This is a genomic window from Cellulophaga sp. RHA_52, assembly GCF_007827205.1.
GTDB classification, from domain to species: domain Bacteria; phylum Bacteroidota; class Bacteroidia; order Flavobacteriales; family Flavobacteriaceae; genus Cellulophaga; species Cellulophaga lytica.
On record NZ_VIRZ01000001.1, the window covers coordinates 2,724,250 to 2,781,920 of the forward strand.

Sequence of the window (57,671 nt, forward strand, 5' to 3'; positions counted from 1 at the left end):
GCTAAAGGATTAAAGTCTAAATCGGTTTTGGAAAAAAGTATAGAGCAGCACGCTAAAATATGTGTAGAAAATAGTGAAGATGTTTTTGATGCACGTATTTTGGCTAAGAAGCTTAAAGAAGAAATACAGTACCGTGTTAGACAATATTCTTACTGTATTATGAATAATACTAAGAACTATAAAGAGTGGCTAGAGGAGGATTATGAGCGTAAATTACGATTAAGCATTTCTCAAAAATTTTCATCTAAAATGTAAATCCTTTAGCGTGAAAAATGTTTTATTTATTGGTTTTGTATGGCCAGAGCCTACAACAACGGCAGCTGGCAGTAGAATTCTTCAGCTTATTACATATTTTAAACAGCAAAACTATACAGTAACATTTGCCAGTACAGCAGCTAAATCTGTGTACTCTGTAGATTTTTCATCTTTAGGAGTATCAGAAAAGCAAATACAGCTTAATAACGCTAGTTTTAATGATTTTATAAGCGATTTAAATCCTAATATTGTTGTTTTCGATCGGTTTTTAACAGAAGAGCAATTTGGTTGGCGCGTAGCACAAGTTGTACCAAATGCATTGAGAATTTTAGATACAGAGGATCTTCATTTTTTACGAAAAACAAGAGAAGAAGCTTTTAAAAAAGGAAATAGTACAGTAACAGAAACGCTTTTAAAGGAGCAAGAAATTACAAAGAGAGAAGTTGCAAGCATTTACCGTTGCGATTTTTCTTTACTAATTTCTATGTATGAAGAGCAGTTACTAATAAATACTTTTAAAATTGATAGTTCTTTGTTTCTGCATATTCCTTTTATGTTAAACACAAGTGTAAGCACTAATTTTCCGCTGTTTAAAAACAGAAAAGATTTTGTTTGCATTGGTAATGGTAAACACAAACCTAATGTAGATGCTGTGTTGTGGTTACATAAAGAAATTTGGCCGTTAATACGTAAAGAGCTACCAGAAGTAAACCTACACATTTACGGGGCTTATTTACCGCAGCAAATTACAGAAAAGCATAACCCTAAAACAGGATTTCTTGTGCATGGCTGGGGAGAAAATGTAAACCAAATTATGCAAAAAACTAAAGTAAATTTAGCTCCGTTGCGTTTTGGTGCTGGCATAAAAGGCAAGTTGGTAGATGCTATGTGTAACGGTACACCTAGTGTAACCACACAAATAGGAGCAGAGGGTATGCACGGTGATTTACCTTGGAGTGGAGAAATATCAACTACAGTTAACAGTTTTGTTGCATCTGCTATAAGCTTGTATACCAATGAAACTAAATGGTTGCAAGCTCAAAAAAACGGAGAACAAATTCTAAATACATATTACGCTAAATCTAAATTAGAGGATAAATTATCTAATAAAATTAGTACTTTGCAAAAAGATATAAAAAAGCATAGAAACGCCAATTTTATTGGTAGTTTACTACAGCACCATAGTATGATGAGTACAAAATACTTATCTAAATGGATAGCAGAAAAAGAAAAGAAAAACGAAGCCTAAAATTTATACAAATGAAAAATATTGAGTGGAAAGTAGCTCAGGAGTTTGAAGATATTACGTATAAAAAGTGCAATGGTGTAGCGCGTATAGCGTTTAACAGACCAGATGTACGTAATGCGTTTAGACCAAAAACTACAAGTGAGTTGTACAAAGCATTTTATGATGCACAAGAGGACACATCTATAGGTGTTGTTTTGTTATCTGCAGAAGGGCCTTCTAGTAAAGATGGTGTATACTCTTTTTGCAGTGGTGGAGATCAAAAGGCACGAGGTCACCAAGGGTATGTTGGAGAAGATGGTATGCACAGGTTAAATATTTTAGAAGTTCAACGTTTAATACGTTTTATGACAAAAGTGGTAATTGCCGTTGTTCCTGGTTGGGCTGTTGGTGGTGGCCATAGTTTACATGTGGTTTGCGATTTAACTTTGGCAAGTAAAGAACACGCAATATTTAAACAAACAGATGCAGATGTAACTAGTTTTGATGGAGGATATGGTTCTGCGTATTTAGCTAAAATGGTTGGACAGAAAAAAGCTAGAGAAATTTTCTTTTTAGGTCGTAATTACTCTGCTCAAGATGCTTATGAAATGGGAATGGTTAATGCTGTTATACCACATGATGAGTTAGAAGATACTGCATATGAGTGGGCACAAGAAATACTAGAAAAATCGCCAACATCTATAAAAATGCTAAAGTTTGCAATGAACTTAACAGATGATGGTATGGTTGGGCAGCAAGTTTTTGCAGGTGAAGCAACTAGATTGGCGTATATGACAGAAGAAGCTAAAGAAGGGCGTAATGCATTTTTAGAAAAGCGTAAGCCAGACTTTGGAAAAAACAAATGGATCCCTTAAAATTTAAGATGTAAGTGTTTTTAAATTGAAAAAGAGTCTTGTTGGCAAAAACAAGACTCTTTTTACGAGAACACTATATGAAAATGAAAAATTTATTTACGTTTTAATTACACTACTAAAGTAGCTAAGCTTTGTAGTAAAATAAAATGTATGTTGTTAACCTAATAGTTATTGTTGTGTACCTTTGCAATTATGGTGTGTGGTATAAAATAGCAGCTAATAAATAGTTATAAGAATGAAAAAACACAATTACGAGATAACAGTAGCGTGGACAGGTAATGAGGGTAGTGGTACCCAAAACTATACATCTTATAATAGAAACCATACAATAACAGCAAATCATAAATACGGTGAAATTAAAGGATCATCAGATCCCTCATTTTTAGGTGATAAAACAAAATATAATCCTGAAGACCTTTTTTTATCTTCCTTATCTTCTTGTCATATGCTATGGTATTTACATTTATGCTCTACACATAAAATTGTGGTAAATTCTTATGTAGATAATGCTATTGGCACTATGGAAGAAACTAAAGATGGAAGCGGAAAGTTTACCGGGGTAACTTTACAACCAAAAGTTACAATTACAGATGCTAAAATGTTAGAAAAAGCAAATGAATTACATAAACAAGCTAATAAAATGTGTTTTATAGCAAATTCATGTAATTTTAAAATAGACCACAAACCAAATATAACTGTTTCATAAATTAGTTACTTAGTAAGTACTATACAACTACAAAAAAATATAAGATGTCGTTTAAAAAAATACATCCAGAATTAAAAGAAGCTCTAGAACGTTTAAAAATAACTGAACCAACACCGTTTCAGTCTAAAGTACTCTCAAAAATTAAGGGTGGTGCAAGTATATTTGGTTTAGCTCCTAAAGGATCTGGTAAAACAACAGCTTTGGTTATTAGCACATTACAAAAATTAAAATGTGAAGAGTTTGAAGACGCGCCAAGAGCATTAATTTTTGTAAAGGATAAACAGGCTGCATTAGAACTTAAGCAAGAGTTTGATAAGTTTACTTTTAGAATGTCTATACGTACGTATTGTGCTTATGAAGAGCAAAATATAGACGATCAAAGAGATGATATTTATGATGGTGTAGACATTGTAATTGCCACTCCTAAAAGGCTAAATAAAATATTTTACTCTAATGGTATTAACTTAAATGTATTGCAATTGTTTATTGTAGATGATGCCGAGTTTTTAATTAAACCACATCTGTTTTCTGAAATTATTAGAACACCAGAAAGCATAAACAGGTGTCAATATTTGGTTTTTGGAACCAAGTTTGATGACCGCATGCAACGTATGCAAGATTCATTTATGGCTTCTGCACAGATTGTGAAGTTGTAAAAACTTTAGCTTTAAAAAATAAATTTATTAAGGTTTATAACATAAGTTTGGTATTGTAAACCTTAATTTTTTATGTAGTACTGGCACATAAGTTTAAAACATTACTAAAATGCTTATTATGAGCAATATAATTTGTTATAAATAAACAGACACTGTAAGTACTATCATTAAAAATACAGTTAAAATAGCCACTAAAGGCCACACAAATTTTAACCATTTATTGTAACCCACTTTTACAATTGCTAAAGAAGCAAGTATTAATCCTGTAGGGTTTATAAATTTAAATAGTCCCATACCATATAAGTAAGCATTTACAATCATTTCTCTGCCAATGCCTGTTGTATCTGCTAATGGAGACATAATTGGCATACTTAAAACAGCCATACCAGATGTAGAAGGTATAAAAAATGAAAGTCCGCTATATACTAACATTACCGAGTTAATAAAGATTCCTTTTTCCATACCATTGGTAACACTAGATGCGTAGTACAATAATGTATCTCCAATTGCACCATCTTGCATTAAAACCGTTACACCTTTAGCAATACCTATAATAAAAGCTACGCCTAGTAATTCTCCGGCTCCTTTTACAAAAGTATCTATAAACTGTGCTTCTTTAATTTTTGCAATAACACCAATAATAATAGAACCTACTAAAAATACCGTTGTCATTTCTACAAACCACCAATCTAAACTAGATACTCCATAAACCATTATAACAAAACAAGCTGTAAATACAAGTAATATTAAACGTAGTCTTGCTGTTAATTTTAAGTTAGTCTTGCTAGCGTCTGATCTAAACAAATGTTCAATTTCAGCTTTTTGATCATAAATAATAGACTTGGTAGGGTCTTTTTTAACACGTTGTGCATATCTAATAATGTAGATAATACAAATTACCAGTCCTAAAATTAAAGTAATAACTCTACCATCTATACCAGATGTCCAGTTTATACCTGCAGCATTAGATGCTATAATAACACTAAACGGATTTATAGTAGAAGCCAAAGTTCCTATACAAGATCCAATATAAATAGATGCTAATGCAACCATTGCATCATATTTTGCAGCTAAAAATATAGGAATTAAAATAGGGTAGAAGGCTATTGTTTCTTCTTCTAAACCAAAAGTTGTTCCACCCATAGCAATAAGGAAAGTAACTAATATTATTAGTATATACTCTTTTCCTTGTAGTTTTTGAGCCAACCAAGCAATTCCGGCATCAAAAGCACCAGTTAAATTCATAATAGCTATTAAACCACCAATAATTAGCACTAGAAAAATAATATCTGCTGCTTCTATAATTCCTTTTATGGGTGATTTTAAAAATGAAGTTACTCCTTGTGGCTGAGCATCAATTTGTTTGTAAGTGTCTGGTATACCAATAGGTTTTCTTATATCTCCGTTTTTAAATTTTTCCAAAGGAATATTTATATGTAACGTAGTTAAGGTTTCTTGCGTAGCTGGCAGTGTTGTAGGCGTATCTTCGCCATACCTTATAAATGTATTATCTGTTTCACTATAAGTTAACGTATCATATTTACCAGCCGGAACCAAATAAGTTAAAACAGCAACTAATGCTGCAATTACTAGTAATATGGCTTGTGCAGAAGGGAACTTTAATTTTTTCAATGCGTAAATTTTTTCAAGGGTTTAAAGATAATATTATTTTAGTGGATTAATTAGTTTTGATAAAGAATGAAAGCAAACGTATCTAAAAGTTGGAGTCCTATTATTTTACCAGAGTTAAAAAAAGAATATTTTAAAGAACTAACTACCTTCGTTACTAAAGAATATAAAACAAACACATGCTATCCGGCAACAGAAGATATTTTTGCTGCATTTAACTATTCTTCTTTTAATACCACTAAAATTGTAATTATTGGTCAAGATCCGTACCACGGTCCACACCAAGCAAACGGATTGTGTTTTTCTGTTAAAGACGGTATTAAACATCCACCATCATTAATAAATATTTTTAAAGAATTAGAGTCCGATTTAAATATACCGTATCCTAAGAGTGGTAATTTAGAACGATGGGCAAAACAAGGAGTACTTTTGTTAAATGCCACATTAACTGTTAGAGCACACGAGGCTGGTAGTCATCAAAAAAAAGGATGGGAAACGTTTACAGATACTATTATTAAAAAAATATCTGATGAAAAAGAAGGTGTTATTTTTTTACTTTGGGGTGGTTTTGCTAAGAAAAAATCGAAATTAATAGATACTAAAAAGCATCATATTTTAACAAGCGGTCATCCATCACCATTAAGTGCAAACAGAGGGTATTGGTTTGGAAATAAACATTTTAGTACTGCTAATACCATTCTAAAAGATAGTGGCAAAACGCTAATAGAATGGTAATTAAGCTAATTTATTAGAGTAAAATAGTACTACTGTCTAATTTCTTATCAATTAAATCTAAGGAAAGCAGTGTGTCTTGTACTTTTTCTAAGGTTTTTGTGTTTAGTTGTGATTGGCTCCAACGTGTTTTAGACAACCATTCTTGTATATCATCTAACTTTTGCTCATATCTATTAGCTAAAGTCCTATCTATACTTGGTATGGTTTTAAATTCTTCTGTATACATATTAATTACCTCTAATATGTGTTGTAGTGTACCAGAATTTTCTGTAATAAAACTATCTGTTGCTGCAATCACAAAACAAGGCCAAGGAGTAGGGCAGTCTGCCACTCTCCTAAAAGTTCCATTATCTACTAAAGGCTTTGTTGTAAAATGTTCCCACATAAAATAATCAGCAGTACCTTTTGTTAACCCTTCTACAGCGCCATCTAAATTATTAATAACTTCAAATTGTAATTTGCTAGTATCCCAACCTTCATTTTGTGCATTTACATAAGCCATTAAATGACTACCACTCCCAAACCTACTAATTGCAGCTTTGGTGTTTATAAGATCCTCTATTGTCTGGTACTCACTATTTACACCTACATGAATTCCCCACAAAAGAGGTGTAGCAATATACTCTTGTACAATTTTAGCTTTTGTACCTGCAGTAATACTTTTTACTAAACCTTCTGTAAGTATAATAGCTATATCTGTTTCATTATCAGCAAGCATTTGGCACATTCTTCCTGTACCTTCAGGAATATCTGTCCATTCTAAATTAATACCTCGGTCTTTAAAGGCATTTTCTTCTATGGCTAAATGCCAAGGTAAATTAAAATGCTCTGGAACTCCTATTATTTTTACTGTCTTCAATAGTATTATGTTAGCTTGTTTAGCGTATATTTTATTAATTCTTCTACAGTTTCTGATGGTGTTACAGAAAACTCTCCATTAGCTCTATTGGCTAAAATAGCATTTAAAGAAAGTGCGTTATGTCCTAATAATTTGGCCAAGCCATAAATACCAGCAGTCTCCATTTCTAAATTGGTAACTTTTAAATTGTTATATCTAAAAGAAGCTATTTTACTATTTAAATCATTATCCTGAGTGTTTAAACGTAAAACCCTGCCTTGAGGACCATAAAAACCAACATTTGTAGCGGTAAAACCTTTTACAAACTTATCTGAGTATATTTTATCTGCCAATTCTGTGCTACAAGTAACCACATAAGGCGTAGATTTTTCTTTAGCCCAATTTGTATGTGCTACAAAAGCATCTTGTACTGCTGTATTTTGTACGTGTTTACTATCGTAAAACTGTAATAAACTATCTAAACCAATAGCATATTCACTTAGTAAAAAAGAATTTATTGGAATATCTGCTTGTATTGCACCAGATGTACCAATTCTAACAATATCCAAACTTGTTTTTTCTTCTTTAATAGTTCTTGTGGTAAAATCTATATTTACCAAAGCGTCTAATTCGTTTAAAACAATATCTATATTGTCTGTACCAATACCTGTAGAAATAACAGAAATACGTTTCCCATTAAGCACACCAGTATGTGTAACAAACTCTCTTTTACCTTTTTTTAGTTCAATAGTATCAAAATATTTAGAAACTTCACCAACTCTGTCAGGGTCACCAACTGTAATTATGGTAGTTGCTATGTCTTCTGGTAATATATTAAGGTGATAAATGCTATTGTCAGCATTTAAAATTAACTCCGATGGACTTAATTGCATATTATAATTTAAGGATTCTGTCTGTGTTGGTGTTGTACAAAAAGTTGTACTTTAATGCACCACCCAGGTAAATGTTATTGTCTTGTATACAAGAGTAATAACTTGTTTGTTGTTCTAGTATTTCTTTTCCTTTTTTTGTTAATTTAACTGGATTAAAAGAGCCAAATAAAGGTTTTAAAGAAGTTATCATTTTTTGATATTGAATATCTCCAAAACCATAACTATTATCTGCTAATAACAGTTTTTTTACAAACTCGTTTTTGGTTTTTGGTTTTTGGGCTGATGCCAATTCTAAAAGATTATTTTCTATTGAATTTAACCCATTTTTAATTGAAGGGAAACGCTGTAAATGTAATTCTATAGCTTTTTCTAGGTAAGGAAACCTATATTTAGCAAAATCTGTTAAGTTTTCTAACCTTATTGGGTTATCACTACAATACAATTGCCATATATAATCTGCATATTCTATATCGTCCTGACGTAAAAAAGTACGTTCTTCATAATGATTTAGTAATTGCTCATCTGTTAACTCAGCTAAACTAAAAAGTTTAGATTGGCCTTCAATTTCACCACTACAAACTACAGATATTTCTGCATATCTGCGGTGCATTTTTAGCCAACTTACTACAGCAAGCATATTAATTTGGCAAAATAAATCATACTCAAACCACAAAACTATTTTATCTTCTTTTTTGTGATTACATAAAGACCTATACTCTTTTAAAGTAAGATCTATAAATTTTGCTTTTGAAACCTTATAGTTTTTGCTTAAAAAATCGAACCTAGTTTTCCAGAAACTTTCACTACCTACATTGTTTAATGTTTTGCCTTCGCACAACATTTCATTCCAGGTAATAATGTCTCCTTTAATAGGCAAGTTTTTCAATCTATCTGTAAAGTTTCCTCCGTTGGTTATGTGTAAGGTAGAACTCATAGTAGTATTCTAGATTTGAACTCTTAAAATTACATTTTTATCTAAATAATCAAAAAAAAATTAACAATTTTAACCGCCAACGCGTTTTACGTTAAAACCTTTCTCTTTTAATATGCTCATTATCTGATCTCTGTAGTCGCCTTGAATAATAATACTATCATTTTTAAAACTACCACCAACACTAAGTTTTTGCTTTAGTTCTTTGGCCAAAAGTTTAAAATCTTTATCGGCTCCAGTGTACCCTTCTAATATGGTAATAGGTTTTCCTTTACGTTTTTCATACTTGCAAATAATAGGGTCGTCTTGCAACCAAATATCACTTTTAGGAGTCTCTTTTTCTGTTTCTTCTGATGGTTTATGATCTGGAAAAAGATTTTTTAATTGGTCTTGTAAGTCCATTGTATTAAAATATTGGTTTAATGCTTATTTAGGGTTTTTATCAATATAAAAAAGAAAAAACAACCAAATACTGGAGTTTTAAATGCCAATATTTAGTTGTTTTGTATAGTTATTTTTTAAATTATTACTTTTTAATAAGTCCTAATTCTATTAATCTTTCGTGTAAAAATTCACCAGCAGTAATATCATCAAACTGTTTAGGGTTATTTTCATCTACACAATTTTCTAAGCAATTTAGCGGCATTTCACTAACTGGGTGCATAAAAAATGGAATAGAGTAACGAGAAGTTCCCCAAAGCTCTTTAGGCGGATTAACAACTTGGTGTATGGTAGATTTTAATTTGTTATTTGTTAGTCTAGACAACATATCACCTACATTAATCATTAACTGATCTGGGCGTGCAATAGCATCTACCCATTCACCATTGTGGTTTTTAACTTGCAAACCTTTACCATGTGCACCCATTAACAATGTAATAAGGTTAATATCTCCGTGAGCTGCTGCACGTACTGCATTTTTAGGCTCATCTTTAATAGGTGGGTAATGTATAGGTCTTAAAATAGAATTACCGTTTTTAATGTAATCATCAAAATAAGTTTCTTCTAAATTTAAGTGTAAAGCAAGTGCTCTAAGCACATATTTAGCTGTTTTTTCTAACATTTTAAATGTTTCTTTACCAACAGCATTAAATTTTGGTTGCTCTTTTACAATAACATTGTCTGGGTATTCTGCTTCTAATTTAGGATCATTTTCTACATACTGTCCAAAATGCCAAAATTCTTTTAAATCTCCTTCTTTTTTACCTTTAGCGTGCTCCTTACCAAAAGAAGTATAGCCACGCTGACCGCCAATACCTTCAATTTCATAGCTGTCTTTTAATTCTTGAGGCTGATTAAAAAAGATTTTAATTTCTTCATATAAATCTGCCACTAACTCATCAGATAAAAAGTGGCCACTTAAGGCAACAAAACCTATGTTTTCAAAAGCACTACCAATTTCCTTGATAAACTTTTCTTTTTGTGTCTTGTCGTCAGATAAAAATTCCTGTAAATTGACACTTGGAATAGAACTCATCGTTTAATATTTTTTATATTCAAATTTAATAATAATCTAACATTTTCTGATAAATTATTAATTTTTGTAACAACATCTCTTCTTATTTGTTACTTTTAATTCTCAATTTATAAAATTTTCCGCTAAATGGAATTCAATAACGAAACAATTTCTTCAGAAGAACAGTTATTACTGTACAAACGTATGATAAAGCCACGTTTAATTGAAGAAAAAATGCTTATTTTATTGCGTCAGGGCAAAATTTCTAAGTGGTTTAGTGGTATTGGTCAGGAGGCCATTGCTGTTGGCGTAACTAGTGCCTTACAAAAAAACGAATATATTCTTCCTATGCACCGTAATTTAGGGGTGTTTACAACAAGGGACATTCCTTTATATAGGTTATTTTCTCAGTGGCAAGGAAAAGCAAACGGGTTTACTAAGGGTAGAGATCGTAGTTTTCATTTTGGAACACAAGAATTTAATATTGTTGGGATGATATCTCACCTTGGTCCGCAATTAGGTGTAGCAGACGGTATTGCTTTGGCAAATAAGTTAAAAGATAATAGCAAGGTAACAGCTGTATTTACAGGAGAAGGCGCTACCAGCGAAGGTGATTTTCACGAGGCTTTAAACGTTGCTGCTGTATGGCAATTACCTGTTTTATTTTGTATTGAAAACAATGGCTACGGCTTATCTACACCAACTAAAGAACAATATTACTGTGAACATCTTGTAGATAAAGGTATAGGTTACGGCATAGAGTCTCACCAAATAGATGGTAACAATATATTAGAGGTTTACGGTAAAGTAACTAAATTGTGTGAGAGTATTAGAAAAAATCCTAGACCCATATTAATAGAATTTTTAACTTTTAGAATGCGTGGTCATGAAGAGGCTAGTGGCACTGCTTATGTACCAAATTCATTGTTAGATGAATGGGCAAAAAAAGATCCAATAGCTAATTACGAAGCTTTTTTAAAAAATAATAACATTTTAACAGACGATTTAATTGCAACCATAAAGGCAGATTTTAAAGCTGAAATTAATGACAATTTACAAGTTGCTTTTGATGAACCAGCAATAACATCTACCATAGAAAACGAATTAAATGATGTGTGCAAACCATTTGATTTTAAAGCTATTACACCTACAGATAATGTTAAAAACATACGATTGGTTGATGCCATATCTGAAGGCTTAAAGCAAGCTATGGATAAGTATGAAAACCTTGTTATTATGGGGCAAGATGTAGCAGAATATGGCGGTGTTTTTAAAATTACCGAAGGTTTTGTAGCAGAGTTTGGAACAGAACGGGTACGCAATACTCCAATTTGTGAATCTGCAATTGTATCTACAGCAATGGGGTTATCTATTAACGGGCACAAAGCTGTTGTAGAAATGCAATTTGCAGATTTTGTAAGTAGTGGTTTTAATCCTATTGTAAACTTGTTAGCTAAATCTCATTACAGATGGGCAGAAAAAGCAGATGTAGTGGTGCGTATGCCATGTGGTGGCGGTGTGGGAGCAGGGCCATTTCATTCACAAACAAATGAAGCTTGGTTTACAAAAACACCAGGTTTAAAAGTAGTTTACCCAGCTTTTCCTTATGATGCTAAAGGATTGTTAGCTACAGCAATAGAAGATCCAAATCCGGTTTTATTTTTTGAACACAAAGCACTGTACAGGAGCGTTTACCAAGATGTTCCAGAAGATTATTATACTTTACCAATTGGAAAAGCAAGCCTAATTAAAGAAGGTACTGCTGTAACTATTGTTAGTTATGGAGCTGGTGTGCATTGGGCATTAGAAAGTTTAGAAAACACACCAGAAATTAGTGCAGACCTAATAGACTTAAGAACTTTAACTCCTTTAGATAAAGAAGCTATTTATACATCTGTTAAAAAAACAGGCCGACTTATAATTTTACAAGAAGATAGTATGTTTGGTGGTATTGCTAGTGATATATCTGCAATGGTAATGGAAGACTGTTTTGAGTATTTAGATGCGCCAGTAAAGCGTGTGGCAAGTATAGAAACCCCAATACCTTTTGCAAAAGACTTAGAAACAAAATACCAACCAAAACAAAGGTTTATTACAGAATTAAAAAAACTGTTAGCATACTAATATACTAACAGTTTTTTTACAATTTAGACGTTGCTAAAAGTTAAAATGGAAACAGATTATTAATGTGTTTTCATTTTAGCTTTTCTCTTTTCTAATTGTCTGCTTAAATCATCTATACTAGATGTAATTGCGGCTTCATAAGATGCCTCACTAGATTCTGAAAATAATCTAGGTCCAGGAGCGCTTAACCTTACACCAATTACTTTTCCTTTTTCAGGAGAAGATGTATTCTCTTTTTTAAAAAAAATGTCTGCACTTACAATAAAATCATACTTGTTTAAAAGTTTATCAATTTTTTTTGCGGCTAATATTTCCAAACGGTTACTTGCAGTAACACCATCGTAGTGAAAGTTTATGTTCATAGGTCTAGTATTTTATTTGAAGATACATATAGTACACTAAAAAATCAAATGTTTAAACCTAATATTATATTAAAGTTAAAAATTTGTCTACGTTATAAAATTTAAGGTATTAAAAATTAATAGTTTGTATGTTTATTAAAAATAAAAAAAGCGCAGCTAAAATAGCTACGCTTTTAATAAATTAATGATTTTAAGCAATTACTCTTGCAATTCTAAATCAGTAATAATACTTGTTGTTACTTCTTCTTCCGTTTCATCATCTACTACCGTTTCAGATTCATACGTAATTGTAAATGTTTTACCTTTAAAAGCATCGTCAGACAAGTCGTACTTACCTAATGCTTCAGAACTTACTCCTTGAAATTCCAAAGTAGATCCATCTTCTGCAGAAAATTGATATACTTCGTTGTCATAACCAGAATAGGTAGCAGTTACGCTTTCTGTTGATACTAAAGATGTTACAGCCGTAGCTAATGCAAATAATACAATTGATAAAGTTTTCATAGTGTTCAAATTAATTTAGGGTTAATAACTGTTATATCTACGCGTTAAAAAATGCTTTAGATGTTATAAAAAATGGTTTTATCATTTTTTTAATATTAAATTGTTACATTTTTAACAAAAATTATTTACTTAACTAACTGTTTATTAGGTAATTATTAAAAATGTAAGAAAATATGTTAAATTTTAGTTTTATTACTAGCTAATAGTAAAAAGCGTTGCAGACTAGCAACGCTTTTTGTTGTTTTAATTACTCTTCTAATAATGTTAAGTCAGTTAAAATGTTTTTTACTTCCTCCTCTTCAGTTTCATCATTAGTGTAAGTAACCACCTCATAGGTTACCTTGAATGTTTTTCCTTTAAAAGACTCGTCTAACAAGTCATATTTCTCTAAAGTTTCCGGACTTACTTCATCAAACTCCATTGTTTGTCCTTCATCTGTAGTAAACACATACATTTCATCTTCAAAACCATCGTAGGTTCCCGTAAATGATGCTGTTGTAAACGTAGTTGTAACAGCAGTTGCTAAAGCAAATAAAATAATACTTAGTGTTCTCATTGTGTTTTGTTTAAGGTTAAACCTTATTTACGTTTTAGCTATAATTCTTGGATGTTGTTTAGGTCCTTAAAATGACAAATAATTTCACTTTTTTTGTGTTAAAAATTCCAATTAAAAGTTAGTTGTTTTAACTCCCATATTTTACTGGTAGTTTGGGCTTATGGTTGCACAAATAGTTGTTTTTAAAAGCAAAAAAAATGTGTCATTATTTTAAAATTTCTTCTAAAACTTTTTTTATAACTTGCCTTTTATAAAAAACTAACCATTTTGAAACACATATTACTAATTTGTGCAGTGGTATTACTTACTACCTCATGTAATAAATCTACTAGCAACAATAGGTTTACTTTACTGCAAACATCTGCTACTAATGTTGAGTTTAACAATACTATTACGGGTAATGACAGTTTAAACATTGTTACGTTTCAGTACATATATAATGGAGGAGGAGTTGGTATTGGTGACTTTAACAACGATGGTTTACAAGATGTAGTTTTTACAGGTAACCAAGTATCTTCCAAAATATATTTAAATAATGGAGGGTTAACTTTTAAAGATATATCCCAAGCTGCAAATTTTACTACAACTTCATGGGTAACAGGCGTTACTGTTATAGATATTAATGCAGATGGTTGGGATGATATTTATTTAAGTGTAGGCGGACCAAATTGCAGTGGCAATTGCAACAATTTACTTTTTATTAATAATGGGTTAACTAAAAACGGAATACCAACATTTACAGAAGAAGCTGCTGCTTACCAATTAAACGACCCTAACAATAGTCAGCAAGCCGTATTTTTTGATTATGATTTAGATGGAGACTTAGATGTATTTATTATTCACAATGGGAGCTCTCGTTTTTCTCAAAATTCACCTGTTCCTAAACATTATTATACCAAAGAGCTAGCAGATTATTTATTGCGTAATGATAGCGTAGAGGGTATAAAACATCCTGTTTTTACAAATGTATCAGACAGTTTAGGGATTAAACACAAAGGATTTTCTTTGGGTGTAGCTGTACAGGACTTTAATAATGATGATTTACCAGATATTTATGTATCTAATGATTTTTTAACTGAAGATTTAGTGTATATAAATAATGGTGTAGATACTGTTACTCATAAGCACAAAGGGTTTGCAGAATTTAATAAAGAATTGTTAAGTGTACAAAGCTTTAATGGTATGGGAGTAGATGTTGCAGACGTAACTAACTCTGGCTACCCAGATATTATGGTTGTAGATATGTTACCTAAAAGCTACAAGCGGCAAAAAAGTATGTTAGGTCCACATAATTATGATAAATTTTTAACTGCACAACGCAACAATTATAGTTCACAATTTATGCGTAATACGTTGCAAATACATAATGGATTGTTAAACAATGCTGTTGTACAAGCTAGTGAAACAGCTAAATTTTCTGGCGTAGCAGCTACAGATTGGAGCTGGTCTCCTATGATGGTAGATTTTGATAATGATGGCGATAAAGACATTTATATTACTAATGGATATGTAAAGGATATTACAGATTTAGATTTTATAAACTACTCTAAGCAAAGCACAATTTTTGGATCAGAAACAGCTAAAAACAAACAGTTGTCTGCACTTATTTCTAAAGCTCCTGGTGTTTTTATTCCTAATTATTTTTATGAAAACACCAATAATTTAAAATTTAAAGACGTTAGTAAACAATGGGGGAGTACAGAAAAATCTTTTAGTAATGGCGCAGCTTTTGCAGATTTAGATAATGATGGCGACTTAGATATTGTTGTAAATAACATTAGCCAAAAGGCTTTTATTTTACAAAACAATACAACAGATCTAACTACTGAGTCCAATTTTTTAAGATTAAAATTAAAAGGAAACAAAAAAAATAGTAAAGCTATTGGAACAAAAATTAAATTATGGTCTAATGGCAATATGCAAACACAATATCAATCTCTTACACGCGGGTATTTGTCCTCTGTAGAACCTATTATTCATTTTGGAATAAAAGATACTATTGTAGACTCTTTACATATAATATGGCCAAATAAACAAATAACAAAGGTATATAATCCTAAAATAAACACTGTTTTAGAGGTAGGTATTAAATATGCTAAAGTAACTAATAATACATCTGCTTTAGAATTAGCCTTATTAAAAAATAACACATCAATTTTACCATTTAAACACCAAGAAAATAGTGGTCATGATTACGTTTCTCAACATTTGTTAATGAGTCAGTACTCTAAACTAGGACCGTGTATAGCGGCAGCAAATATTAATAAAGCCTTGGGAGATGAGCTTTTTATTGGTGGTAGTAAAGGCCAGCCGTCTACTATATGGACTCAAAATAAAGATGGCATTTATCAAATTACACAAAAGTTAGATAGTATATATGAAGATGCAGACGCTGTATTTATAGATATTGATAATGATAAGGATTTAGACCTTTTTGTGGCTAGTGGTGGAGCAGAGTTTGATAGCAACTCTAATGTTTTACAAGACAGAATTTATATTAATAATGGTATTGGACAATTTACATTGACGAATAATAACTTACCAAAGCTACAAAATATAGGTTCTTGCATTGCGGCTAATGATTATGATAAAGACGGAGATATAGATGTTTTTGTTGGTAGCAGATTGGTAAAAGGAAGCTACCCAACTGCGCCAAATAGTAGCTTATTACAAAACAATGCAGGCGTTTTTAGTACTGTTAAAAACGATGAACTAACCACAATAGGAATGGTTACAGATGCAACCTGGCAAGACGTTAATAATGACGGTTGGCAAGATTTGATTGTAGTAGGCGAGTGGATGTCTATTTCAATTTTTATAAACAACAATGGCACTTTAAAAAAGATTACTCCTAACTGGGTAAATACAGGAAATAAGACTACAGAAGTTTCGGGTTGGTGGAATACGATAAAAGCAGGTGATTTTGACAATGATGGTGATATAGATTTTATTGCTGGAAACCAAGGAGAAAATAGTTTTGTTTGTCCAGAAGAGAACAAACCAGTGTATGTATACAAGCAAGATTTTGATAAAAATGGTAGTATAGATCCAATAATTGCTCAGTATTTTACAGATTTAGATAAAAATAACGTTTTGTTACCAGTACAAACAAGAGATGATATTGTAAAACAATTGGTGGTATTAAAGCAAAAGTATAGTAGCTATGCAGCATTTTCAAATCCTTCTTTTACAGAATTATTAGAAATAAAAAACCTAAAAGAAGAAACCTTAAAAGCAACTACATTTGCAAGCGTTTATATAGAAAACTTGGGCAATAACACCTTTATAATTAATAAACTACCTAATATTTGTCAGCTTGCACCAATAAATGATATTCTTATTAAAGACATAGATAAAGATGGATTTTTAGATGCTCTTTTGGTTGGCAACAACACTACTTCTGAAACTGTATACGGGTTTACAAGAGCCATAAAAGGTATCTACCTAAAAGGAAGTAAAACAGGATTTAATGTGGTAAACAATAGTGAATCTGGTTTTTATGTTCCAGAACAATCCAATCATATTATTGAAGCAAAAACAGCCACAAATAGTAGTCTTATTATAGCCACACAAAACAATACTATAGCTAAAAGTTTTTACATCAACTAAAACGTATAAAATGCATCAAATAAAAAGTAATATATATAGCAAGTACACTTTTTTTATCTTGCTTTGCCTATGTACAGTAGTATCTTGCAAAAAGGAAAATGCAGCAATTGAAGTGCCTGTAGATGCGTATTTTAACGCTGTAGATAAAATTACAGAAACTATGATTCATGATATATTTTCGCCTCCTGTGGCAAGCAGAATATATATGTATCCTAATGTTGCTGCGTATGAAATTATGGCACAAAACAACAAAAAATACAGCTCTTTATCTACTAAAATAAAAAGTCTAGAATCTATTCCAGAAGCACCAAAAGATGTTAATTTAAAAGTTGCTGCACTTGTTGCATATATAGATGTTAGTAAAGAACTTATTTTTAAAGACAACATTGTAACTACGTACGCAGATAGCCTTTTTACTAGTTGGAAAAAGACCAACGCAACAGAGTTTACAGCATCTAAAGCATACGGTTTAAAAGTTGCTAACCGTATAAAAGACTGGTTACACAAAGATAATTATAAAGAAACAAGATCTTTTGCAGGGTATGAAGTTACTACAGATAATCCTAGCAGGTGGCAACCAACGCCACCAGCTTATATGGACGGTATAGAGCCACATTGGAACAAAATAAGAACAATGGTACTAGATTCTGCAGCACAGTTTAAACCAAAAAGGCATCCTGAGTTTTCTATGGAACCCAACAGTGCGTTTTATAAAGAATTGCAAGAAGTATACACAGTTACGAACAAGATTAGGAAAAACGGAGATACCACAGAGGAAGTAGCAATTGCAAGGTTTTGGGATTGCAACCCGTATGTATCTACAAGCAAAGGCCATTTAATGATTGCTACAAAAAAAATTACTCCAGGTGCACATTGGATGGGAATAACAAAAATAGCGTGTAAACAGCAAAAGCTAGACTTTACAGCTGCTGTACACGCAAATACCATAACATCTATTGGTATTTTTGATGCCTTTATTAGTTGTTGGGATGAGAAATACCGTAGCAATTTAATTAGACCCGAAACACTAATTAACAATACTATAGATAAAGAATGGACACCATTATTACAAACGCCGCCTTTTCCGGAATATACGAGCGGGCATTCTGTAGTTTCTGGAGCATCTGCAACTATATTAACACATTTGTTTGGTGATAATTTTAGCTTTACAGATGACACCGAATTGCCTTTTGGTTTGCCAAGCAGAAAATTTACGTCTTTTAATGCTGCTGCTAATGAAGCTGCTATAAGCCGTTTGTATGGTGGTATACATTACAGAGCTGCAATTGATAATGGTGTTGTACAAGGCCAAAATGTAGGTAAACACATTATTGATAACCTAAAGCTTACCAACTAAAAATTTACATTAATTTATAGAGAAGAGTAAGAGTCTAAATAATTCTATTTTACATAATATAAATTATAAGGCAATTTATAACAATTAACGAAATAGCGCATTTTGTTACCGTTAAATTAAAATGGAAAACCCGATAATTTAAAAGTGACAATCATAAAGCTTATATAAATATCAAGTTACCTAAATCACAATGGGTTATAAAAATAATGTGTGAGAATTATTGTGAAAAACTAGTGAAAATTGAGATCTATAAATTAATAACAGCTGAAAATTTTTCACAAAAATAAAATTTATAAAAATACTTAATCAATTAGAGTACTTTGACTTAATTTCTTTCTCCAATAAAACGATGTTCTTTAATTTATCTTTTTCCAATTTAATACAGCCAAAATTTGACTTGTATTTATGATTTTGTAGAAATTCTATGTTTAAATTTAACCAATCTAGGTCTTCAAATTTTAAATTAATTTGATTTTCCCATTCTGTTCTTAGTAATTTATTTTTAACGATGAAGTTATCACTCGCTAAATGAAATAAATCTGAGTCACACAGAATCTTTTCTATTTCGCACATTGGATTTTGCGGCATTTTTGTAGCCAATATTAAGCTTATAACAGTTTGTAACTTATCACTTTTGTAATTATTCTGTTTTAAAAAATTATTAGCTAAAATAACGCTAGATTCTTCGTGACAACTATAATCTAAAGAAAAACCTGTATCATGGAATAGTGCAGCTATTTTTAAAATTTCCATATCTCGTTCAGAAATTTTCTCGTACTCCCCTATTATTCTTACATTCCTTAATACATCCAGCGTGTGTTCTTCATTATGAAAAGCTAAGTATTTACAATTACTTTCTCTTATTATTTTTAGACAATATTCCTTAGTTTTATCTACTATATTACTCAAAACTATTATTTTTAAAATTTATATTTTAACCCTAATAAATGAGACCCTTCATAACTATTGTACACAAGCTCTAAGTGTTTTTTTTGATATGGTGTTGTAAATAAATATGTACTGCCGATCCCAACTACTGCACCAGCTAGTATATCCCAACCATCATGTTTATTAGCATCTATTCTACTAAATGCAGTAAATCCAGCTATTGCGTATGGTAATATGCTATATTTAAAACCATATCGCATATGAATAAAAGATGCTCCTTGAAATGTTGTAGAGGTATGTCCTGATGGAAAAGCTTTAGTGTTACTATTATCTGGTCTAGGTTTTTTAATACTTACTTTTAAACTGTATGTTAGAGCTTTATTTAAAATAAACCCTTTTGTAAATTGCCAAGCTCCTTTTTTATCTTCTTTTAATAGTGTTAAAGACAAAGCTGATACTGGAACCAGTAATAAACCTATATCACCCGCCTTCTCGATATCTGATTTTTGAGAGCTAACGAGTTGAGAAGATAAAAGTAGTATGATTAAAACTGTACTTAATAGTAATTTCATTTTAATAAAATTTCTTGATTTATATTTGATTATTCAATTTTATACGTACCATTTTTATACATATTAGAAGCAGAAACTATATGACCTAGAGCATCTTTTGCTAACTCCTTATCTAATGGTTTTTCTATAAAAACGGTGTCATTTAATAATTGAAACTGAACTGCTGGTTTATTAGGCTGTAGAACAACTAAATCATTACCTACCCTAAATGCATTTGTAGTATAAAATTGCATCATTGCTCTACCAGGAGTAAGTGAATCCAATTCAAAAATATTTCTACCTGGCATTGGGGTTTCAACAGTTAACCCTGTAAGATCTAATAAGGTTGGAGGAATGTCTATTTGACTACATAGTTTATCATAATTAACTCCTCCTTCTATTCCTGGAGCTATAATTAATGCAGGAATATGAAACTTATTTACGGGTATTAAGTTTTTACCGTAAGTTCTTGTGTTATGATCAGCAATCACGATAAAAACAGTATTATTATAATAAGCTTCCTTTTTAGCAGCTTCAAAAAATTTACCTATCGCATAATCTGCATATTTAATAGCGTTATTTACAGTATTTTTCTTTTTATCAAACAATTCAATTCTATCATCAGGAAACTCAAATGGCTCGTGATTTGAAGATGAAAACATTAATGAAAAGAATGGTTTATCTCCGTAAGATTTATATAGAGAATTTGCTTTTTTTACGAGGTCTTCATCAGAGACTCCCCATACCCCCTTAAAAGCATACTCATTTTTATCAAAATCGTTCTCGTCTACAATATTCTTAAATCCATTACCATTAAAAAAACTTGCCATATTATCAAAATTAGCAAGCCCCCCATATATAAAACTAGTTTCATATCCTTTTTTACCAAGCACATCTGCCAAAGTGAAAAAACCTTGTTGTGACTTACCTAACTTAACAACACTTCTACTAGGAGTTGGTAAAAAACCAGATACAACTGCCTCTATACCTCTCACACTTCTTGTTCCAGTACTATACAAATTAGTAAAAGCTAAACCTTCTTTTGAAAGTTTATCTAAATTTGGAGTTAATGGCAAACCTCCCATATAACCAACATACTCTGCTCCCAAACTTTCTTGTAGAAAAATCACCAAATTATATGGTTTATCAGTTTTATGAATACTAATTTGCTGATGTAATAAAGGAATATCCTTGTTAGTAAAACTAGAAGCCCCATTTGTTGTCATATATTTCTGGACTCTTTCTATGGCTTCTTTCTCATCCATTCTTCCATACATCTTATTACTATTTACTTCATCTCTTAAAGAGTAAACAGCAAATGAAACAGTATATAAAGAACTCATTGCAAGACTATTGGTAAATTGATCTGGCGAAAAAATAGCGCTGCTAGGGTTTATTGGTCTTAAAGATGTTAATGACGATCTAGCTCCCCAGAATAATAAAAAAGCTAGTAAAGGAAAAAGAAAAATTTTCCATTTATACTGAGTACTAAAATCTAAGGAAAACCAGTTTTTACTTTTTTTAAATATAAATATAGAACCTAAAACAAGTAATGAAACACAAAGTAATATCTGTAAACCAAAACCTTTTAATAACATATTAGACACCTCTTTAGGGTATATTAAATATTCTATAAAAAGTCTATTTGGTCGAGTATCATACTGTAATAAAAATGTAGGTGTAACTATTTCCATAAATAGGAACAGAACTAACATTATACCTAAAAAATACCTGAAAAATGGTTTTATAAATTTTAAAGCTACGTTAGGTAAAAAGACAATTAAAAATGTAGGTAAAATAGAGATATAACTTAATAATATAACATCCATTCTAATTCCAATTGGAAATAACATCCAAAAGTTTTCTGAGCTTGAAACTCTCTCCCAGAAAAAGATTAGAATAAAAACTCTACTTAAAGTTGTAATAGCTAATCCAATTAAAAAAAAAGTTACAATAGGTTTTGTAAATTTAACTTTAGATAAAAATTTATTAAACACCTCCATACTCAACAATTAAATTATTTAAGTGTTAAAAGTATTGTTCAATTCTAAAGATAATCTTAAGCTAGTTTATTGTAAAAGGAGGATTTAATTTCTACACAATGACAGATAATGACTGTTCTAATATTTCAATATTTAACATATCATTCATTTGCTTAGTATACTCACCATCAATTTGACTGTCTAAGGGTTTTTTACTTAAGTTTCTAACAACTAAAGAATTAGACTGATAATATTCTAAAGGCTTAAAGAGGTGTGGTTTTTTTAGCAACATTAATAATCCTAATAAAATAATTTTTCTTTTAGATATTTCTGGAATAACTACAACATCTAGCTTTCCGTCGTTTAATAAAGCTTTAGGAGTTAAGCTAATACCATATCCCATTTGATTTGTATTAGAAATAAAAACCATAAACGGATTTATTAGTTTTTTACCTTTATCTAATAAAATTACTTTTTTTGTATTCTTTTTAAATCTTCTTAATGTTTTTATACTAGATATTAAATAACTATAAAAATTTCTTCTTTCAAATTTTTCATAATCTTTAATAACTTCAGCATCAAAACCTATTCCCATATTACTAAAAAATGGTTTACTATTAATTAGGCCAATATCAATTTTCTCGACGTTTTTAATTTTAATTTTTAACAGAGCATTTTTTATAGAAAATGGTATTTTTAAATTTGAAGCTAAACCATTACCTGAGCCTAAAGGAACAATACCAAAGATGATATTGGTCCCTACCAATTTAGTAGCTACTTCATTTATTGTACCATCACCTCCACACGCAACAATTATATTAGCTCTTTGCGATATAGACTTTTGCGCTAAAATTAAAGGATGCCCTTTATATTCTGATACTTTAATTTTTACAATATATAATTCCGCATTAAAATATGATTGCAGATACTCTGTAGTAAAAATATTATTACCAGAACCTGCTATGGGATTTACAATAAAATGAATATCAATCAACTCTTTGAAATAAGATTATAATAGAATTATATTTTTTAAAAGTAGATAGAGAATCTAAAGAAATTTTAAAGAGAATTTGCTTTAAAGTTTCTTTAGATTTCTGGTTTAGATTTAAACTAAAAAAAATTACATTATGAAATCTACAGCCTTATTAATTATTTTTATTTTTAGTTTCAATACTATTTGTATCTATGCTCAAAAGGATTCGATAATAATTACTTCTAATCAGAAGAATAATTTTTTTTAAAAAAATATTCTTCCTATTTCTTTAATTATAACCGGAAGTCTTGTTAGTGGAAGTGAATTAGAAAAAGATTTTCAAAAAAATACTAGGGATTTAGTTGGTAACAATTTTAAAACCAATGTTGATGATTATTTAAGGTATGCTCCTATCTTAGAAATGTATGCTGCAGATGCTTTTGGAATAAAATCTAAAAATCACTGGTTTGATCAATCAAAGAATTTGACTATCTCAATCATAATTTCCGACTTCATAACATTCAGGTTAAAAAACTGGACAATGAAAGCTAGGCCAAAAGGCGAAGAAGACTTGCAATCATTTCCGTCAGGACACACATCCTTTGCCTTTACAAATGCAGGGGTTCTATATCAAGAATTTAAAGATTCATCTCCTTATTTGGCATATAGTGGCTATGCTCTTGCGACAGCCACAGGAGGATTAAGAATTGCAAACAATTCACATTGGTTTAGTGATGTAATAGTTAGTGCGGGTATTGGAATATTGGTAACGGAATTAGTATATTTATTTGATCCTATAATTAAATGGAACCCCTTTAAAAAAGTAAAAGGAATTAACTTATATCCAAAAATAGATAAAAATCACTATGGAGTATATTTTAAAAAAACCTTTTGATATAAAAGGGATATTTCATTTTATATCTGAAGTATCCCTTTCTCTTTTAATCAATTTTTAACTTCTTGCTTTACCACTTTACCGTTTGCGTCTATGGCTACTTCAATTTCAGTTTCGTCCTTTTCAATTTCAAATTCATAGACTGTTCCGTTTTGGGTTTCTGAGATTTCTGCCTCTTCCATTTCATATCCTGGAAATGATGAAGCTAATGCAGCCTTCACATTTTGAGGAATATCGTTTTCATCAATCTCATGCTCTGTCTCTTTCCACGTGCCATCTTCTAGAAAGTTTGCTGAATATTCAACCTTATTCATTTTAAACTCAGCTTCCCATTCGGTAGTGTTTTCTTTTTCCCATTTCACTTTTTTAGCTGTTGGAAATTTCTTCGCAAAAGCGTCTTTTACTTTTTGTGGTGCTTTGTCTCCTCTAGAAGTAAAAGCAAATAATATTGTTACTAAAAAAATGCCTAATATTACTTTTAATGTTTTCATTTTTTATCTTTTTTTAAATTAATAATAATCTAAAAGTAATATCTAATTCTAAAGAATATTTTAAGGAAATCTAAAGACCTTCTTTTAATAATTTATTTTGATGTTGTAAATGAGTGATATAAATAAATATGGCAATTAATACTACCGAAACAATAGATGCTGGCAATGTTCCTAAATCTAAACCACCTTTGTTTAACGGTTTGGTAAGAAAGTCGCCAAAAGTTGCACCAAATGGACGTGTAAATACAAATGCAATCCAGAATAATAGTATTTGATTCACTCTTGTAAAATAGTGCAACAAGATTACTAATGCTATTATGGATGCAGTAACTAACGCTCCAATTAAATAGCTTAAACCAATTTCGTCACTTAAATAGTCTCCAAAAGCTGTACCTAAACTGTTTGAGAACAGTACTGCTGTCCAAAAAAACAATTCCTTTTTTTTATTTATAATAGGATAAACTTCTAAATTTTTATATTCTACGTACCAAAATGAAAGTGTAGCAAATAACCCCATAGCTAATACTAAACTGCCATAAGTATAACCTAGACCAAGGCTTCTATCCATAAAATCAGAAATCTCTGTTCCTAATGTTGTAGTAGCAATTATAACAAGCCAAAAGTATAATGGTACATATTTTTTTAAATATAACTGAATGCACAGCACAATAACAAAAAATAATAACGTAATTAAAATACCAATAGAATATCCTAAGCTTAAAGTTTGAGCAATAAAATCTCCCAATGTTTCGCCTAACGTTGTTGCCACGATTTTCATCAACCAAAATAAGGATGTTATTTCTGCTACCTTATTTAATTTAGTTTCCATAAGTCTCATAATTTAGTTATGCCTGTTAGAAAAAGAAAACCTACTTAATTATATATGTTTACTTTCTTTTACAGGTCTTCTATTATAAAAGTAATATTTGATTTTAAAGAAAAGCTTAAGATGCCTTCTATCAATATTAAAACTTATACTTCATCCCCAACCTTACAATTTGGGTTTCGTAATAGTTCTCGTAAAGTGCAGTAAAACCTTCTCCTTTGATACGTTGCCTTAATCCGAAGTTGTTGAATAAATCACTTGCAGATAATGTGATTTCTCCTTTTTTATCCCAAATGGATTTTTTTAAACCTAAATCTACTGAAGAACGTGCCAACTCTTCGCCTTGTGGAATATTTCGTTTTGAATAATAAAGTCCGGTAACTTGTGCTTCAATTTCATAAGGTAATGTAAAAGAATTTGAAATTTTAAAATCTCCTGCTGTATCTGAAGATTTGGCAATACTAAATGGTCTTACAAATGGAAATAACAATGTACCCTCAAAAGCATTAATACTATTTCGGTAAATATTAGTACTCGCTGTTAATTTCCAGTTTTCAGTTAAGTCTTGACTGAATAATAACTCGATACCTGTGTTGGTGCTTTCTCCTGTATTTTGATAAATTCGGTTAACAATATCGTAATCTGGATTGCTATTATCTACACTAAAAATGCGTTGATAAGCACCTTTAATTTGTCTGTGATAAATGGCTGAAAATAATGAACCAGAACCCCAATTATAGCGATGTGCTGCTTCTACGCTATTTGTAAACTGCGGACGTAAATACGGGTTTCCAACTTTTAATAATTCTGGGTCATCATATTTTGGAAAGATGCGCAATTCGGGTTCGCCTGGTCTATCCACTCGACGATTGTAAAATAGCGAAAGTTTGTTTTTATCATTCAATTTATACGTAAATCGTAGACTTGGAAATAATTCAAAATAATCATACTTATCATTACTTGGATAATAGGCGTTTTGTGGGTCTAGTACATAAGACACATCGGTTTGTTCTGCACGCAATCCTGCTTCCACATCAAAAAGTTCCTTTTCCAAAAGATAGTTTCCGTAGAAGGCATAAAGATTTTCCTTCCATATTAAAAAACTGCCTAAATCTGGATAAATAATAGATTCATTCCCTCGATTAATCGTGTAGTCCACAGGTAAATTTCTGAATCTCACTTTTGCTCCAGCTTCAATTTTACCGCTACTTAAGGCTCGTGCATAATCTGTTGACAAGCTTGTGGTGTGCTCAATAGCCCTAATATTGGTCATATCTCTGCCAACACGAACCGCAGAACTATCGTTCAAGAAATAACTTTCATCTTCTAAACCTCGTGTATATTGCGCATTTGCAGATAGCGAATGACCTGCTTGCGGAAAATTATGTTTATAATTAGCTGCGACGTTTATAAAGCTTGTAATTTCTTCTTCTTTCCAAGTGTATAAACGATTACGAACGTTATTATCTAAATTGATAAAAACAACTTGTGAGGTATCAATATGCTTTTCCCTATCAAACATTCCTGAAAATGTAATGGCATCATTCTCACTTAATTCCCAATCTACGCCACCTGTAATTATGGAACGAAACTGTCTTCTATTTTCAGGAACTTGCGAAATGATATTACGACCATCATCGTAATTTCTTGTTGTAAACTCGTTATTAGGTAAAGCTTCTTGAATGATGAATTCGGATTGTAGAAAATAGTTAAGTTTATCTGTTCTGTAATTAAGGTTTAAACTTGGAATCAGTTTAGGGTTAACTGAAAAACTACCATAATCCGTTGGTGTATCTTGTTTTCGTTTAGATAACGCACCCAAACCGAACGACAAACCCACGTCTCCATTTAAACCTGTTTGCTTTTCCTTTTTATAAATGATATTTACAATACCTGCAAAACCGTTAGCATCGTATTTTGCGGATGGATTGTTGATGATTTCAATACGTTCAATATTAGATGCCGGAATATTACTTAATCCTTTTTGGTTACCAAAACCTGTAAGACTCGATTGTTTACCGTCTATTAAAACCACTACTTTATCACTACCACGCAACACCACTTTTCCTTCTTGGTCGAAAGCAACACCTGGCATTGTTTTCATAGCATCCACCACAGAACCACCAGACTGCGCCACATTATCAGTAAGACTAAAAGACTTTTTATCCAATGCTGAATTTACAGTCGCTCGTTTTGCTTCAATGGTTACTTCATCTAAAGCTTCAGCAGAGGATTTTAGTTCTATTTTACCTAAATCGAAAATTGGGTTTAATCCACCTGAAGCAATTTTTCGTTGTATCGTTTCAAAACCCAAATAGGTAATATTTATGATGTACTTTCCTGTTTTTAAATCCTTGATTTCAAATCGTCCATTATCATCGCTAATGGTTCCTGTAACTATGGCATTAGTAGCTTCATCATTTACAGAAATACTGACAAAAGGCAAAGTTTCTTGAGTTTCTTGGTCTATAATTTGACCAGTAATAGTAATTGTTTCTTGTGCGTTTACAAGGAGAGAAATAAATAGTATAAGTATTGTAAGCGTTTGTTTTATCATTAGTTTCAATTTTTACAGGACAAATGTAGTGTTGAAATCTAAAGGGATATTAAAGAAGTTAAGTTGTGAGATATTGAACTTTTAATTTATAAAAATTATTAAAAAAAAGGCTGTCAATAAAAATGATTTTGTCATTTTCAAACAGCCTGTAAACATTTCAAATTTTATTGATTCATCATCATTTCGTGGTCGTATTGACAACAACCTGGTAAACCATCATAAGCTTCTTCACTACCTGCAACTTTTTCGGTATCATATCCTGAAGCTGCAATAGCTTTGTGAATTGTCATAGCATCTGTTTTGGTATCATCAAAAGAAACATCAATCTTCTTTTTGTCTTTATCCCAGTTTGCAGCAGTAACACCTACAACACTATGGGCTGCTTTTTCAATGGTGTTTTTACACATACCACAATTGCCTCTTACGCCAAAAGATAAATCTGTCATTGCGATTTCTTTGGACATTTCAGTAGTTGATGTTTCAGCTTCCTTTTTAATTTCATTTTTGCAACTTGTTAATCCTATAGCCATTATTATAGCTACACTTAAAATTACTTTATTCATTTTTTTAAAATTTAATTGTTATTATTTGATTTATTATTATTCTATGACTTGTTTTACTTCTCCGCAGGTTAACATGGTGCTACCAAAATAGGGATTGATTACTTTTTCTTCTTTACTCAACCAATAAGCGCCATTGTTGTTTTCTGCCATCGGACAAAACTTCACATACACTTTTTCATTAATACCGAACAGTTGTACTGCATTTATTAATTGTGATGATAGATCTTTGAAATGAACTCTTTGCTCCTTTATATCTGATGTTTTGGAAATAGATGTCGCAGCAATTTTTACTTCTTTTTCCAATGACACCCAATGTGTATGTGCTTCATCTTTTAGTAACTTCATATATACTTTGGATATATTATCCAATAAGCTATTTGATATTGTCATTACAGTTTTAGAATCCTCATTGACTAAAGCATCTTTTAAATTGATATAATCATTGTAAACAACTTTTAATTGTTCTTGAAATTTTTCTGACACTTCCAAACGTTCATTCATATTGGTATGGTCGTTCTCTTCTTTTAATGCCTTATTATCCATACCTAAATGTCCTTCGTGACCTGTCATTACTTTGCCACCATTCTTATTCATCATTGATTTTTTACCTTGTAATTGGGCTGCTGCATCTACTGTAAATGTGCCGTTAGTCACGATTTCATTTCCAATAAATAAACCTTCTAAAACTTCATATTCATTACCAATTTGGTTCCCTAAAACAACTTCACGCATTTCAAAAATGGTTTGGTCTGGATTGGTTTTTAAATAGACCACAGAACGTTTACCTGTCCAAAGTACAGCAGATGCAGGGATTGTTAATACCGCATCATTACTACTTGAAACTCGTTCAATATTTGCGGTTACAAACATTCCTGGTTTAAATACATCGTTTTTGTTATTAAGCACCACACGTAAGGTTACTGTTCTTGTTTTAGTATTTAAAATTGGTTCAATGAAATCTACTTTCCCTTTAAATTCCTTATTAGCATAAGCGTTTGTAGTCACTAAAACTTCTTGTCCCTTTTTAAATAAATCAATTTGATTTTCATAGACATCAAAGTTTGCCCAAACCGTATTGAGATTTGCAATTTTAAGCAATGGTTGACCTTGTTTGATGTAGTCGCCTTGTTCTACTAATTTTTCGGTAACTGTTCCTGAAACTGTTGCATAAACTGGAAAGTTTTCTTTTACTTTTTGGGTTTCTTCAATTTGATTGATTTGACTTACAGAAAGCTTCCACAACTTCAATTTATTACGAACTGCCTTATATAATTCAGGTTGGGATTCCTTTAAAGATGATGCCGTAATTAACTCTTGCTGTGCTGCATACAATTCTGGCGAATAAATGGTTGCTAATAATTGACCTTTACGAACTTCTTCGCCTGTAAAACTAACATTCAAACGTTCTATTCTACCCGAAAAATAACTGACTTGTACTGCGTTTGCCTCTTCATTTTCAGCAATTTTACCAGATAATTTAAGGGTGTTGCCATCAACATTTCCTTTACCTACAACAGTTGTTTGAATATTGGCTAAAGCCATCGCATTTTCGGTTAACTTGAATTGGTCTGCTAACAGACCATCACTTCCACTTTCGGCAGGAATTAAGTCCATCCCACAAATAGGACAATCACCTGGTTCTGGTTGCATAATTTGTGGATGCATAGAACACGTCCACATTTGATTGGTTTCTGCAAGCTCGTCGTGATTATGTCCTGTCTGTTCGTTTGATGAACCACTAAAAAGTAACCACCCCAACAATAGACCTATAGTAACTAAGCCTATATATATCACTATTTTATTATTTTTCATTTTCTAATCGTTTTATCATTGCTTTCATTTCTTCTATTTCCTTCTTTTGTGCTTTTATTATATCATCTGCTAATTTTTTAACTTCTGGGTCTTTTATATCCGCTCTTTCACTTGTTAATATTGCGATGGAATGGTGCGGTATCATTGCTTTCATCCAAAGGACATCACCAATAATTGGTGCTTGTGTTCTTACTAATCCTAATGCACTTACAAAGAGAATAAAACTACCTGCAAGTATTGCTATATTCTTTTTTTTGTCGTTATACATTTTTCGCATAAAAAACCACATTATGACTGCCATTGTTGAAATACCCAAACACGTCATATAGAAACGTGTTAAGCTAAACCATACGTGGTCTATGGAATATGTATTTAAGTACATTGTTATATACATAGCTATAAATGATAACCCTAACATTAAAAAAAATGTTTTATAGTTTCCTTTGTTTGTGTGTTCTTTTGAATTTTCCATAATTAGTTTGATTTTATAGTTAAATTTTAATTTTTCTTAATCTTAAAGCATTTGCTATTACCGAAACAGAACTAAAACTCATTGCTAATGCTGCTATCATTGGCGACAATAAAATGCCAAAAAATGGGAATAATACGCCTGCTGCAATAGGTAATCCTAATGTGTTATAAATAAGTGCAAAAAATAGATTTTGCTTTATGTTCTTCATTACGGAATGACTTAAATTTTTAGCCTTTACTATGCCGTGTAAATCACCTTTTACCAGGGTTATCATTGCACTTTCTATCGCTACATCTGTTCCTGTTCCCATTGCAATACCTACATCACTTTTTGCCAATGCTGGTGCATCATTAATACCATCACCTGCCATAGCAACCACTTTTCCATTTTCTTGCAGTTTCTCTACTTCTTTGAGTTTATCTTCTGGTAACATACTGGCTTTAAAATCTGCAAGATTAAGCTCTGATGCTACTGCTTGTGCTGTATCGTGATTATCGCCTGTTAGCATTATTACATCAATACCTTTATCTTGAAGTACTTTAATCGCTTTGGCACTTGTTTCTTTTATTATATCGCCTATAACTACATACCCAACAACGGTTTCATCTAATGATAAATAAGAAACTGTTTTACCCTGTTTTTGGTAAGATTTAGCTTCGTCTTTCATTGTAGAAGTAATATCTGCTTTGGCATATTCCATCATTTTAGGATTCCCTAAAGCCACTTTTTTATCATTTATTATAGCTTCAACACCTTTTCCTGTGACAGCACTAAAGTTTTTAGATTTTATTCTTTCAGCGTTATGTTCCTTTCCATATTTAACTGTCGCTTCTGCCAAAGGATGTTCACTATTGGCATTTAATGAAACAATGTATTGAAGTAGTTCATTTTTGTTTAAAGTATCACTAAAAGCACCTACTGTTTCTACCGTTGGTTTTCCTTCTGTAATAGTTCCTGTTTTATCAACTATAAGTGTATTTACCTTATCCATTTTTTCGAGAGCTTCGGCATTTTTAATTAATACACCATTTTGAGCACCTTTACCCACACCAACCATTACAGACATAGGTGTTGCTAAACCTAAAGCACAAGGACACGCAATGATTAAAACTGCAATTGCATTCACAAACGCATATACATAAACAGGTTCTGGTCCCCAAATTGCCCAAACCATAAATGTGATAATAGAAATAAGAACTACAACTGGCACAAAATAACCTGATACCTTATCTGCTAAATTCTGAATAGGTGCGCGACTTCTACTGGCATCATTAACCATATGTATGATTTGTGAGAGTAAGGTATCACTTCCTACTTTTTCCGCTTTCATCAAGAATGATTGATTCCCATTAATGGTTCCGCTACTTACTTTATCGTCTTGTGATTTATTTACAGGAATAGGTTCTCCTGTTATCATAGATTCATCAATGGTTGTTTCTCCTTCTGTTATTACACCATCTACAGGAATTTTATCACCTGGTTTTACTTTTAGAATATCATTTAATTCTATCTTATCTATACTGACTTCAATTTCTTCATCATCAATTATTTTTATGGCTTTATTAGGTGTTAACTTTAGTAACTCTTTTACTGCGGAATTGGTTTTACTGTGTGCTCGCGCTTCTAACAACTGTCCTAAAAGCACCAAGGTTAGAATAACCGTTGCTGCTTCAAAATAGACGTGTACTGCACCTGATTCAGTTTTAAACTGTGCTGGAAACACATCTGGAAATAACATCCCAAACACACTAAATAACCAAGCCACACCTGCACCGATTCCAATAAGTGTGAACATATTGAGATTCCACGTTTTTATACTTCTATAAGCACGCTCAAAGAACATCCAAGTCGCATAAAATACAACTGGAATAGATAATGCAAACTGAATCCAATTCCAATATTTCTGTTCCATTATATCGTACAATGGATTGTTATTGAGCATTTCGCTCATAGCCATTAAGAATATTGGTAATGTGAATGCAGTTGCTATCCAAAACTTCTTCAATAATTTTTTATAGGTCTTTTCTTCTGCTGAAACATCTGGTTGCATTGGTACTAAATCCATACCGCAAATAGGACACGAACCTGCTTCATCTTTTACAATTTCTGGATGCATTGGACACGTCCATTGTTCTGTTGAAGCTGTCGATAGATTTTGTTCTTCAACCAAATCCATTCCGCAAACAGGACAATCGCCTGATTTATCGTAGGTTTTATCACCTTCGCAATGCATTGGGCAATAAAATGTACCTGTGCCTTTGCCTTTTGATGTTTTTTCTGTTTTATCTTCTAAATGGTGATGATGTTCACCTTGTTTATGAATACTGTATCCACCATCATTTTTTAAGGCTTCTTGAAATGTTTCTATAGGAATATGCAATTCCATTTCGATTGTAGCTTCTGCCTTTTCTAAATTGACTGTTGCTTTTGAAACACCTTCCACTTTAGAAAGTGTTTCTTCTACGTGAGTACGACAACCGTTGCACGTCATTCCGTGTATGTGATATGTATGTTTCATTACTATTGTATTAAATAATTAATTATAGTACTCTGAACATAGTAGGTCTTCACAGATTCTATTTGGTTCATTTGAAACTTTAATTGTAGTTCTTGAATATCCAAAACATCATTAAAATCTATCGTTCCTGTTTCGTAGCTTTTGATTAAAATGTTTTCAGCATCTTTGGCTTGTTTTAAGTTCTTGGTTTGAGTCTCATAACTTATTCTTGTCGAAATACGCTCATTAATTGCTTTACTTAAAAGCGTTTCCAAAGTGTTTAATCGTTCTTGTTTTTGAGCCGTAATTTCCTGTTGTTGCAACTTATTTTGCTTGGTTTGAGATTTGTATTTCTTATTGAATATTGGGATGGACACCGAAACCATTGGCATTACAATATCTTTACCGTTATCAGAGAAATTCATATCTGGTCTTTCGGAAATATTGATATAATCCAAGCCAAAACCAATCATAGGACTGCTTTCTTTTTGGTTTAGTAATTCGGATTGTTCTATGGATTGATATAGTTTATCATACTTTAACAATTCAGGGTGTAAGGCTAAATTTTTAGTAGTGATTTCAAAGTCTTCTGAAGGCATCATTAAACCATCTACCACACTAACAGCAGTATCATTTTTCCTGTTCAAAAGCTTATTGAAATTAGTTTGTTCTGCTAAAAACTGTTGACTTAAAACATCTTTTAGTTGTTGCATTTCATTTTGACGCATTTGCAATCGTAACACATCTACAGCTGAAGCTTTGCCAACTTCAACCGAGGTTAATGCTAGCGTTTCGTAGGTTTCCAATAGTTTAATATTCTCGCTTAAAACCTCTTGTTTTGCTTTATTAGCGTAAAGATAATAATAGGATTGTGCTACAGAAGCCATCAATTTTCTTTTAGCTACAACAATGTCTTCGTATTTAGCATCTGCCAAAGCACTCACATAATTTTCTCGTGAAGCAATTGTACCAAACCACGGTAACATTTGTTTTGCCGATACTTTAAAACGTTGCGCTCCTGTTCTGGTTTCTGGTTCGCTTACGAAGTAACCCACGCTAAATTCGGTATTAGGAATGGTATTGACTTCATTCACTTTTTCGGAAGCAATGCGATACTGTAATTCAAATTTTTGAATTACAGGATTATTATTTAATGCTTCATTAATAAGTACTTCTAATTCTTGTGCATTTGAGACACTAAAAGTTAATAAACCTATGAGTGTATAAATTATTCTTTTCATTTGTTTGCTCTTTTCAATTTAAACTCTTCTCTCCAGCTATATAATACTGGTACAATAAAGTAAGAGGTAATGTCTATAACCATCCCTCCAAATATTGGAATTGCCATAGGTATCATAATATCACTTCCTTTTCCTGTGGATGTCAATACTGGCAACAGCGCCAAAATGGTAGTTACCGTAGTCATTAAACACGGACGAATACGTTTTTCGGCTGCTTGTAAAGCGGAAGTTCTAATGCTCTTTTTATCCGAAGGTTTTTCTCGCTCAAAAGTTTGCGTGAGGTATGTTGCCATAACGACACCATCATCTGTTGCAATCCCAAATAATGCTATAAAACCTACCCAAACCGCTACACTTAAATTGATGGTTTTCATATTGAAAAGGTCTCGCATATTTTCTCCAAACAAACTAAAATTAAAAAACCAATCTTGACCATACAGCCATATCATTATAAAACCACCTGCAAATGCAACCGTTATTCCTGTAAATACCATTAGTGACGTAGTAACAGATTTAAACTGGAAATACAGAATCAAGAAAATAATAGCAAGTGCTAATGGAACGACAACGGACAATGTTTTTTCTGCTCGTAACTGATTTTCGTAAGTTCCTGTGAATTTATAACTGATGCCTTTAGGAACCGTTAATTCTCCTGCATCTATTTTCTGCTGAAACAATGCCTGTGCATTTTCAACAACATCCACTTCTGCAAACCCATCTAATTTATCAAACAACACGTATCCAACTAAAAAGGTGTCCTCACTTTTAATTACCTGTGGTCCTTGTTCATACTGAATAGTCGCCAACTCACTTAATGGAACAGGGCTTCCTTTTTCAACAGGAATATAAATACCTTTTATATCGTTTGGATTACCACGCAACTCTCTTGGATAACGTACTCTAACAGCATAACGCTCTCTACCTTCAACCGTTTGAGTTAAAGCCATACCACCTATTGCAAACTTTAGCACGTTTTGCACATCTTCAATTGACACACCATAACGTGCTATCTTTTCCCTATCAATATCAATGAGCAAATACGGTTTACCAACAATTCTATCTGCAAAAACAGCTTCAACCTTAACACCTTCTGCCTGTTTTAAAAGACTTTCTAATTGCAAACCAAACGCTTCGATTTGTTTTAAATCTTGTCCTTTTACTTTTATTCCCATTGGTGCTCGCATACCTGTTTGAAGCATAACTAATCTGGTTTCTATGGGCTGTAATTTTGGTGCAGACGTAACGCCAGGTAATTTGGTAACTTTAACGATTTCATTCCAAATATCTTCTGGTGATTGTATTTCTGGTCGCCAATTCCTGTAGTATTCTCCATCATTATCTTCGATAAGTTGAGAATGTAAAACTTTTGTAAAAACAACATTTTCGGAATTATTAGGGTTAGCTATAAATGTTCCATTTTTCAATTCAAAAGCACCATCCTCATTAACTTTATAACGTTGCCTTTTTCCTTCGGAATTTCGCATATATTCAGATTTGTACTGAATCATATTTTCATACATCGACAAAGGTGCTGGGTCTAAAGCTGATTCTGTTCGACCAGCTTTTCCAACTACGGTTTCAATTTCTGGAATAGTAGCTACTGCCATATCTAATTGTTGAAGCACTCTTTTGTTTTCTTCAACACCAGAATGTGGTAATGAGGTTGGCATTAATAAAAATGAACCTTCATTTAAAGATGGCATAAATTCTTTTCCAGTATTGTTCATTATCCAAATACCAGAAATAAGTACGGTAGTTGGTATCATTAAAAACAAAAGTTTGTTGGCTAAAGCCCAGTTTAAAATCTGTCCATAATACCTTCTGAAAATTGAAAATATTCCTAAAATTCCGAAGCAAATGATAGCGACAAAAATTAAGTTGATGAAGATACTTCTGTCAAAACCTAGCGGTCTCCAATATTCAGCAAGTAAGAATACAATAGCAGCACATGAGATGATAATATTAACAAGATTGCTATTCTTTTTGTTGAGTTTTCTCGAAACTCCTAATAAACCTGTGACACCAAAAGCAATTAAAATTATCCCTAACCAATATCCAACACCAATAATTGCGATTCCGGCAATTATTAAAGCACCATTTAAAATATGCTTAAAAGAATTTTTAAGTGATGTTTTTCTGAATAAATAAGCTGCTAATGGCGGGATTAGAAATAAGGCAATAACCAAAGATGCTGATAACGCCATCGTTTTGGTAAATGCAAGTGGTCTAAACAATTTTCCTTCTGCACCAATCATTGTAAACACAGGAACAAAACTGATAATTGTGGTTAATACCGCAGTTAAAATCGCTCCAGAAACTTCGGCTGTGGCATTATAAACCACTTCATTTGTAGTTAACTCTGTACCGTCTTCTCGTAATCGTAATTTGTCATCATCGAGATGGCGAATCATATTTTCTGCGAGAATGACGCCTACATCTACCATAGTTCCAATAGCAATAGCAATACCAGAAAGTGCTACAATATTGGCGTCTACGTTAAACAGTTTCATCGTAACAAAAACCATTAAGACTGCAACAGGCAACAATCCAGAAATTAAAATAGAAGCTCTTAAATTGAAAACCATCACAATAATAACCAAAATGGTAATTAATATTTCTAGTGTCAATGCTTCATTAAGCGTGTCTAATGTTTCTTCAATAAGCTCGGTACGGTCATAGAAGGGAACGACTGTTAATTGAGATGTTCGTCCATCTGCCAATACTTTTGAAGGTAATCCACCTTTCAGTTCCTCAATTTGCGCCTTTACATTGTTAATAACCTCCATTGGATTAGCACCATATCTTGCCACTACAACACCACCAACAACTTCCGCACCTTCCTTATCCAATAAACCTCTTCGTGTTGCTGGACCTAATGATACTTTACCTATGTCTTTAATTTTAATTGAGGTAAAATCTTCTGATGTCACTACAGCATTTTCAATATCTTCAACAGATTTCACATAACCCAAACCACGCACTAAATATTCAGCTTGATTGATTTCTAAAGTCTGCGCACCAATATCTTGATTGCTACTTTTAACCGCTTTTACAATCTGGTTTAAGCTAATGCTATATTGACGCATCAATTCTGGATTAACATCTACTTGATATTCTTGAACATAACCACCAATAGAAGCAACTTCAGAAACACCGCTTGCACTAGATAAAGCATATTTTACGTAGTAATCTTGAATGCTACGCAATTCGTGTAAATCCCAACCACCAGTCACGTTTCCTTTTTCATCACGACCTTCAAGTGTGTACCAGAATATTTGTCCTAATCCTGTTGCATCTGGACCCAAAGCAGGATTAACACCTTCAGGTAATAATCCACTTGGTAATGAGTTTAGTTTTTCTAGAATACGACTACGACTCCAATAGAATTCTACATCTTCTTCGAAAATGATATAGATACTTGAAAACCCAAACATAGACGAACTACGAATGGTTTTTACTCCTGGAATACCTAATAAGGATGTGGTTAATGGATAGGTAATTTGGTCTTCAATATCTTGTGGCGAACGACCATCCCACTTTGTAAATACAATTTGTTGATTTTCTCCGATATCTGGGATGGCATCAACAGCCACAGGATTACTTGGTAAAAATCCAGTATCCCAATTGAAAGGTGCGTTTACAGTTCCCCATCCAACAAAAAGAGCAAGTAGCAGAACTGCAACGAGTTTATTCTCTATAAGAAATTTGATTGCTTTATTAAGCATATGATTTGATTATTAAACAGTTAGACATTGGCGTTAAGAAAACACCGAATACAGCAAATTATCCTTATGACATTATAAAGTCATAGGATAAAACAGTCTATTGTTTAAAAATCAAATTAAATAAGTCTCGTCAATCTTGAAGATTTCCTTTATGACGAGTGGTGGTTCGTATTCTTCAAAAGAAGATACATTGTTTTCTAAACCTTCAAAAAGGTTAATATAGGTATAAACAAATGAAGCGATGAATACTTGTTGTTCAAAAGAAACTTTGTCAACTTGTAATTGTAGTTCGTCTTGACCATCAACTACCAATTGTTCATCATTACAACAATTCTTTTTTGTAATAGAACAACCTTCAGTTGAAGGATTATCCATTTCCATTCCGCATCCTTCAGCTTTATGGAACATAGCAGTTTCTACCAAAGTATCTCCACAATAATGCATACCGAGCGTAAATGACATTGTAGAGCATAACACTACAAAAGCCATTGCTAAAGACATTATTCTATGGAATACTTGTTTCATATTAATTGCGAAGTTACAAAATTTTAACAACTATTGATTTTGTTTAACAGAAGTTTAGAGGTTAATTCCAATTCATTTTTTGTAATCTAACCGCATTTAAAATTGCTAATAATGCTACTCCTACATCGGCAAAAACTGCTTCCCACATTGTTGCTAAACCACCTGCTCCTAAAATTAGAACAATGACCTTAACACCAAATGCTAAAATGATGTTTTGCCATACAATTTTTCGTGTAGAACGACTAATTTTAATTGCTCTCACGACTTTTGAAGGTTGGTCTGTTTGGATGATGACATCTGCTGTTTCTATTGCGACATCGCTACCTAAACCACCCATTGCAATTCCGACATCACTTGCCGCCAAAACTGGCGCATCGTTAATTCCATCGCCAATGAAAGCAATTTTGTTTTCGAGATTCTTCTTTAAAAGCTCAACCTCATTTAGCTTATCTTCTGGCAATAATCCGCCTTTGGCTTTTTCAATGTTTAATTCGGAAGCAACTTTTTGAGTTATGGAATCTTTGTCTCCCGAAAGCATCATAATATTTTTTATGCCTATTTTTTGTAAATTAATAATTGTGTCTTTTGCATCGTCTTTCAATTCATCCGCAATAACCACATAACCTGCAAATTTTCCATCGATAGCGACTAAAACGATAGATTCTACAATAGATTCCGTTTCAGATGGTATATCAATATTATTAGAAGTCATTAAGGCTTTATTTCCAACTAAAACGGTTTTGTCATTTACAATACCTTTCAAACCTTTTCCAGCGATTTCTGAAACTTCTGTAGCCTCAAAATCTGCTCCGTCTGCTTTATATTCTAAAATTGCTTTGGAGATTGGATGCGTAGATTGTTCTTCCATCGCCATCAAATATTTCATAAATTCGGTTTCTTCCCAACCAATTGCTTTAATTTCTTTAATCTTGAAAACACCTTTGGTTACAGTTCCTGTTTTATCCATAACCAACGTATTTATTTTGGTCATTGCATCGAGAAACGAAGCGCCTTTAAATAAAATTCCGTTTTTTGAAGCTGCTCCCAATCCGCCAAAGTAGCCTAACGGAATTGAAATTACCAATGCACAAGGACACGAAATCACGAGAAAAATCAAGGCACGATACAACCAATCTCTAAATACATAATCATCCACAAAAAAGTATGGAAGAAACGTAACACCTATGGCTAATAACACAACGATTGGCGTGTAAATTCTTGCAAATTGTCTAATGAATAATTCTGTTTTAGACTTTCGAGCTGTGGCATTCTGTACCATATCCAAAATTCTTGCTATGGAACTATTTTTAAATTCTTTGGTGGTTTCTATTTCAATTACTCCATCCAAATTAATGCTCCCTGCAAATACTTTTTCGTCTTTTACAATCGTATTAGGTTTGCTTTCGCCTGTTAATGCTGCTGTGTTGAATGAACCTTTGTCGGAAAGTAGAATACCATCTAAAGGGATTTTTTCTCCAACACGTACTTGCACTTTTTCACCAATTTCAACCGTTTCTGGACTTACAGACACATAATTATTGTTGCGATATACCAGAGCTTCATTTGGTCTAACATCCAATAATGCTTTAATATTTCCTTTTGCTCTATTTACTGCTGCATTTTGAAATAATTCTCCTACTGCATAAAACAACATTACTGCTACACCCTCTGGATATTCACCAATTATAAACGCACCAATAGTAGCTATAGACATTAAAAAGAACTCTGTAAAAATATCACCCTTTTTAATACTATTCCAACCCTCTTTTACTACTGGAAAACCTACAGGCAAATATGCTATACTGTACCAAACAATACGAGTCCAATTCTTAAAAAAAGAAACATCAAAATAATCTAAACCTATACCCATCATAAGCATCGTAAAACTTATAATTGCTGGCACATAAGTTTTAAATGCACTTCCATTACCGTGATTATGACCATCATCGTGAGAATGTTGCTCTTCTGAATTTGGTTTTAAATCTCTTAAATTGACTTTCTTTTTTTTCATTTTGAATTGAATAAATTTTTAATATCATTAGGTATAGGCATAGATTTTAATGGTGGTACGTTTGCACTGCCTGTGTTACCAAGTGGCACGTGGTCAATAAATGATTTCCAACCACCAACAAGTAACCTAATAATTTGGCCGAATACTTCTTTAGTATCTTTTTGCATAAATCCAAACTTTAGCATTAACCAATGTGAATAGGTATGTTCTATTGGGTAAGATTGCCCTATGATATGACTGCGTTCTAAATGATACCAAGCATTACTATACTGCTTATTTTCTAAACAGAAACTGTATTGTTTTAATTCTTCTATATAAGCCTGTTTAAGAGGTTTAGGTATTTTAGTATTAAACTTCATATCCATTAATTTTGAATAAAAGTAGTACAATCGTTAGTGCAATGGAAGTGCATTTGTTATCCACTACACTTATCACATATACCTTTTACAACCAAGTTTACATTTTCTGAAACAAAGCCATCAGGCACTTTAATTTTTGGTATTTTATGGTCTGTTAAGCAAATGGTTTCATTACAATTGTTACAATGGAAATGTAAGTGTAAATCTTTATTTATATCACAACTACAACCTTGTTCACATAAAGCATATTTGGTAATACCTGTACCATCATCTATTTGATGTACAATGTCTTTTTCCTCGAATGTTTTAATAGTTCTGTACAATGTAGTTCTATCTGCTTTTTCAAAAGCATTTTCTATATCACTTAATGTTACTGCTACTTGTTTCTCTGCAAGAAACTTATAAATCAATAAACGCATTGCCGTAACGCGAATATTTTTTAACTCTAATAATTGTTCTATGGTTTGCATAATCTAATGTTCGTGTTCTGCTTCGCCTTTTTTCATTTCGGCTATTAAATAATACGCATTGTTATAAGCGAATTTTGTGATTTTATCTTGTTCTTCAGTAAATTGAACAGCTACCCAATTGCCATCTTTTGCTCCTAAAAGCACTTCAATAGGTTTAAAACTCCAATCGTCATTTTCTTTTTCTGCCGAAAACACGAAAAATCTATCACCTTCTTTTACTATCGCACTTTCAGGAAGTGCTTTTGTTTTGGTGTTCTCTACTTGAATTTTACCTTGGATATACATTCCAGGAATTAAGTTACCTTTCTTGTTTTCAATTTCAGCGTGTACGTGTACTGCTTTAGGGTCATCTTCAAATGTTTTGCTTACGGAATAGATTTCTGCTGTTAATTCTTCATCTTGCATTGTTTGTATATTAAAGCTTACTTTTTGACCTTTCTTAACTTTATACACATCTTTTTCAAAGACCATTAAATCAGCGTGAACGTGATCTGTATTTACAATTTCAAAGAGTTCAGTTTGTGGTTCAACATACTGTCCTGTTTTTACTTCTACCTTTTGCACATAGCCTTCAATAGGACTGCGTAATGATATACTTTGAGCAATTGTTCCATTTCGTACTGATGACGTATTTATGTTTAATAGTTTCAACTGCGCTTCCAATCCATTTACCATAGCTTTAGAGGCATCATATTCGGCTTCGGCCTTTTGAAAATTTGCACCAGAGCCAACTCCTGCATCATATAATTTTTGTTGACGCTCAAAGTTCTTCTTTAAAAAATTACTATTGCTAAAAGCATTCAAATAATCGGTTTGCATTTGAATAATATTTGGATGTGAAAGATATGCCACAATTTGACCTTTATTCACTTTGTCTCCTTCAATCACTTTTATGGATAACACATTTGCACCAACTACAGAAGTTATTGCTGCTTCACTTTGTGGTGGTACTTCCAATGTGCCATTTGCTTCTACATAACCACTCATATTACGCAATGCAATGGTGTCTATCTTCATTTTTAAAGCTTCAAACTGTTGTTGTGAAAGCATCACTTCTTCGCCTTCGCTATGGTCATCGTTTTCTTCAATCTTTTGTTCCTCGTTATGGGAATGACCATCACCTTCCTTATGGCTTTCTTTATTTCCGCAAGCAACAACTAAAAATGAAACTGTTAGTAGTGCTAAAATTATATATTGTGTGTTTTTCATTGTCTTATTGATTAAAATATTGTAGTTGAAATGTGCTTTCTAAATAATTTATTAATGCTTCTTGAGATTGTAATTCAGATTGAATAGCTTCTTTTATAAGTTGTGTAAACGCTGTGTAATCAATCTCTCCTTCTTTATAAGCAAACAAAGCACCAGTTTTTTGTTCTTTAATAAGTGGTAATACTTCATCCTTATAGAACAGCCAAGATGTTTTCCATTTTTGGTGATTTTCTTTGGCTTGATTAAATTTAGATTGCACTTCCTTTTGCTTGAACTGCATATTTGATTCGGCAATTTGCCTATCAATTTTTGCAGTTCTAACTTGTGCTTTTGTTGTACCAGACAAAAACGGTATGGAAATACCAGCTTGATAGGTATAAAACCCTGAATTTCCATTTACTTTTTGTAAACCACCCTGAAGGTTTAACTTTGGTAAATTTTCAGCTTTGGCAGCTTTAAAGTTTGCTTCTGCCTCTGCGAGTTGAAGTTGAGAAAAACTATATAAAGGGTGTGTTTCTAAAGTAAAGGATTCTACATTTATTTCGCTCGCTATATCAATTTCATCTGAAACCGTATAAAAATCATCTGAAATCAACCACAAGTTTAATTGTTGTAAAGCAATAACATATTTGCTTTTTGATTGCAAAAATTTATTCTGAATCTGTAAGGCTTGATTTTTGGCTGCTGCATATTCAAGTTTAGAAATGGCTTCTACTTCATAATTTAAAGCAACTGCTTTTTCAAAGTTGGTATAGATGGAATCTAACTCTTTGTATAAATTATAATTCCTTTTACTCTGTAAAGCATTTGCCCAAGCTTTCTTTACTTCCAATTCTAAATCTAATTCTGAAAGCTGAAACGCTTTTTTAGCTAACTGAATACGTTGCTCCAGTAATTTTCTCTTTGGTGCTATACCAAATACATCAATATTTGATTGACCAACTCCAATAGTGGTGTAAATACCATTTCCGTTATTGATTTCTTCACCTCCCGTAAAAATTTGAGTCGTTCCAAAATCATAAGCAGTTCCTTTTAATTGTTGTTGCTTATCAATTTCGAGTTGTTGTTGTTTTAAACTTGGATAGTTTTCTTTAGCCAATTTTACAGCTTCTTGCATCGAAATAATTGGTAAAGAATCATTTATTTGTTGCGCATCTCCTGTTATTGGCAACAAAAACATAAAAGCTATGACAGCAGTAACTGTAATTACTTTTTTATTTGCTCTAAACTTAAATGATTTGTTTTCTACCCAATGATACAATATAGGTAAAACGAATAATGTTAATAATGTAGAGGTTAACAAACCACCAATTACAACGGTTGCTAAAGGTCGTTGTACTTCTGCACCTGCTGATGATGAAATAGCCATTGGTAAAAAGCCTAATACATCTGTAAAGGCAGTTAGCATAATAGGTCTGATTCTTCGTTTAGTACCTTCTATAATTCTATCTTTTAGATTGGTAATACCCTCTTCTTTTAACTCATTCAGACCACTAATCATTACTAATCCGTTTAATACTGCAACACCAAACAAAACAATAAAACCAACACCTGCCGAGATACTAAATGGCATATCTCGTAACCACAACGCTACAACACCACCAATGGTTGCCATTGGGATTGCGATGTAAATCATCAAGGTTTGTGATAAGGATTTTAATGCAAAATAAATCAGTACAAAAATGAGTAACAAGGCAATAGGAACAACAGTTTGTAAACGGTTACTGGCACGTTCTAAATTTTCAAAAGCACCACCATAGCGAATAAAATAACCTGATGGAAGTTTTAATTGTGCATCTAATTTTGATTTAATTTCTGTAACTAACGATTTTACGTCACGCCCTCTAACATTGACACCTACATAAGTTCTTCTGTTTGTATTGTCTCTACTGATTTGCATTGGACCAGCTTTGTAGCTAACATCCGCAATTTCACGTAATGGAATTTGAGAGCCAGAAGGTAGGTTGATATACAAGTTTTGAACATCGGAAATATCTTTTCGGTTTTGAGCACTTAAACGTACTACCAAATCGAAACGTTTTTCACCTTCAAAAATAACACCTGCTATACCACCTGCAAATGCAGATTGTATGGTTTGATTAAGCGTATTTATTTGAAGTCCGTATTGTGCCAATTTATTTCTATTGTAATTAATAGTCATTTGTGGTAGACCTGTTGTGGCTTCCGCTTTCATATCTCCAATACCTTCAGTACCTGCAATAATTTTAGATATTTCTTCTGCTTTTTGAGATAGAATGTCAATATCTTCACCATAGAGCTTTATGGCAATATCTTCACGAACTCCTTCAAGCAATTCATTGAAGCGCATCTCGATAGGTTGGGTAAACTCATAATTAACACCAGGAACCATTCCAACTGCTTCTTTCATTGCTTCAATTAATTCATCCTTTGACTCTACTGTTGTCCATTCGCTTTTGGGTTTCAGAATCACAAAAACATCAGCAATATCCATTGGCATTGGGTCTGTTGGAATTTCAGCAACCCCAATACGACTAACAATTTTATCGACTTCTGGAAATTTTGCTTTTACTATTTGTTCTATTTTAGTCGTAGTTTCAATGGTTTCTGTAAGGGAACTACCTGGTTTTAAAATAGCGTGAAATGCAATATCCCCTTCATCCAATTGCGGGATAAACTCACCACCTATTCGAGAAAACATAAAAACTGTAATTCCGAACAATACAACTGCAACGCCAATTACCCATTTACCTTTTCGTAAGGCTCTAACCAATAAAGGTTGATATTTGTCTTCAACCCAATTTACAAATCTATCTCCATAGGATTTTTTATCATTTTTTGGTGCTCTTAATATTAAAGCTGACATCATTGGTACATAGGTTAAACACAGTACCATTGCTCCAATCATAGCAAAAATAAAAGTCAAAGCCATTGGTTTAAACATTTTTCCTTCTATACCTTGCAAGGCTAAAATGGGAAGAAAAACGATAAGGATAATTAATTGACCGAAGAAAGCAGCATTCATCATCTTTTTTGAAGCATTAGTAGCAACTTTATCTCTTTCTTTAGATGTAAGTTGTTTCTTTTTCAAAACCTGTGATGCTATAAGAAAAACAGTGCTTTCGACAATAATTACAGCTCCATCTACAATGATTCCAAAATCTATTGCTCCTAAACTCATTAAATTTACCCAAACATCAAAAACGTTCATTAAAATAAAAGCGAATAATAAGGATAATGGAATAGTAGAAGCCACTATTAAACCACCTCGCCAATTACCTAACAAAAAAACCAACACAAAAATGACAATTAATGCGCCTTCAATAAGATTAGTTGTAACCGTAGAAGTTGTTTCGCTAATTAATTTACTTCGGTCTAATAATGGCTCAATAATTACGCCTTCGGGTAATGACTTTTCAATTTGAGACATTCGCTCTTTTACGTTTGCAATAACATCATTGGAATTTGCTCCTTTTAGCATCATAACCAAACCACCTACTACTTCGCCTTCTCCATCTTGTGTTAATGCACCATAACGAATAGCTGAACCAAATTGTACTTTGGCAATATCGTCAATAGTAACAGGAATGTTATTAATATTCTTGACAGTGATTTTTTTAATATCATCTAAATTTCGTACCAAACCTTCTCCTCGAATAAAGTTAGCTTGATGGTTCTTCTCAATATATGCACCTCCTGTATTTTGATTATTGGCTTCAAGAGCATTAAACACATCTGTAATTGTTAGACCAATAGCGTTTAATTCGTTTGGATCAACTGCTACTTCGTACTGTTTAATTTTACCACCAATAGCGTTTACTTCTACCACACCAGGAACCATTGCCATTTGACGTTGTACAATCCAATCCTGCATTGTGCGCAAATCAGTAACTGAATATTTGTCTTTATACTCTGGTTTTACTTTAAGTGTGTATTGATAGATTTCTCCTAATCCAGAAGAGATAGGTCCCATAGCAGGTTCGCCAAAACCACTTGGAATTTGTTCTTTAACTTCGTTTAGCTTTTCAGCTACTAATTGACGTGGTAGATAGGTTCCCATATCATCGTCAAAAACAATAGTAACCACAGATAAACCAAAACGAGAAATGGAACGGATTTCCTTTACATCAGGTAGGTTGCTCATTGCAACTTCTACTGGATAGGTTACAAATTGTTCAATGTCCTCTGTACCTAAATTGGGTGCTTGTGTAATAACCTGTACTTGGTTGTTGGTAATATCTGGAACAGCATCGATGGGCACTTGGGTCATACTCCAAATACCTGCTCCAACAATGGTAAGCGTTAGCAAACCAATAATGAATTTGTTATTGATTGAAAAATCAATGATTTTATTAATCATAGAAAATGTTTTAATTCAGTTAAACTTTTCGGTATAATTCTGATATAGAAAATAGAATTACACGAAATGAAAAGAACCATATAGGTTCAAAATTGGATATAGTTATCCTTTAAAAAAACTGAATTATGCCCTTGGTGGCTGGAAAAGCGATTCCAAATATCTGGAAGTGAAGTTTACTTTATGTAAATTATACTGTTTTTTCTCTTCAAAATTTAGTTGATTGGTTAAAGCCAAAGTATTGTTGGCAATAATTAATACCAATGGGTGACAACATTGATTATGGGAATGAATAGGTGTATTTTCTTTATCTGGGCTATGATGATGCTCTTTATTTTGAGCATTATTATCAATGTAATCTTCAACTACATATTCAAAGAAAGAGTCTCCATAAACTTTATGGTCTTGATAATGGGTAATGACTTTTGAAATATCTTTAATCGGTCCACAGAAGTCCATATCTATGCTTATTCCTTGAAAAAGGAATAAAACAGACATTGATATGGAAAAGAATATTTTCATATAACTTTGACAAATATATAAATTATTTAATGCAGTGGTATTGCAAAAAAGACTAACTCTTAATTTCTTAAAAAGTCTATTGAGAATATATGTTGATCAACCTCAAATTTATATGAGATTTTAAATTCATATAAATCACATATTTTTTTTACAATAGCTAATCCCAATCCTGTTGACTGATTTGTACTAGATTCTCTATAAAATCGTAAAAATAAATTCTCTGGATTTGCTAAAACTTTCTCTCCAAAGTTAGAAATAATCAACAATTTACTTTTGGTTATAATTGTAATCTCTTCATTCTTTTTACTGTGCTTAATAGCGTTAGAAATTAAGTTATTAATTAATATATCTGCTAGATATACATCCATAGAAACAGAGAGTTTGTTTTCTGGATTATAAACTAGGTTTGCAAATTGGAGCTCTTTAAAACTTTCAATCTTTTCATTAATTAAATCAGATACGTTGACATTTTCAATATTTATAAATTGATTATTATCAATCTTAGTTAAAGTTGTTATTCTTTTATTAAGCTGTTTTAAACGTTGAATATCTTTTTGAATGGATGTTACTTGCTCAAACTGTTTATCACTTATTTCGTGTTCATTTATAATATTATCTATCTTGGCCTGGATAATAGCTAATGGCGTTTGCATCTCATGTGATACATCCTCGGTAAACTGTTTTAAACTTTCGTAATCTTTCCTTACTTTATCCGCTAAAGTTTCAATTTCGGTTTTTAATTCAGAAAATTCTAAAACATCACTATCTACTAAATTTAAGGTATCTTTAGATGTTAATGAAAAACGTTTCATTTGTTCTAAGTTCTTAAAAAACGGATCCCATAATTTAAGGTTTCTAGTAGTATTAAAGTAAAAAAGAAATATAAACGCAATTACAAATATCGTAATGTTAGAAATAACAATTGCCAAAGCTAAATCTTCAGATTCAACAACCATATTTCTTACTGTTATTTGGTAGTCTATGCCATTAATATTTTTATAAGTTGAAAGTTCTCTAAACAATTCCATTTCGTCTTGAGAAGGGTCATAAATAATTGTATCCTTTAATACTTCACTTTGTACATTATCCGTTTTTTTAACTTCTATAACCGGTGATAAAGAAAAAACAACACTATCATTTTTAATGGCATCTGCAACTCTAGACTCTGTTGAATACAAAACTTCTTCTACCTCACTTTTTAAAAGATAGCTGGTGTAAAAATACAACGCTAAAGAGCTTAATAATACTAAAAGTACACCTCCAAACAAAAAAGTCTTAGAGGTTTTTTGTATAAGTCTTGTTTTTTTTGACACGTTTAAATAATTTATTAATCTTCAATAAATTTATATCCACTACCATAGGCAGTTTTTATATATTTAGCGCCTTCAGCAGTTAACTTTTTACGCAGATTATTAATATGTACGTAAATAAAATCAAAATTATCTAACAAATCACTATTATCTCCCCAAAGATGTTCTGCTATAATTTCTTTTGAAAGTACACGACCCTTGTTAGATATAAAAAACACAAGTAAATCATATTCTTTACGAGTTAACGCGATTGCTTTACCGTCTATGTAAGCCGTTCTAGATTTTGTATCTATTTTTATCTCGTTAAACTCCATAATTTCGTCCCCACCATATTTGCCACGACGAAGAACTGCTTTTATACGAGAATTTAATTCTGCTAAGTGAAATGGCTTTGTAATGTAATCATCTGCACCTAAATCAAGTCCTTCTAACTTATCTGTTAAAGAGTTATTTGCCGAAATAATAATAACCCCTGCCCTCTTTTTCTCTTTTTTTAAAAAACGGAGCACGTCTAGACCACTACCAGAAATAAGATTAATATCTAAGATAATTACATCATAATCATAAATAGCTGCTTTTTCTGAAGCTTCACCAAAATCTGAAGCAACTTCACAAATATTCCCATCACGTTGCAAATAGGTAACAATAGATTGTTGTAAATCTAGTTCATCTTCAGCTACTAAATATTTCATATTAATGAATTTAAAAAAATAAAATTAATATTTGATTCTAAAGAAATATTAAAGTTGAAAATATTATTTATAAATGAATTTAAACCTGAAGGCTTTTCGTTAGCACGCTTGTACTTGCTATGAATTTTACAGAGTTTAAGCAGCCGTTCAGGATTTAGGATTTAATTCCAGTAAGTCCCATCAATTTCCGTATAAATCCTTAAAAACAGGAACAGTTCCGTAATTCACTTTTTTTGGTTTTATAGGTTGTGTTATATACTGCCTTTTTTTAGCATTGATATTTCATTTAAAAGTTTAATAACTATTTTTCCTAAACATACTACGTCATTGGGCTTTATTATTATTCTTTCTCCTTCTTGATAATTTATATCTCCAGTTTTAGTTATGTATTTCTGGTCTACTATTCCAGCCTTATGTTCTATTAGGTGTCTTTTTTGAGTGTATTTATATAGATTTTCTAGTTCAGTCTTTGTTAACCAATCATCGTACCCAGTTCCAAATAATGTAAACCATAGTTTATTACTTTTTTCAACATTTTGAAAGGCATTAAATGGTGCTGTTTTACTAGATATTGAATTATATCTCAACTCACTATAATTTTGGAGAGTCCCTATTATTTCTGAAATGGAGTTTTTAATTATAGATTTTGTTATTACTGTTGCTTCGTCTTTATTTAAATTTGTTTCTAGGGTCTCTTGAATCTTTTCTATATTATTGGTATTAGAAAGAATTTTTTCAACGGCTTTTTTAGCGTTTTCTTCAATATTATTGTTTCCGCACGATGGACAAAAATATGCAGAGTCAACAACTGAATATCTGCAATTACATTTTACACATTTTAGGTTTAACTCGAATTCCTCTCTCGGTTTAATGGATATGTTTTGTCCAGTTTGCGAATATGTATAATTCCAAAATTCCCTTATTGATTTTTTCAAATCGCTAATCACTTCATTATTTTGCTCGACTGTCAAATAACTTTTAGCCTCGGAATTATTCTTGCAAAAAGGGCAAAATACTTCTTCTTCTCTTACAATCTTTAACCAATCTTCTCTATGTATTTTAAAAAGGGATTCACATTCACTTTTGGGACATTGCCTGTCAATCATTCCATTTTTATCTGGAATAATTGGAATTACCATTTTTGATATATCCTCAATGTGATTTTTAAATTCTCCTAGTTTGTCACTCAAGTCTTGTAAACTGCCCATTTTCTAAATTTTGAATTAGTTTTGCAGGGTTATATATAACGGCTGGTCTAAGCGTAATGCGTAGGCAAGGAAACTTTTCGTTTCCGTCTGCGCACGAAGCTAAAGCTTATTGTTTAGTTTTATTTTTTCTTTTCCAAAGCTAAATTCATAAGATTTAGTGACTTTATAAATATACACAGACCTTTCGATTTTGCCCTAAAGTCCGGATTACGTTTAGGTTTTGTTAGCAAATGTTATTTTTTTTAGAGTACTATTTTCAGACCTAGATATGTTCAATTTTATCTCAGATTTAAAGTATCGATTCCATCATTTTTGGTAGACTCTTGCTTTTTATATTCAAGTTTTTCTATACTCTCAATTCGTGATTCTATTTCTTGTATTTTGTTATTTTGCATATCGTTTTGCATTTCAATTTTAATCCATAATGCCAGTGCCGCAATAAATAGAGAAACAATTGGTATAAATATTTGAGCAAAGTTTTTTAGCCATCCCAAAATTATGCCCCAGTTTTTATCCAAATATTTTTTATTTGAATACGCACTTAGTCCAATATTAGTTTCAATAATAAACGAGTCTGAAGATTCAAGATATTTAATTTCATTACAAGCACTCAATTCAGAAATTATTACAGCATATAATTTTTTGTTTTTTCCGATAAGATTGATTATTTCTTTTTTAGGAACTACGATTACACCTTCCGCTTTTCCATCATCACTCATTCCTGAAGTCAACTTATCCGCTAAAACTTTCAGTATTTTATGCTTGGTTAAGTTGTACCTCATTTTTATAATATTTGTTAACTTGTTTATATGCGGAACTATAGCTCACTTATACACCTATATGGTAGGATATGTGGAAGTTTTGTTCCTTATATTATTCTGTGTATATTTTAAGAAAAGCTTCTTTTTCTCAATTTTTCACAAAATGTAAAACTATTTTTTTATGTTCAATTACGGAAATGTGTAATTGGGTAAGAATAACTTATAAATGGTATAGAATTAATTATGAGTAGCCTTTATTTTTAGGTTTTTAAACTTTGGTTTATCTATTACTCTTAAATCTTGTCAAAGAGTAATAGATATATTCTAAACAATATTATTATATAAAAACATTAACCCCAAAGCTTTTCAAATCTACTACTCACTACCCTAGTATAATTAACTGTATGCTTAGGATCTCTATGTCCTAAGTAATCTTGTATTAGTCTTAAATCATAACCTTTGTTAGCTAAATAAAAACCACAAGAATGTCTTAATGTATGTGGATGTACATTTTTTATATCAGTTTTATCTGCTGCTGCTTTTACTATATAATTTACAGCTTGCCTAGTAAGGGGTAAATTCCTTTCGTTTATAAATAACCAAGGCAAATTATCTTTTCTGGATCTTAAGTATCTTTTTATTGCACGTAGCTCATCCCCTACTATTGGATGCTCTACGGAAAGACTATTTTTTAATCTCTCTACCCATAACCTAGATTCCTTTAAATTAACATCAGTGAGCTTTAAATTAATTACTTCCGAAACTCTTAAGCCGTGCCTATACATCATTAGTAATAAAAGATAATTTCTAATAGGATATCTACTCTGTTTAGAAGCTTCTAATAGATCCTTTACCTCTGTATTACTTAGAAAATTTTTAGACCGCTCGTGATCATCTGTCGTTACTTTTTTGTTACTCTTTACATTTCGCCCTTTGACCATATTTTTAATGTATTATACAAAAACAGTAGATTCAATAACATAATTCATTAACTCTTTACAAAATACACATTTTGTAAAGAGTTAATAAATCTATAAATATAATATCAAATGATATTACTATAGTAAGATAAAATATAACTGTGTTACAAGCAAAAAAACTTGATTCTTGAGGTAAAGAATAATAAAAAAGAAAAAAATCAAAGGGGAAGATTATCCACCTAATTTGAACTAAAGGTTAACTTCTTTAAAAAAATCAGAGAGTTTCATCTGATAGTAATCACAGAGAGATGATAATGTACTAACTGTAATATTAACTCTAGCAGTTTCTATTCTAGAAATGTGAATACCCGTATCATTGTAAACATCCTCTTGAGTTAGAGCCTTACGCTCTCTCATTTGTTTAAGTTGTGTACAAATTTTCTGTATTAATATATCGTTTCTAAAATGACTTCCCATAAAGTTTGAAAAGTCGAAAGAATTTAGCATTTTTATAATGACATATATGTCATTAAATATAAATCATCATTAGCAACTATATTAAATACCAAATTGTACTAACAGACTGTGTTCCTGAAGATTCAAGAATACCCATATTTGAATATTGGGGGTATGATAAAAAAGAGTCTGATTTTGTTTTTAAGGAAATAAACTTAGATAAAGACATTCGAAACAAAATATATAAGCATTCGTATGCAATATTAACTTTTAAAAACTGCACATTATGTTTTCAAAAAGTAAAAATAAAAGTAAATAACAGGAATGAGTTTCTAAAAACAATTCAAAAAAATCCTATAGTTTGTGAAACTTGCGCACAATATTCACCAAACTATAGTCTTAATTCTGAAATAAAAAAACCTATTAATATTATTCTAGGAGAATTAACTGATCCTGAGTTAAAAGTACTAACAGGAATAGTAAAACTTAGAGACAAAAAACTTATATATAGACATATATTTAATAATGATATTCTAGATACTAAAATTTGGAAAATTATTAATCTATTACAAAGAAAAGGTTTAATATGGGTTGAAAGAGATAGTAATTGGAAAATTGAATCATTTGAATTCAAAAATGAAATAAGCGACTTTATATAGGATAGTAATACATAATTTTTTAATAAGACCCTTCTTCATCCTTTTCATCTTCTGAAGGCCTATTTTTTAAACGATTAATTAATTCACTAAAACTGTCTATATCTCTATATTTTTTTATTTCTTCATCACTAGTTACTTTAAAATCTTTACATATATCACTAATTTCCCTGAATGTTGGTAATCGTAATGTTTCTATTTTTTCAATTCGCCTAAATACTTCAGGGATTCCAATTACTTTTTTTTCTTTCCAAAGAAATAAATTATCATAAAAATATTCTGGTCCGGCTAGTATGATTCCTAATCTGTCACTTGTTTGATCTCTAAGCTCGTGAATATATTCTAATTGTCTTGGTTTAAATTTTCCTGCTTCATCTATTATTAATAATAATTTTCTTTTGCTTGCCTTAATCTTAGAAACGATAACATTAATGATATCATATAACGATAAATTTAAAACATCACCTTCATAACCCACCGCATTTAATAACTCAATATAAAATTCTTTAGCACTCATACTCTTTCTTACTATCATATAGATTACATTTTTATTTGTTTTTTGATAATAACTAAGTCCAACAGTTTTTCCTGCGCCAGGATAACCTATTATAGCTATCATTTTTAATTCTTCTTTTGTGCTTTTACAAAGTTCTTGAATCATTAAAAAATTTAAAGTAGCATAAATTCTCATAGATCTAATCTTCTATAATTCTAATACTATCTTTTTTCCTCATCTCATTTCTTACTTTATTATAAGTGTTATTACTTTTATATTTTTCTTTTTTTCTCTTCATAAATTGCTTGCCCTTATCTTTTGGATAATTTAAATTGATTATTTCTGAAATTAAATAATCATCTTCAGCTTGGCGATAGATTTCTTCTTTGGTCTTTTTAGAATTGAAATCTTGAAGTATTGGTATAGAATTTAGTTCCTCCTTAGCTTCATCCAAATCTCTTTGTACCATATCAAATTGATCTTGCATTCGTTGATTCTGTTTTTCGCTAAACTTTTTAATCTTAACTAGTTCTTCAGGATTAGGTACTATAGCTATACGCTCGTCTATTTCTAATTTCCATATATATTCTCCATTTTTCATATCGAATAAGTATATTGAATTAAGATTACCTTCATCATATCTTACATAAACATATTCATTATTAAGCTGATTGGCTTTCTTAATGTTTTGTATAGTATAAGTTACTACTAAACCTTTTACACTCATTCTGACCATCGAGTTTCTTACTTTTATTCTTTTTTGACTAAAGAATATTTTAGCTATGTCTCTTTTTAAAAAATTTCTTTTTGGAGCTAACCAACTAGCATCTTTGGAGTTCTTTACTACTTTTTTATCATTATTACAGGTATTAATAAGGCGACTAACAGCATTGATTAACTGTTTTTTAGTTCGTAAGTTTGAAGGTTTATTATAAAACCTTTCTAAACTTTGAGCTGCTCTACCGTCTGCAATCTTAGATTTAATACCATAACCTAAATTACCCATTAGTTGATTTAAATATGAACTTGAAAATGTTCTAAACCATCTTTCTACGTGACCCTTATCTCTTGGGTTATACGGTCTCGATTTTCTTACATCAACTCCATATTCATCCATTACATTAATAAATTTTTTAAATTCTTCAGAGGAATATGATGAATGGCTGTCTACAACAATTTGTTTGGGAATTATAGAAAACTCCTTAAACGCCATTCTAATAGATTCCATTATTAAAACTTGATTTTCTGAATCTGAGAATGAATAACCAATAATTTTTCTAGTAAAAACATCCATTACAACACACAGGTATAAGGACTGAATTTTTTTATCTTCTGAAAGGTATTTAATGTTTAATCTTGTCGAATCTATCTGAAATAATTCTCCAATAAATTGAGGCTCTTTACGTGTTAGGTATGGAAATAAATCATTGTATCCGAATTCAATTCCTTTCCTTAATATATCATATTTATTTCGAAACTCATTATTACGCATAAAAAGTGTTACGGAATTATAGGAGATTGTATTTAAACCTCTCTCAGTTAATTCTAAATTAACTTTATCTCTAATTTGCTTTCTAGAGTACGCCTTAGGATTACAGTAATAATGAATAATTCTTTTTTTAGCAAAATTATTTAACCGATAATTATTTCTTCCAAAGCGCTTAAATCCGTGAACTAAAGCATCAGGAATCCCCATTCTTTCGGCTTCTAAAATCTTTTTAGAGAAATAATTATAACTTTCATTCCAAAAAACTGCATTTTCAAATTTTAAATAAACCGTATGAATATCGCATAGTTTGTAATTTCTACTCTTCTTTAATTCTATTACACAACTAATGATAGAATGGGTTTTTGCAAATAAATTTCTTTTTTCAGCATCTAAAAAATATAGTACATAATTGGGTATATACTGTTTCCAATATATTGGATTATCCCATTGAATTTTTAATAACAAATTAATTTCACTTCTAATTTTAAAAATGTCATTTTTTTCTATTTCTCTTAATGTTTTTAGGGCTATATCCCTATCTGTAGAAATATTAAACTTTTTTAAAAGACGTTTCGGAATGGACTCATAATAAATCCATTTCTTATTGGTTATTGGATCCTTATGGGCGTGAAAAAAAATAGAATTACCTTTGTTGAACTTTGAGATACTATTTTCCATAGTTCTTCGGTTACAACCTAAATCAACTAAATAATCAATAGAAATTATTAGTTTCTTATCTTTAATCTTGTAATTATCCATATGTCAAGAGTTTAATTAATATATACTTTTAAGTCATTGTATCTAAAAAATATTATTCTAATCTTTATTCTAAAAATTCTCATTAAGAAAATCGGGATTTCCCTTTTATTTATATTGCAGGTATTGCAAGTATTGCATATATTGTAAATATTGTAAATATTGCAAATAACAATATGTGCTTCATAAAAATTGCTTTTAGCACTAAAAGTAATTTAAATCTATAAAGGTTTAATAAAAGTATAAAAATAGTATAAAAAAGTTTAATATCCCAAAGAATAATGACTATAGGTGAGAGACTTAAGGAATTAAGAACGCTAAGAGGATTAACTTTAGTTGAGCTAGAGGACAAATCAGGTGTATCCTTTGTACAAATTGGTAGATATGAAAATAACAAAGCCAAGCCATCAGCTAAAACGATTTTTAAGCTAGCTAATGCTTTAAATATTGGAATAGAAGAATTAACTAATAAGTTAATCCACACTACAAATAGTGATGATCCAGATTTTATAAAATTGGATGCAAAATATACAAAGCTTAAAAATTTAGAAGTAATAAGTAAAGAGTCTAAAAATGCAATAGAGAAAATTTTTGATCTTGTGATTTTAGAATCGTCAATAAATGAAGCAAAACTAAAAAAATATAAATGGTAATTTTAATTTAGCATTATTCCAAAAAAATGCTTTTTTAGCAGTTTTAAATTGTTAGCTATCTTTTCAGAAAACCTCTTTACCTCCTATAAACATTAATAAATAAAGAGTTATTTACCGTAACTCGAATTGTCAATTTTAAATTAACGGTTACAATTTCATCTATATTTTACATAATTAATATTAATGATAATTGTCTTTATGCTTATATCGAGTAATTATGCAAAGCTAATTATGGCTTCGTTAGAATAATTTAGATGTGTAGCTATAATTAGTCGTTATGTAAAACTAAAATACATTTTCACAAAAAGTTAAAAACTACAATTAGCCTTATAATTATAACTAAATGTATACTGCTTATAATTTACGTATTCTGTATTTAGGTACAGAAATTTTAAAATACGCGATTCTCGTGGATTTGTTTTTTAGTTAAATATGATTTGAAACGGTATTTTGTAAAGTGTTATATCCAAATACAATCATCCACTGGATAATTGCATTTGGATAGCCTAAAATATGCACGCTCACTTCACCTTATTGTTTTACCAAAATTTTATGAGGCCAAAAAAAAGGCAGGTGAAAAACACCTGCCTTTATATAATCTAATTAGTTACTAGCCTACATCAGAATAACCATCATCATATATGATTTCGATTAT

General features: G+C 31.4%; 49 protein-coding genes (2 of these 49 only partly in view). 11 read left to right on the top strand and 38 right to left on the bottom strand.

The genetic code is table 11. From position 1 onward, the window contains the following. The 5 genes from JM80_RS12080 to JM80_RS12100 form a co-directional block, all read left to right on the top strand. Positions 1–255: the 3' portion of a DEAD/DEAH box helicase gene (locus JM80_RS12080; protein ID WP_013622494.1), read on the top strand. Its footprint begins 1,257 nt before the window's first position; only the last 255 of its 1,512 coding nucleotides appear in the window; its start codon lies off the left edge, out of view; its stop codon occupies positions 253–255. Between the two features lie 10 nt (positions 256–265). After that, on the top strand, positions 266–1,504 hold the full coding sequence (locus tag JM80_RS12085; RefSeq protein ID WP_144710316.1) for a glycosyltransferase: 1,239 nt from the start codon (positions 266–268) through the stop codon (positions 1,502–1,504). 11 nt (positions 1,505–1,515) lie between these two features. Continuing rightward, complete coding sequence (locus JM80_RS12090; RefSeq protein ID WP_170932137.1) at positions 1,516–2,358, top strand: 1,4-dihydroxy-2-naphthoyl-CoA synthase; 843 nt, start codon at positions 1,516–1,518, stop codon at positions 2,356–2,358. A gap of 235 nt (positions 2,359–2,593) precedes the next feature. Beyond that, entirely contained in the window at positions 2,594–3,064 is a 471-nt protein-coding gene (locus tag JM80_RS12095; RefSeq protein WP_075695615.1) for an OsmC family protein, read from the top strand. Between the two features lie 44 nt (positions 3,065–3,108). After that, a complete protein-coding gene (locus JM80_RS12100; protein ID WP_013622490.1) occupies positions 3,109–3,720 on the top strand; it encodes a DEAD/DEAH box helicase in 612 nt (203 codons plus the stop codon). Positions 3,721–3,855: 135 nt separating this feature from the next. Here the strand turns inward: JM80_RS12100 and JM80_RS12105 are convergent, their stop codons facing one another. Beyond that, entirely contained in the window at positions 3,856–5,352 is a 1,497-nt protein-coding gene (locus JM80_RS12105; protein WP_144710320.1) for a YfcC family protein, read from the bottom strand. 66 nt (positions 5,353–5,418) lie between these two features. Here JM80_RS12105 and JM80_RS12110 point away from each other — a divergent pair, with 66 nt between their 5' ends. Next, a complete protein-coding gene (locus JM80_RS12110; protein ID WP_144710321.1) occupies positions 5,419–6,084 on the top strand; it encodes a uracil-DNA glycosylase in 666 nt (221 codons plus the stop codon). Positions 6,085–6,097: 13 nt separating this feature from the next. On the opposite strand, the gene JM80_RS12115 is transcribed toward JM80_RS12110, so the two are convergent. From JM80_RS12115 to JM80_RS12135, 5 genes are all read right to left on the bottom strand, one after another. Further along, positions 6,098–6,943 (bottom strand): substrate-binding domain-containing protein, encoded by an 846-nt coding sequence (locus JM80_RS12115; protein WP_144710324.1) that lies wholly within the window; start codon positions 6,941–6,943, stop codon positions 6,098–6,100. Between the two features lie 5 nt (positions 6,944–6,948). Beyond that, the gene (locus JM80_RS12120) at positions 6,949–7,815 is read right to left on the bottom strand and encodes a nucleoside phosphorylase (RefSeq protein ID WP_144710325.1); all 867 of its coding nucleotides are present in this window, start codon (positions 7,813–7,815) and stop codon (positions 6,949–6,951) included. A 1-nt stretch (position 7,816) separates the two neighbouring features. Next, positions 7,817–8,749 carry a DUF1835 domain-containing protein gene (locus tag JM80_RS12125; protein WP_144710327.1) on the bottom strand — a complete coding sequence of 311 codons (933 nt, stop codon included), beginning with the start codon at positions 8,747–8,749 and terminating at the stop codon, positions 7,817–7,819. Positions 8,750–8,818: 69 nt separating this feature from the next. Further along, entirely contained in the window at positions 8,819–9,148 is a 330-nt protein-coding gene (locus JM80_RS12130; RefSeq protein ID WP_013622484.1) for a translation initiation factor, read from the bottom strand. Between the two features lie 124 nt (positions 9,149–9,272). Further along, positions 9,273–10,223, bottom strand: a complete 951-nt coding sequence (locus JM80_RS12135) for an isopenicillin N synthase family oxygenase (RefSeq protein ID WP_013622483.1) — start codon at positions 10,221–10,223, stop codon at positions 9,273–9,275. 126 nt (positions 10,224–10,349) lie between these two features. Here JM80_RS12135 and JM80_RS12140 point away from each other — a divergent pair, with 126 nt between their 5' ends. Beyond that, on the top strand, positions 10,350–12,326 hold the full coding sequence (locus JM80_RS12140; RefSeq protein ID WP_144710329.1) for a thiamine pyrophosphate-dependent enzyme: 1,977 nt from the start codon (positions 10,350–10,352) through the stop codon (positions 12,324–12,326). 59 nt (positions 12,327–12,385) lie between these two features. Here JM80_RS12140 and JM80_RS12145 read toward each other — a convergent pair whose 3' ends face one another. From JM80_RS12145 to JM80_RS12155, 3 genes are all read right to left on the bottom strand, one after another. Further along, complete coding sequence (locus JM80_RS12145) at positions 12,386–12,688, bottom strand: HPF/RaiA family ribosome-associated protein (RefSeq protein WP_013622481.1); 303 nt, start codon at positions 12,686–12,688, stop codon at positions 12,386–12,388. 198 nt (positions 12,689–12,886) lie between these two features. Next, positions 12,887–13,192: a hypothetical protein gene (locus JM80_RS12150; protein WP_013622480.1), complete on the bottom strand. Its 306-nt coding sequence runs from the start codon at positions 13,190–13,192 to the stop codon at positions 12,887–12,889. 247 nt (positions 13,193–13,439) lie between these two features. Continuing rightward, positions 13,440–13,748 (bottom strand): hypothetical protein, encoded by a 309-nt coding sequence (locus JM80_RS12155; protein ID WP_013622479.1) that lies wholly within the window; start codon positions 13,746–13,748, stop codon positions 13,440–13,442. A gap of 267 nt (positions 13,749–14,015) precedes the next feature. Between JM80_RS12155 and JM80_RS12160 the strand changes: the two genes are divergently transcribed. Together JM80_RS12160 and JM80_RS12165 are read left to right on the top strand one after the other, a co-directional pair. Beyond that, the gene (locus tag JM80_RS12160; RefSeq protein WP_144710331.1) at positions 14,016–17,357 is read left to right on the top strand and encodes a VCBS repeat-containing protein; all 3,342 of its coding nucleotides are present in this window, start codon (positions 14,016–14,018) and stop codon (positions 17,355–17,357) included. 10 nt (positions 17,358–17,367) lie between these two features. Further along, entirely contained in the window at positions 17,368–18,714 is a 1,347-nt protein-coding gene (locus JM80_RS12165) for a vanadium-dependent haloperoxidase (protein ID WP_144710333.1), read from the top strand. A gap of 306 nt (positions 18,715–19,020) precedes the next feature. Here the strand turns inward: JM80_RS12165 and JM80_RS12170 are convergent, their stop codons facing one another. From JM80_RS12170 to JM80_RS12185, 4 genes are all read right to left on the bottom strand, one after another. Next, positions 19,021–19,623: an HD domain-containing protein gene (locus JM80_RS12170; protein ID WP_034643527.1), complete on the bottom strand. Its 603-nt coding sequence runs from the start codon at positions 19,621–19,623 to the stop codon at positions 19,021–19,023. Between the two features lie 11 nt (positions 19,624–19,634). Beyond that, on the bottom strand, positions 19,635–20,174 hold the full coding sequence (locus JM80_RS12175; RefSeq protein WP_034643529.1) for a phosphatase PAP2 family protein: 540 nt from the start codon (positions 20,172–20,174) through the stop codon (positions 19,635–19,637). A gap of 29 nt (positions 20,175–20,203) precedes the next feature. Continuing rightward, on the bottom strand, positions 20,204–22,006 hold the full coding sequence (locus tag JM80_RS12180) for an LTA synthase family protein (RefSeq protein WP_232228765.1): 1,803 nt from the start codon (positions 22,004–22,006) through the stop codon (positions 20,204–20,206). 241 nt (positions 22,007–22,247) lie between these two features. Next, complete coding sequence (locus JM80_RS12185) at positions 22,248–23,129, bottom strand: diacylglycerol kinase family protein (protein ID WP_034643537.1); 882 nt, start codon at positions 23,127–23,129, stop codon at positions 22,248–22,250. Between the two features lie 520 nt (positions 23,130–23,649). Between JM80_RS12185 and JM80_RS12190 the strand changes: the two genes are divergently transcribed. After that, positions 23,650–24,003, top strand: coding sequence for a phosphatase PAP2 family protein (locus JM80_RS12190; protein ID WP_161633450.1), 354 nt, complete (start codon positions 23,650–23,652; stop codon positions 24,001–24,003). A 50-nt stretch (positions 24,004–24,053) separates the two neighbouring features. On the opposite strand, the gene JM80_RS12195 is transcribed toward JM80_RS12190, so the two are convergent. From JM80_RS12195 to JM80_RS12310, 24 genes are all read right to left on the bottom strand, one after another. Next, positions 24,054–24,494 carry a PepSY domain-containing protein gene (locus JM80_RS12195; protein ID WP_034643541.1) on the bottom strand — a complete coding sequence of 147 codons (441 nt, stop codon included), beginning with the start codon at positions 24,492–24,494 and terminating at the stop codon, positions 24,054–24,056. A 70-nt stretch (positions 24,495–24,564) separates the two neighbouring features. Then, positions 24,565–25,323: a membrane protein gene (locus JM80_RS12200; protein ID WP_034643545.1), complete on the bottom strand. Its 759-nt coding sequence runs from the start codon at positions 25,321–25,323 to the stop codon at positions 24,565–24,567. Between the two features lie 136 nt (positions 25,324–25,459). Continuing rightward, positions 25,460–27,877: a TonB-dependent receptor domain-containing protein gene (locus JM80_RS12205; protein ID WP_034643549.1), complete on the bottom strand. Its 2,418-nt coding sequence runs from the start codon at positions 27,875–27,877 to the stop codon at positions 25,460–25,462. A 164-nt stretch (positions 27,878–28,041) separates the two neighbouring features. Continuing rightward, a complete protein-coding gene (locus JM80_RS12210; RefSeq protein ID WP_034643553.1) occupies positions 28,042–28,440 on the bottom strand; it encodes a heavy-metal-associated domain-containing protein in 399 nt (132 codons plus the stop codon). A 36-nt stretch (positions 28,441–28,476) separates the two neighbouring features. Then, on the bottom strand, positions 28,477–30,252 hold the full coding sequence (locus JM80_RS12215; protein WP_034643556.1) for an efflux RND transporter periplasmic adaptor subunit: 1,776 nt from the start codon (positions 30,250–30,252) through the stop codon (positions 28,477–28,479). Further along, complete coding sequence (locus JM80_RS12220) at positions 30,242–30,724, bottom strand: DUF305 domain-containing protein (RefSeq protein ID WP_034643558.1); 483 nt, start codon at positions 30,722–30,724, stop codon at positions 30,242–30,244. Before JM80_RS12220 ends, JM80_RS12215 begins: the two co-directional genes overlap by 11 nt. A 19-nt stretch (positions 30,725–30,743) precedes the next feature. Beyond that, positions 30,744–33,242: a heavy metal translocating P-type ATPase gene (locus JM80_RS12225; RefSeq protein ID WP_034643561.1), complete on the bottom strand. Its 2,499-nt coding sequence runs from the start codon at positions 33,240–33,242 to the stop codon at positions 30,744–30,746. A 2-nt stretch (positions 33,243–33,244) separates the two neighbouring features. Beyond that, complete coding sequence (locus tag JM80_RS12230) at positions 33,245–34,462, bottom strand: TolC family protein (RefSeq protein ID WP_034643563.1); 1,218 nt, start codon at positions 34,460–34,462, stop codon at positions 33,245–33,247. Next, the gene (locus JM80_RS12235; RefSeq protein WP_034643566.1) at positions 34,459–38,187 is read right to left on the bottom strand and encodes an efflux RND transporter permease subunit; all 3,729 of its coding nucleotides are present in this window, start codon (positions 38,185–38,187) and stop codon (positions 34,459–34,461) included. The genes JM80_RS12230 and JM80_RS12235 overlap by 4 nt, the downstream gene beginning before the upstream one ends. A gap of 111 nt (positions 38,188–38,298) precedes the next feature. Continuing rightward, the gene (locus JM80_RS12240) at positions 38,299–38,676 is read right to left on the bottom strand and encodes a hypothetical protein (protein ID WP_034643924.1); all 378 of its coding nucleotides are present in this window, start codon (positions 38,674–38,676) and stop codon (positions 38,299–38,301) included. Between the two features lie 97 nt (positions 38,677–38,773). Next, on the bottom strand, positions 38,774–40,723 hold the full coding sequence (locus JM80_RS12245; protein ID WP_034643569.1) for a heavy metal translocating P-type ATPase: 1,950 nt from the start codon (positions 40,721–40,723) through the stop codon (positions 38,774–38,776). Beyond that, the gene (locus JM80_RS12250) at positions 40,720–41,082 is read right to left on the bottom strand and encodes a DUF3703 domain-containing protein (RefSeq protein ID WP_034643927.1); all 363 of its coding nucleotides are present in this window, start codon (positions 41,080–41,082) and stop codon (positions 40,720–40,722) included. The genes JM80_RS12245 and JM80_RS12250 overlap by 4 nt, the downstream gene beginning before the upstream one ends. A 56-nt stretch (positions 41,083–41,138) precedes the next feature. Continuing rightward, a complete protein-coding gene (locus tag JM80_RS12255; protein WP_028283530.1) occupies positions 41,139–41,552 on the bottom strand; it encodes a Fur family transcriptional regulator in 414 nt (137 codons plus the stop codon). A 3-nt stretch (positions 41,553–41,555) separates the two neighbouring features. After that, positions 41,556–42,761, bottom strand: coding sequence for an efflux RND transporter periplasmic adaptor subunit (locus tag JM80_RS12260; RefSeq protein ID WP_075695601.1), 1,206 nt, complete (start codon positions 42,759–42,761; stop codon positions 41,556–41,558). A 4-nt stretch (positions 42,762–42,765) separates the two neighbouring features. Next, positions 42,766–47,100, bottom strand: coding sequence for a CusA/CzcA family heavy metal efflux RND transporter (locus tag JM80_RS12265; protein ID WP_034643579.1), 4,335 nt, complete (start codon positions 47,098–47,100; stop codon positions 42,766–42,768). 123 nt (positions 47,101–47,223) lie between these two features. Beyond that, positions 47,224–47,619 carry a hypothetical protein gene (locus JM80_RS12270; RefSeq protein ID WP_232228764.1) on the bottom strand — a complete coding sequence of 132 codons (396 nt, stop codon included), beginning with the start codon at positions 47,617–47,619 and terminating at the stop codon, positions 47,224–47,226. Positions 47,620–47,678: 59 nt separating this feature from the next. Further along, positions 47,679–48,932 carry a HAMP domain-containing sensor histidine kinase gene (locus tag JM80_RS12275; RefSeq protein ID WP_034643585.1) on the bottom strand — a complete coding sequence of 418 codons (1,254 nt, stop codon included), beginning with the start codon at positions 48,930–48,932 and terminating at the stop codon, positions 47,679–47,681. Positions 48,933–48,946: 14 nt separating this feature from the next. Continuing rightward, positions 48,947–49,621: a response regulator transcription factor gene (locus JM80_RS12280; RefSeq protein ID WP_034643588.1), complete on the bottom strand. Its 675-nt coding sequence runs from the start codon at positions 49,619–49,621 to the stop codon at positions 48,947–48,949. Positions 49,622–49,872: 251 nt separating this feature from the next. Further along, positions 49,873–50,829, bottom strand: coding sequence for a hypothetical protein (locus tag JM80_RS12285; RefSeq protein WP_034643591.1), 957 nt, complete (start codon positions 50,827–50,829; stop codon positions 49,873–49,875). A gap of 278 nt (positions 50,830–51,107) precedes the next feature. Further along, positions 51,108–51,611, bottom strand: coding sequence for a hypothetical protein (locus JM80_RS12290; RefSeq protein ID WP_034643594.1), 504 nt, complete (start codon positions 51,609–51,611; stop codon positions 51,108–51,110). Between the two features lie 329 nt (positions 51,612–51,940). Further along, positions 51,941–52,531 (bottom strand): tyrosine-type recombinase/integrase, encoded by a 591-nt coding sequence (locus JM80_RS12295; protein ID WP_051456023.1) that lies wholly within the window; start codon positions 52,529–52,531, stop codon positions 51,941–51,943. A gap of 228 nt (positions 52,532–52,759) precedes the next feature. Beyond that, positions 52,760–53,017, bottom strand: a complete 258-nt coding sequence (locus JM80_RS16675) for a helix-turn-helix domain-containing protein (protein ID WP_370511824.1) — start codon at positions 53,015–53,017, stop codon at positions 52,760–52,762. 627 nt (positions 53,018–53,644) lie between these two features. After that, a complete protein-coding gene (locus JM80_RS12305; RefSeq protein WP_034643597.1) occupies positions 53,645–54,313 on the bottom strand; it encodes an ATP-binding protein in 669 nt (222 codons plus the stop codon). Between the two features lie 4 nt (positions 54,314–54,317). After that, the gene (locus JM80_RS12310; protein ID WP_034643600.1) at positions 54,318–56,366 is read right to left on the bottom strand and encodes a DDE-type integrase/transposase/recombinase; all 2,049 of its coding nucleotides are present in this window, start codon (positions 56,364–56,366) and stop codon (positions 54,318–54,320) included. A gap of 278 nt (positions 56,367–56,644) precedes the next feature. Between JM80_RS12310 and JM80_RS12315 the strand changes: the two genes are divergently transcribed. Next, the gene (locus JM80_RS12315; protein ID WP_051456024.1) at positions 56,645–57,016 is read left to right on the top strand and encodes a helix-turn-helix domain-containing protein; all 372 of its coding nucleotides are present in this window, start codon (positions 56,645–56,647) and stop codon (positions 57,014–57,016) included. Positions 57,017–57,626: 610 nt separating this feature from the next. Here the strand turns inward: JM80_RS12315 and JM80_RS12320 are convergent. Beyond that, a protein-coding gene (locus tag JM80_RS12320; RefSeq protein ID WP_255436778.1) for a hypothetical protein crosses the window boundary here: on the bottom strand, positions 57,627–57,671 show its 3' portion. Its footprint extends 873 nt past the window's final position; 45 of the gene's 918 nt are visible here — the last part of the coding sequence; the start codon falls outside the window, past its right edge; the stop codon is at positions 57,627–57,629.

Excerpts from the sequence above, each read along its gene's own strand:
- JM80_RS12090 (WP_170932137.1), top strand. The coding sequence starts at position 1,516 with ATGAAAAATATTGAGTGGAAAGTAGCTCAGGAGTTTGAAGATATTACG.
- JM80_RS12095 (WP_075695615.1), top strand. The coding sequence starts at position 2,594 with ATGAAAAAACACAATTACGAGATAACAGTAGCGTGGACAGGTAATGAG.
- JM80_RS12100 (WP_013622490.1), top strand. The coding sequence starts at position 3,109 with ATGTCGTTTAAAAAAATACATCCAGAATTAAAAGAAGCTCTAGAACGT.
- JM80_RS12110 (WP_144710321.1), top strand. The coding sequence starts at position 5,419 with ATGAAAGCAAACGTATCTAAAAGTTGGAGTCCTATTATTTTACCAGAG.
- JM80_RS12120 (WP_144710325.1), bottom strand. The coding sequence starts at position 7,815 with ATGCAATTAAGTCCATCGGAGTTAATTTTAAATGCTGACAATAGCATT.
- JM80_RS12125 (WP_144710327.1), bottom strand. The coding sequence starts at position 8,749 with ATGAGTTCTACCTTACACATAACCAACGGAGGAAACTTTACAGATAGA.
- JM80_RS12130 (WP_013622484.1), bottom strand. The coding sequence starts at position 9,148 with ATGGACTTACAAGACCAATTAAAAAATCTTTTTCCAGATCATAAACCA.
- JM80_RS12135 (WP_013622483.1), bottom strand. The coding sequence starts at position 10,223 with ATGAGTTCTATTCCAAGTGTCAATTTACAGGAATTTTTATCTGACGAC.
- JM80_RS12140 (WP_144710329.1), top strand. The coding sequence starts at position 10,350 with ATGGAATTCAATAACGAAACAATTTCTTCAGAAGAACAGTTATTACTG.
- JM80_RS12145 (WP_013622481.1), bottom strand. The coding sequence starts at position 12,688 with ATGAACATAAACTTTCACTACGATGGTGTTACTGCAAGTAACCGTTTG.
- JM80_RS12150 (WP_013622480.1), bottom strand. The coding sequence starts at position 13,192 with ATGAAAACTTTATCAATTGTATTATTTGCATTAGCTACGGCTGTAACA.
- JM80_RS12155 (WP_013622479.1), bottom strand. The coding sequence starts at position 13,748 with ATGAGAACACTAAGTATTATTTTATTTGCTTTAGCAACTGCTGTTACA.
- JM80_RS12165 (WP_144710333.1), top strand. The coding sequence starts at position 17,368 with ATGCATCAAATAAAAAGTAATATATATAGCAAGTACACTTTTTTTATC.
- JM80_RS12175 (WP_034643529.1), bottom strand. The coding sequence starts at position 20,174 with ATGAAATTACTATTAAGTACAGTTTTAATCATACTACTTTTATCTTCT.
- JM80_RS12180 (WP_232228765.1), bottom strand. The coding sequence starts at position 22,006 with ATGTTATTTCCAATTGGAATTAGAATGGATGTTATATTATTAAGTTAT.
- JM80_RS12190 (WP_161633450.1), top strand. The coding sequence starts at position 23,650 with ATGAAAGCTAGGCCAAAAGGCGAAGAAGACTTGCAATCATTTCCGTCA.
- JM80_RS12195 (WP_034643541.1), bottom strand. The coding sequence starts at position 24,494 with ATGAAAACATTAAAAGTAATATTAGGCATTTTTTTAGTAACAATATTA.
- JM80_RS12200 (WP_034643545.1), bottom strand. The coding sequence starts at position 25,323 with ATGGAAACTAAATTAAATAAGGTAGCAGAAATAACATCCTTATTTTGG.
- JM80_RS12205 (WP_034643549.1), bottom strand. The coding sequence starts at position 27,877 with ATGATAAAACAAACGCTTACAATACTTATACTATTTATTTCTCTCCTT.
- JM80_RS12210 (WP_034643553.1), bottom strand. The coding sequence starts at position 28,440 with ATGAATAAAGTAATTTTAAGTGTAGCTATAATAATGGCTATAGGATTA.
- JM80_RS12215 (WP_034643556.1), bottom strand. The coding sequence starts at position 30,252 with ATGAAAAATAATAAAATAGTGATATATATAGGCTTAGTTACTATAGGT.
- JM80_RS12220 (WP_034643558.1), bottom strand. The coding sequence starts at position 30,724 with ATGGAAAATTCAAAAGAACACACAAACAAAGGAAACTATAAAACATTT.
- JM80_RS12225 (WP_034643561.1), bottom strand. The coding sequence starts at position 33,242 with ATGAAACATACATATCACATACACGGAATGACGTGCAACGGTTGTCGT.
- JM80_RS12230 (WP_034643563.1), bottom strand. The coding sequence starts at position 34,462 with ATGAAAAGAATAATTTATACACTCATAGGTTTATTAACTTTTAGTGTC.
- JM80_RS12235 (WP_034643566.1), bottom strand. The coding sequence starts at position 38,187 with ATGCTTAATAAAGCAATCAAATTTCTTATAGAGAATAAACTCGTTGCA.
- JM80_RS12240 (WP_034643924.1), bottom strand. The coding sequence starts at position 38,676 with ATGGCTTTTGTAGTGTTATGCTCTACAATGTCATTTACGCTCGGTATG.
- JM80_RS12245 (WP_034643569.1), bottom strand. The coding sequence starts at position 40,723 with ATGAAAAAAAAGAAAGTCAATTTAAGAGATTTAAAACCAAATTCAGAA.
- JM80_RS12250 (WP_034643927.1), bottom strand. The coding sequence starts at position 41,082 with ATGAAGTTTAATACTAAAATACCTAAACCTCTTAAACAGGCTTATATA.
- JM80_RS12255 (WP_028283530.1), bottom strand. The coding sequence starts at position 41,552 with ATGCAAACCATAGAACAATTATTAGAGTTAAAAAATATTCGCGTTACG.
- JM80_RS12260 (WP_075695601.1), bottom strand. The coding sequence starts at position 42,761 with ATGAAAAACACACAATATATAATTTTAGCACTACTAACAGTTTCATTT.
- JM80_RS12265 (WP_034643579.1), bottom strand. The coding sequence starts at position 47,100 with ATGATTAATAAAATCATTGATTTTTCAATCAATAACAAATTCATTATT.
- JM80_RS12270 (WP_232228764.1), bottom strand. The coding sequence starts at position 47,619 with ATGAAAATATTCTTTTCCATATCAATGTCTGTTTTATTCCTTTTTCAA.
- JM80_RS12280 (WP_034643588.1), bottom strand. The coding sequence starts at position 49,621 with ATGAAATATTTAGTAGCTGAAGATGAACTAGATTTACAACAATCTATT.
- JM80_RS12285 (WP_034643591.1), bottom strand. The coding sequence starts at position 50,829 with ATGGGCAGTTTACAAGACTTGAGTGACAAACTAGGAGAATTTAAAAAT.
- JM80_RS12290 (WP_034643594.1), bottom strand. The coding sequence starts at position 51,611 with ATGAGGTACAACTTAACCAAGCATAAAATACTGAAAGTTTTAGCGGAT.
- JM80_RS12295 (WP_051456023.1), bottom strand. The coding sequence starts at position 52,531 with ATGGTCAAAGGGCGAAATGTAAAGAGTAACAAAAAAGTAACGACAGAT.
- JM80_RS16675 (WP_370511824.1), bottom strand. The coding sequence starts at position 53,017 with ATGCTAAATTCTTTCGACTTTTCAAACTTTATGGGAAGTCATTTTAGA.
- JM80_RS12305 (WP_034643597.1), bottom strand. The coding sequence starts at position 54,313 with ATGAGAATTTATGCTACTTTAAATTTTTTAATGATTCAAGAACTTTGT.
- JM80_RS12310 (WP_034643600.1), bottom strand. The coding sequence starts at position 56,366 with ATGGATAATTACAAGATTAAAGATAAGAAACTAATAATTTCTATTGAT.
- JM80_RS12315 (WP_051456024.1), top strand. The coding sequence starts at position 56,645 with ATGACTATAGGTGAGAGACTTAAGGAATTAAGAACGCTAAGAGGATTA.